The sequence below is a fragment of the Massilia sp. CFBP9012 genome, from assembly GCF_034045115.1.
Taxonomy (GTDB): domain Bacteria; phylum Pseudomonadota; class Gammaproteobacteria; order Burkholderiales; family Burkholderiaceae_D; genus Telluria.
The window spans coordinates 341066-397593 of sequence record NZ_JAXCWM010000005.1 but is presented as its reverse complement, the minus strand read 5'-3'; the positions used below and the strand labels follow the sequence as shown (position 1 = coordinate 397593).

51 protein-coding genes (2 of these 51 running past the window's edge) are annotated in these 56528 nt (G+C 65.2%); 19 read left to right on the top strand and 32 right to left on the bottom strand.

Annotation, left to right across the window (positions count from 1 at the left end; translation table 11 throughout):
* Positions 1-220, top strand: partial view of a DoxX family protein gene (locus SOM61_RS10860; protein ID WP_320474099.1) — the 3' portion only. It extends 209 nt beyond the left edge of the window; 220 of the gene's 429 nt are visible here — the last part of the coding sequence; its start codon lies beyond the left edge, outside the window; it ends in the stop codon at positions 218-220.
* Between the two features lie 4 nt (positions 221-224).
* Here SOM61_RS10860 and SOM61_RS10855 read toward each other — a convergent pair whose 3' ends face one another.
* The 3 genes from SOM61_RS10855 to SOM61_RS10845 all read right to left on the bottom strand — a co-directional run bounded on the left by SOM61_RS10855 (position 225) and on the right by SOM61_RS10845 (position 3172).
* The gene (locus tag SOM61_RS10855; RefSeq protein ID WP_320474098.1) at positions 225-608 is read right to left on the bottom strand and encodes a hypothetical protein; all 384 of its coding nucleotides are present in this window, start codon (positions 606-608) and stop codon (positions 225-227) included.
* 104 nt (positions 609-712) lie between these two features.
* The gene (locus SOM61_RS10850; RefSeq protein ID WP_320474097.1) at positions 713-2422 is read right to left on the bottom strand and encodes a PQQ-dependent sugar dehydrogenase; all 1710 of its coding nucleotides are present in this window, start codon (positions 2420-2422) and stop codon (positions 713-715) included.
* 45 nt (positions 2423-2467) lie between these two features.
* Positions 2468-3172: a helix-turn-helix transcriptional regulator gene (locus SOM61_RS10845; RefSeq protein WP_320474096.1), complete on the bottom strand. Its 705-nt coding sequence runs from the start codon at positions 3170-3172 to the stop codon at positions 2468-2470.
* 74 nt (positions 3173-3246) lie between these two features.
* Between SOM61_RS10845 and SOM61_RS10840 the strand changes: the two genes are divergently transcribed.
* Positions 3247-3669 (top strand): VOC family protein, encoded by a 423-nt coding sequence (locus SOM61_RS10840; protein ID WP_320474095.1) that lies wholly within the window; start codon positions 3247-3249, stop codon positions 3667-3669.
* A gap of 169 nt (positions 3670-3838) precedes the next feature.
* On the opposite strand, the gene SOM61_RS10835 is transcribed toward SOM61_RS10840, so the two are convergent.
* From SOM61_RS10835 to SOM61_RS10795, 9 genes are all read right to left on the bottom strand, one after another.
* Complete coding sequence (locus tag SOM61_RS10835) at positions 3839-4942, bottom strand: ribonucleotide-diphosphate reductase subunit beta (protein ID WP_147933311.1); 1104 nt, start codon at positions 4940-4942, stop codon at positions 3839-3841.
* 207 nt (positions 4943-5149) lie between these two features.
* Positions 5150-8083 (bottom strand): ribonucleoside-diphosphate reductase subunit alpha, encoded by a 2934-nt coding sequence (locus SOM61_RS10830; protein WP_320474094.1) that lies wholly within the window; start codon positions 8081-8083, stop codon positions 5150-5152.
* Positions 8084-8674: 591 nt separating this feature from the next.
* Positions 8675-10120, bottom strand: a complete 1446-nt coding sequence (locus SOM61_RS10825) for a sigma-54-dependent transcriptional regulator (RefSeq protein ID WP_320474093.1) — start codon at positions 10118-10120, stop codon at positions 8675-8677.
* 3 nt (positions 10121-10123) lie between these two features.
* The gene (locus tag SOM61_RS10820) at positions 10124-11761 is read right to left on the bottom strand and encodes a two-component system sensor histidine kinase NtrB (RefSeq protein WP_320474126.1); all 1638 of its coding nucleotides are present in this window, start codon (positions 11759-11761) and stop codon (positions 10124-10126) included.
* Positions 11762-11780: 19 nt separating this feature from the next.
* Entirely contained in the window at positions 11781-12029 is a 249-nt protein-coding gene (locus SOM61_RS10815; RefSeq protein ID WP_320474092.1) for a PP0621 family protein, read from the bottom strand.
* A complete protein-coding gene (locus tag SOM61_RS10810; protein ID WP_320474091.1) occupies positions 12029-12832 on the bottom strand; it encodes a cytochrome C assembly family protein in 804 nt (267 codons plus the stop codon). The genes SOM61_RS10815 and SOM61_RS10810 overlap by 1 nt, the downstream gene beginning before the upstream one ends.
* A 103-nt stretch (positions 12833-12935) precedes the next feature.
* Positions 12936-13733, bottom strand: a complete 798-nt coding sequence (locus SOM61_RS10805; protein ID WP_320474090.1) for an ABC transporter ATP-binding protein — start codon at positions 13731-13733, stop codon at positions 12936-12938.
* A gap of 1 nt (position 13734) precedes the next feature.
* A complete protein-coding gene (locus tag SOM61_RS10800; RefSeq protein ID WP_320474089.1) occupies positions 13735-14592 on the bottom strand; it encodes an ABC transporter permease in 858 nt (285 codons plus the stop codon).
* Positions 14593-14602: 10 nt separating this feature from the next.
* On the bottom strand, positions 14603-15577 hold the full coding sequence (locus tag SOM61_RS10795) for an ABC transporter substrate-binding protein (RefSeq protein WP_320474088.1): 975 nt from the start codon (positions 15575-15577) through the stop codon (positions 14603-14605).
* Between the two features lie 244 nt (positions 15578-15821).
* On the opposite strand from SOM61_RS10795, the gene ffh reads away from it, so the two are divergent.
* Together ffh and SOM61_RS10785 are read left to right on the top strand one after the other, a co-directional pair.
* The gene (gene ffh / locus SOM61_RS10790) at positions 15822-17189 is read left to right on the top strand and encodes a signal recognition particle protein (RefSeq protein ID WP_320474087.1); all 1368 of its coding nucleotides are present in this window, start codon (positions 15822-15824) and stop codon (positions 17187-17189) included.
* Between the two features lie 232 nt (positions 17190-17421).
* The gene (locus SOM61_RS10785) at positions 17422-17802 is read left to right on the top strand and encodes an SWIB/MDM2 domain-containing protein (RefSeq protein WP_109346291.1); all 381 of its coding nucleotides are present in this window, start codon (positions 17422-17424) and stop codon (positions 17800-17802) included.
* 142 nt (positions 17803-17944) lie between these two features.
* Here SOM61_RS10785 and SOM61_RS10780 read toward each other — a convergent pair whose 3' ends face one another.
* The 4 genes from SOM61_RS10780 to SOM61_RS10765 all read right to left on the bottom strand — a co-directional run bounded on the left by SOM61_RS10780 (position 17945) and on the right by SOM61_RS10765 (position 23229).
* Positions 17945-19318: an alkaline phosphatase gene (locus tag SOM61_RS10780; RefSeq protein WP_320474086.1), complete on the bottom strand. Its 1374-nt coding sequence runs from the start codon at positions 19316-19318 to the stop codon at positions 17945-17947.
* 19 nt (positions 19319-19337) lie between these two features.
* Positions 19338-20789 (bottom strand): alkaline phosphatase, encoded by a 1452-nt coding sequence (locus SOM61_RS10775; protein ID WP_320474085.1) that lies wholly within the window; start codon positions 20787-20789, stop codon positions 19338-19340.
* A 92-nt stretch (positions 20790-20881) separates the two neighbouring features.
* Positions 20882-21508: a lytic transglycosylase domain-containing protein gene (locus tag SOM61_RS10770; RefSeq protein WP_320474084.1), complete on the bottom strand. Its 627-nt coding sequence runs from the start codon at positions 21506-21508 to the stop codon at positions 20882-20884.
* Positions 21508-23229: a proline--tRNA ligase gene (locus SOM61_RS10765; protein ID WP_320474083.1), complete on the bottom strand. Its 1722-nt coding sequence runs from the start codon at positions 23227-23229 to the stop codon at positions 21508-21510. Before SOM61_RS10765 ends, SOM61_RS10770 begins: the two co-directional genes overlap by 1 nt.
* A 206-nt stretch (positions 23230-23435) precedes the next feature.
* Between SOM61_RS10765 and SOM61_RS10760 the strand changes: the two genes are divergently transcribed.
* The 3 genes from SOM61_RS10760 (at position 23436) to SOM61_RS10750 (ending at position 26175) form a co-directional block, all read left to right on the top strand.
* Complete coding sequence (locus SOM61_RS10760; RefSeq protein WP_320474082.1) at positions 23436-24068, top strand: RNA pyrophosphohydrolase; 633 nt, start codon at positions 23436-23438, stop codon at positions 24066-24068.
* Between the two features lie 115 nt (positions 24069-24183).
* On the top strand, positions 24184-25689 hold the full coding sequence (locus SOM61_RS10755) for an aspartyl protease family protein (RefSeq protein ID WP_320474081.1): 1506 nt from the start codon (positions 24184-24186) through the stop codon (positions 25687-25689).
* 57 nt (positions 25690-25746) lie between these two features.
* Entirely contained in the window at positions 25747-26175 is a 429-nt protein-coding gene (locus tag SOM61_RS10750) for a DUF1841 family protein (RefSeq protein ID WP_320474080.1), read from the top strand.
* 13 nt (positions 26176-26188) lie between these two features.
* Here the strand turns inward: SOM61_RS10750 and SOM61_RS10745 are convergent, their stop codons facing one another.
* The 3 genes from SOM61_RS10745 to SOM61_RS10735 all read right to left on the bottom strand — a co-directional run bounded on the left by SOM61_RS10745 (position 26189) and on the right by SOM61_RS10735 (position 28513).
* Positions 26189-27709 (bottom strand): SulP family inorganic anion transporter, encoded by a 1521-nt coding sequence (locus tag SOM61_RS10745; protein ID WP_320474079.1) that lies wholly within the window; start codon positions 27707-27709, stop codon positions 26189-26191.
* A gap of 100 nt (positions 27710-27809) precedes the next feature.
* Positions 27810-28148: a c-type cytochrome gene (locus tag SOM61_RS10740; protein WP_320474078.1), complete on the bottom strand. Its 339-nt coding sequence runs from the start codon at positions 28146-28148 to the stop codon at positions 27810-27812.
* An 8-nt stretch (positions 28149-28156) separates the two neighbouring features.
* The gene (locus tag SOM61_RS10735; RefSeq protein ID WP_320474077.1) at positions 28157-28513 is read right to left on the bottom strand and encodes a c-type cytochrome; all 357 of its coding nucleotides are present in this window, start codon (positions 28511-28513) and stop codon (positions 28157-28159) included.
* 189 nt (positions 28514-28702) lie between these two features.
* Here SOM61_RS10735 and SOM61_RS10730 point away from each other — a divergent pair, with 189 nt between their 5' ends.
* The 6 genes from SOM61_RS10730 to SOM61_RS10705 all read left to right on the top strand — a co-directional run bounded on the left by SOM61_RS10730 (position 28703) and on the right by SOM61_RS10705 (position 36011).
* Complete coding sequence (locus SOM61_RS10730; RefSeq protein ID WP_320474076.1) at positions 28703-29548, top strand: AAA family ATPase; 846 nt, start codon at positions 28703-28705, stop codon at positions 29546-29548.
* Positions 29545-30135, top strand: coding sequence for a GNAT family N-acetyltransferase (locus SOM61_RS10725; RefSeq protein WP_320474075.1), 591 nt, complete (start codon positions 29545-29547; stop codon positions 30133-30135). Before SOM61_RS10730 ends, SOM61_RS10725 begins: the two co-directional genes overlap by 4 nt.
* A gap of 3 nt (positions 30136-30138) precedes the next feature.
* The gene (locus SOM61_RS10720; protein WP_320474074.1) at positions 30139-31308 is read left to right on the top strand and encodes a vWA domain-containing protein; all 1170 of its coding nucleotides are present in this window, start codon (positions 30139-30141) and stop codon (positions 31306-31308) included.
* Positions 31309-31720: 412 nt separating this feature from the next.
* Positions 31721-32911 carry a cation:proton antiporter gene (locus SOM61_RS10715; protein WP_320474073.1) on the top strand — a complete coding sequence of 397 codons (1191 nt, stop codon included), beginning with the start codon at positions 31721-31723 and terminating at the stop codon, positions 32909-32911.
* On the top strand, positions 32901-34028 hold the full coding sequence (locus SOM61_RS10710; RefSeq protein ID WP_320474072.1) for a YbdK family carboxylate-amine ligase: 1128 nt from the start codon (positions 32901-32903) through the stop codon (positions 34026-34028). The genes SOM61_RS10715 and SOM61_RS10710 overlap by 11 nt, the downstream gene beginning before the upstream one ends.
* A gap of 81 nt (positions 34029-34109) precedes the next feature.
* Positions 34110-36011 carry a M61 family metallopeptidase gene (locus tag SOM61_RS10705; protein ID WP_320474071.1) on the top strand — a complete coding sequence of 634 codons (1902 nt, stop codon included), beginning with the start codon at positions 34110-34112 and terminating at the stop codon, positions 36009-36011.
* Here SOM61_RS10705 and SOM61_RS10700 read toward each other — a convergent pair.
* From SOM61_RS10700 to SOM61_RS10690, 3 genes are all read right to left on the bottom strand, one after another.
* Positions 36008-36346, bottom strand: a complete 339-nt coding sequence (locus SOM61_RS10700; RefSeq protein WP_320474070.1) for a hypothetical protein — start codon at positions 36344-36346, stop codon at positions 36008-36010. The two genes, SOM61_RS10705 and SOM61_RS10700, sit on opposite strands and share 4 nt — an antisense overlap.
* Positions 36347-36529: 183 nt before the next feature.
* Complete coding sequence (locus SOM61_RS10695) at positions 36530-37531, bottom strand: gamma-glutamyl-gamma-aminobutyrate hydrolase family protein (protein ID WP_320474069.1); 1002 nt, start codon at positions 37529-37531, stop codon at positions 36530-36532.
* A gap of 66 nt (positions 37532-37597) precedes the next feature.
* Complete coding sequence (locus SOM61_RS10690; RefSeq protein WP_320474068.1) at positions 37598-38452, bottom strand: response regulator; 855 nt, start codon at positions 38450-38452, stop codon at positions 37598-37600.
* 172 nt (positions 38453-38624) lie between these two features.
* On the opposite strand from SOM61_RS10690, the gene SOM61_RS10685 reads away from it, so the two are divergent.
* Both SOM61_RS10685 and parC read left to right on the top strand, forming a co-directional pair.
* Entirely contained in the window at positions 38625-40622 is a 1998-nt protein-coding gene (locus SOM61_RS10685) for a DNA topoisomerase IV subunit B (protein WP_320474067.1), read from the top strand.
* 153 nt (positions 40623-40775) lie between these two features.
* Positions 40776-43103: a DNA topoisomerase IV subunit A gene (gene parC / locus SOM61_RS10680; RefSeq protein WP_320474066.1), complete on the top strand. Its 2328-nt coding sequence runs from the start codon at positions 40776-40778 to the stop codon at positions 43101-43103.
* A gap of 74 nt (positions 43104-43177) precedes the next feature.
* On the opposite strand, the gene SOM61_RS10675 is transcribed toward parC, so the two are convergent.
* Both SOM61_RS10675 and SOM61_RS10670 read right to left on the bottom strand, forming a co-directional pair.
* Entirely contained in the window at positions 43178-43672 is a 495-nt protein-coding gene (locus SOM61_RS10675; RefSeq protein ID WP_320474065.1) for a hypothetical protein, read from the bottom strand.
* Between the two features lie 146 nt (positions 43673-43818).
* On the bottom strand, positions 43819-45231 hold the full coding sequence (locus tag SOM61_RS10670) for an IgA Peptidase M64 (protein WP_320474064.1): 1413 nt from the start codon (positions 45229-45231) through the stop codon (positions 43819-43821).
* Between the two features lie 148 nt (positions 45232-45379).
* Here SOM61_RS10670 and SOM61_RS10665 point away from each other — a divergent pair, with 148 nt between their 5' ends.
* Positions 45380-46411 (top strand): alpha/beta fold hydrolase, encoded by a 1032-nt coding sequence (locus SOM61_RS10665; RefSeq protein WP_320474063.1) that lies wholly within the window; start codon positions 45380-45382, stop codon positions 46409-46411.
* Positions 46412-46424: 13 nt separating this feature from the next.
* Here SOM61_RS10665 and SOM61_RS10660 read toward each other — a convergent pair whose 3' ends face one another.
* Both SOM61_RS10660 and SOM61_RS10655 read right to left on the bottom strand, forming a co-directional pair.
* Complete coding sequence (locus SOM61_RS10660; protein WP_320474062.1) at positions 46425-47645, bottom strand: cyanophycinase; 1221 nt, start codon at positions 47643-47645, stop codon at positions 46425-46427.
* A 67-nt stretch (positions 47646-47712) separates the two neighbouring features.
* Positions 47713-48150, bottom strand: coding sequence for a GNAT family N-acetyltransferase (locus tag SOM61_RS10655; RefSeq protein WP_320474061.1), 438 nt, complete (start codon positions 48148-48150; stop codon positions 47713-47715).
* A 174-nt stretch (positions 48151-48324) separates the two neighbouring features.
* Between SOM61_RS10655 and argH the strand changes: the two genes are divergently transcribed.
* The 3 genes from argH (at position 48325) to SOM61_RS10640 (ending at position 50827) form a co-directional block, all read left to right on the top strand.
* A complete protein-coding gene (argH, locus tag SOM61_RS10650; RefSeq protein ID WP_320474060.1) occupies positions 48325-49722 on the top strand; it encodes an argininosuccinate lyase in 1398 nt (465 codons plus the stop codon).
* Between the two features lie 146 nt (positions 49723-49868).
* Complete coding sequence (locus SOM61_RS10645) at positions 49869-50534, top strand: HAD-IA family hydrolase (RefSeq protein WP_320474059.1); 666 nt, start codon at positions 49869-49871, stop codon at positions 50532-50534.
* Between the two features lie 65 nt (positions 50535-50599).
* The gene (locus SOM61_RS10640; RefSeq protein ID WP_320474058.1) at positions 50600-50827 is read left to right on the top strand and encodes a hypothetical protein; all 228 of its coding nucleotides are present in this window, start codon (positions 50600-50602) and stop codon (positions 50825-50827) included.
* A gap of 8 nt (positions 50828-50835) precedes the next feature.
* Here SOM61_RS10640 and SOM61_RS10635 read toward each other — a convergent pair whose 3' ends face one another.
* The 6 genes from SOM61_RS10635 to paaI form a co-directional block, all read right to left on the bottom strand.
* Positions 50836-51147: a helix-turn-helix domain-containing protein gene (locus SOM61_RS10635; RefSeq protein ID WP_320474057.1), complete on the bottom strand. Its 312-nt coding sequence runs from the start codon at positions 51145-51147 to the stop codon at positions 50836-50838.
* Between the two features lie 125 nt (positions 51148-51272).
* Complete coding sequence (gene paaZ, locus SOM61_RS10630; RefSeq protein WP_320474056.1) at positions 51273-53324, bottom strand: phenylacetic acid degradation bifunctional protein PaaZ; 2052 nt, start codon at positions 53322-53324, stop codon at positions 51273-51275.
* 23 nt (positions 53325-53347) lie between these two features.
* Positions 53348-53947 carry a phenylacetic acid degradation protein PaaY gene (gene paaY / locus SOM61_RS10625; protein WP_320474055.1) on the bottom strand — a complete coding sequence of 200 codons (600 nt, stop codon included), beginning with the start codon at positions 53945-53947 and terminating at the stop codon, positions 53348-53350.
* A gap of 3 nt (positions 53948-53950) precedes the next feature.
* On the bottom strand, positions 53951-55156 hold the full coding sequence (pcaF, locus tag SOM61_RS10620) for a 3-oxoadipyl-CoA thiolase (protein ID WP_320474054.1): 1206 nt from the start codon (positions 55154-55156) through the stop codon (positions 53951-53953).
* A 12-nt stretch (positions 55157-55168) separates the two neighbouring features.
* Positions 55169-56482: a phenylacetate--CoA ligase PaaK gene (gene paaK / locus SOM61_RS10615; RefSeq protein WP_320474053.1), complete on the bottom strand. Its 1314-nt coding sequence runs from the start codon at positions 56480-56482 to the stop codon at positions 55169-55171.
* A 24-nt stretch (positions 56483-56506) separates the two neighbouring features.
* On the bottom strand, positions 56507-56528 hold the 3' portion of the coding sequence (gene paaI / locus SOM61_RS10610; protein WP_320474052.1) for a hydroxyphenylacetyl-CoA thioesterase PaaI. Its footprint extends 416 nt past the window's final position; 22 of the gene's 438 nt are visible here — the last part of the coding sequence; its start codon lies off the right edge, out of view; the stop codon is at positions 56507-56509.

Sequence of the window (56528 nt, the reverse complement as noted above, 5' to 3'; positions counted from 1 at the left end):
CCTGGGCTACAAGACCCGCCTCGTCGCGGCCGGCCTGGCGGTGTTCTCGCTGGTGACGGCCTTCGTCTTCCATAACGCGATCGGCGACCAGAACCAACTGATCCACCTGTTGAAGAACGTCGCGATGGCCGGTGGCCTGCTGCAGGTGGTGGCCTTCGGCGCCGGCGCCTATAGCCTGGACGCCGCCGCCGGTCGCAAGGCTGCGCCGCTGGCAGCCTGAAGGTTCACAGGCCGAACGGCCCGTACCAGTAAGTGATGTCGATGACCGCGCCACGCTTTGAAACATAAGCCTGGCGCGTTTCGCAGTTGACGAACAGCGCGCGGAAGGTGCCGTCCAGTTGCCGGGTCGGGATGTCGGCCGGATGGCTGCCGGCGGGACGTAGCGCCCCCTTTGAATGACCCGGCTTCGGATCGATGTTCGTGATGAGCATGCCGGCCAGCTCGAACCCGCCCTGGGCGTCGCGCGCCAGGGCGCGTTCGATCAGGCCGGCGCAGGCTGCGTCGCGGGGCATACGCTCCGGATGGATGGCCGGGGCCATCGGCAGCGGGACGGGTTCCGCTTGCCTGGCGGCGCAGGCGCCATGGGTGATGGCAAGGAGAACTGCCAAAAAAATGCCGGGGTATCGCATGCGCTGCTCCGGATCATGGTGTCCAGTGATCGACGCGGCGGCCGCCGCGTCGATCCCATACTAGCGCAAGCGCCGGTTCCGATCTAGCGTTTTGGAACGATGCGCCACACGGTGCCGCCGGCATCGTCCACCACCAGCAAGGCGCCGTCGGCCGCGACTTCGACCGCGGCAGGGCGGCCCCAGACGTCGCGGTCGCTGATCACCATGCCGCTCATGAAGTCCTGGTACTGCCCGGTGGGCACGCCATCCTTCATGAACACGCGCGCGACCTTGTAGCCGGTGCGCACGCCGCGGTTCCAGGAACCGTGCAGCGCGACGAAGACCTCACCCTCGTACTCCTTCGGGAAGGCGTTCCTGGCGCCCTTCGGCGCATGGTAGACCACCATGCCCAGCGGCGCCGAGTGGGCCTGCAGCAGCACGTCGGGGGTGATCGTCTTGCCCTTCAGGTCTGGACGAATCGCTTTCAGACGCGGATCCTCGTTGTCGCCGATGTAGTACCACGGCCAGCCGTAGAAGCCCCCCTGCTTCACGCGGGTCAGGTAGTCCGGCGGCAGGTTGTCGCCCAGCGCGTCGCGCTCGTTCACATTGCAGATCACGTCGCCGGTGGCCGGATACACCAGCAGGCCGACGCAGTTGCGCAGGCCGGTCGCATAGGTGCGGCGGTTCTTGCCGTCCGGGTCGAAGGCCATCACGGTGGCGCGGTCGGTCTCGACGCCCCAGGCGGCGCCGAAGCCATGCTGTTTCTCCCATTCGGCGATCGGCAGCGGCGGCTTGGGGCCGATGTCGGCGGCGACGTTGGTGGCCGAACCGATCGACAGCAGCATCGTCTTGTCGTCCTTCGAGAACACCAGGGTGCGGGTGGTGTGGCCGCCGCTGGTCTCGGACAGCTCGGGGATCACGACCTCGGCTTGCGCGCGCGCCTTCAGGTCGCCGTTGCGGTAAGGGATGCGCACCACCGAATTGACATTGGCCACGTACAGATACTGCGGGTTGGCGCCGGAAGGCCAGAACGCCATGCCGTAAGGACGCGACAGGCCGGTGGCGAACACTTCGGCGGTATCGGCCTTGTCGCCGTTCTTCGAGCGCAGCACTTTCACTTCACCGGCGCCGGTCGCGGCCAGGAACACGTCGCCGTTCGGCGCACGCAGCGCCACGCGCGGCTTGTCGGCATCCTGGGCGAATACGCTCACCTCGAAGCCGGGCATCACGCTAGGGGTCGTGCCGTTCGGACGCGCCAGCACGCGTGGGCTGTTGCCGGCGCTGACGGTGGCGAACGGTTTGGCCAGGTCGGTCGGCTTGATGTGGAAGACCTTGCCGGGCTGGGTGTCGTCCCAGGCACCGGCGCGGTCCGCCGGCTTGGCCGCTGCGGCCGGCACGGCCGGCGCGGCAGCAGCAGGGCCTTGCAGGCTGGCCAGGTAGTCGATCAGCGCGGTGCGCATCTTCTGGTCCGGCAGGCCGACCGGCATCGTGGTGCCAGGCACGCGCTTGGCCGGGTCGAGCAGGAACACGTCCAGCTCTTCGCGGGTCCAGACCAGGCCTGCGGCGCCGGCCTTGGCCAGCGCGCCCGAATAACCGAAGCCTGGGACGCCGGCGGCCTTGCGATCGACGACGCCGAACATGCCGGGACCGGCCAGCGGCGACAGTTTGGCATCGACCGTATGGCAGCTGGCGCAGTTGTTCTGGAAGATGGTGCGGCCGGCGGTGATCTGCGGCGCGGAGGCGGCGTGAGCGACGGATACCGTCGCCAGGCTGGCGAGCATGAGGGCATGCAGCGTCAGGGTGTTGGCTTGCAAGGTTGTCTCCTGGTCAGGCGTCAAAAGCCGCCATGATAGGACAGTTCAGGCCCGCACGCGCAACGATCCGGCGTCGGCCAGCCTGGCGCCGTAGTCGCGCAGCAGCACCGCGCGGCGCGGCCTGAAGCTGATGCCGGTGGCCGCGACCGAGGCGATGCGGTCGGCGCGGAACATCCGGAAGTCGTCGCGCAGGCAGCAGCGCGCCAGCACCACCAGCATGCGGTCGAGGTAGACGATGGCGAGCGGCCAGATCGTGCGGCTGGTCGCAGCGCCATCGCGGTCGACGTAGTCGATCGTGAGTGCTTCTTCGCGCCAGCAGCAGGCGCGGATCAGCGCCATGTCGGGAAGGCGCGCGAAACGCTCGCTGAAATGGTGGACCCGCGACACCGCATGCAGCAGGTGCTGCTGGCCCAGCGACGGCAGGGTCGCGGCCACCTTGGCCAGCACCGCTTCCGCCGCCGCCACGAGCTGCGGGTCGCCCATGCCGCGCACTTCGGCCAACCCGAGGGTGAGCGCCTCGATCTCGATGCGGGTGAAGGTCTGTGGACGCAGGGTGCCGTCTTCGACCAGCGTATAGCCGAAACCGCGCTCGCCGCCGATCTCGGCGCCGCCCGCGCGCAGGGTCTCGATGTCACGGTAGACCGAGCGCACCGATACCCCGGTCTCTTGCGCCAGCTGGGCCGCCGTGACCGGCGCGGGCAGGCGGCGCAGGGCATCGAGCAGACGAAATAAACGGTTTGTACGCGACATCTTCTACTGACAAAAACTGGCAGGACGGATGGCTATAGTAGCACCCGTCTTCCACACACCACCAAGGAGTTTCGATGTCCGTCCAGGTAGTCACCCACCTCAACTTCCAGGGCCAGGCGCGCGCCGCGCTGGCCTTTTACCAGTCCGTGTTCGGCGGCGACATCGCGCAGGTCACCTATGCGCAGTTCGGCCGCGTCGCCGACCCGGTGGATGCGGACCGGATCGCCTGGGGCCAGGTGGTTGCCCCCAACGGCTTTCGCATCATGGCCTTCGATGTAGCGAGCGGCACGCCGTGGCACCAGGGCGAAAATGCGTTCTTCGTGTCGCTGCGCGGCGGTTCGGAACCAGAAATCAGGGCGCTGTGGCAGGGATTGGCGCAGCAAGCCAGCATCGTGCATCCGCTGGCGCCGGCCCAGTGGTCGCCCTTGTACGGCATGCTCAAAGACCGTTTCGGCGTGACGTGGGTGGTCGACGTCGCCGCCGGACAGGCGGCTTAGCGCAGCGCCGGCCGCAGCGCGCCGGCATCGAGTCACTCACTCAGTGGGGTCATATCCTCACTCAGTGGATCTTGAACGTGGTTAGGCCCACGGACGGTGCTGGAGGCGCGCCATAAAAGCAAAACCCCGCAGTTGCGGGGTTTCGTCATTCATGGGCTGCCGACAGCAATCAATCCCAGCTCAGCGTACCGCCGGTCTGATACTCGGTGACACGCGTTTCGAAGAAGTTGCGCTCCTTCTTCAAATCGATCATCTCGCTCATCCACGGGAACGGATTCTCTTCGTTCGGGAACAGCGGCTCCAGGCCGATCTGCACGGCGCGGCGGTTGGCGATGAAGCGCAGGTAGCCCTTGAACATCGGGGCGTTCAGGCCCAGCACGCCGCGTGGCATGGTGTCTTCGGCGTAGCGGTATTCCAGGTCGACCGCTTCCAGGAACAGGGCCTTGATCTCTTCGCGGAATTCCGGGGTCCACAGCTGCGGGTTTTCCATCTTGATCGTGTTGATCAGGTCGATGCCGAAGTTCACGTGCATCGACTCGTCGCGCAGGATGTACTGGTACTGCTCGGCGGCGCCGGTCATTTTATTTTGACGGCCGAGCGCCAGGATCTGGGTGAAGCCGACGTAGAAGAACAGGCCTTCCATCAGGCAGGCGAAGACGATGATCGACTTCAGCAGTTGCTGGTCGGTCTCGGTCGTGCCGGTCTTGAATTCCGGGTTGGTCAGGACGTCGATGAACGGGATCAGGAACTGGTCCTTGTCGTGGATCGACTCGATCTCGTTGTAGGCGTTGAAGATCTCGCCTTCGTCCAGGCCCAGCGATTCGACGATGTACTGGTAGGCGTGGGTGTGGATCGCTTCTTCGAAGGCCTGGCGCAGCAGGTACTGGCGGCACTCAGGGGCGGTGATATGGCGGTAGGTGCCCAGCACGATATTGTTCGCGGCCAGCGAGTCGGCGGTCACGAAGAAGCCCAGGTTGCGCTTGACCAGGCGGCGCTCGTCTTCCGACAGGCCGTTCGGGTTCTTCCACAGCTCGATGTCGCGCTGCATGTTCACTTCTTGCGGCATCCAGTGGTTCGCGCAGCCGGCCAGGTATTTGTCCCATGCCCATTTGTACTTGAACGGCACCAGCTGGTTCACGTCGGTCGAGCCGTTGATGATGCGCTTGTCGTCGGCGTTGACGCGTTTCGCCACTTCGGCGGCGGGAGCGCCTTCTGGATTGGCGGCTTGTGGGGCGCGCTGGGCGCTGGTTGGTTCGTCGTCCCAAGAGAGCATGGTGATTTCCTTCTGTGGTGGCCTGTCGCGTTGGGCGCGGTGAGGTCACGTGTGTGTTGATGATGTTTGTCGGCCGACGAGGGGGAACCTGTTGGGGTTCGCGTGGTGCTGGCGAACTTGGGTTCCCGCCTGCGCGGGAACGACGGTCTTGAGATTCGTGGTGCGAGCCAGCCCAGCGACTAGGCCGGCTCGCACCTCATTACAGCATTACTGGCAGGCTTCGCATTCCTCGAAACCGTCGTCGCCTGGACGCAGGTAGCAGGCGGCGCCTTCATCCATTTCGGCAGTCGCTGCGGCTGCGGCTGCTGCGGCGACTGGCGCTGCGGCTGCCGGTGCTGCATGACCGCCGGTCAGGCCGCCCGAGACCGACACGGCGTTCAGGGCGCCGGTGCGGGTGGTCGACTTTTCCAGGTGGGTCGCGGCGATGGTGCGCAGGTAGTAGGTGGTCTTCAGGCCACGCAGCCACGCCAGTTTGTACGTTTCATCCAGCTTCTTGCCCGAGGCGCCGGCCATGTAGATGTTCAGCGACTGCGCCTGGTCGATCCACTTCTGGCGGCGCGAGGCGGCTTCCACCAGCCACTTCGGTTCCACTTCGAAGGCGGTTGCGTAGATGTCGCGCAGGTCTTGCGGCACGCGGTCGATCTTCGACAGCGAACCGTCGAAGTACTTCAGGTCGGCGATCATGACTTCGTCCCACAGGTCGCGCGCCTTCAGGTCGCGCACCAGGTACGAATTGATCTCGGTGAATTCGCCCGACAGGTTCGACTTCACGTACAGGTTCTGGAAGGTCGGTTCGATGCATGCCGACACGCCGATGATGTTCGAGATGGTCGCGGTCGGGGCGATCGCCACGCAGTTCGAGTTACGCATGCCGAACTGCTTGATGCGCTCGCGCACCGGAGTCCAGTCCATCGATTCGCTGGTGTCCTGCTCCAGGTAGCCGCCGCGTTCTTCGGCCAGCAGCTTGATCGAGTCCTGCGGCAGGATGCCGCGGTCCCACAGCGAGCCGGTGTAGGTCTCGTAGCGGCCGCGTTCCTCGGCCAGCTCGGTCGAGGCCAGGTAGGCGTAGTAGCAGACCGCTTCCATCGAGGTGTCGGCGAACTGGATCGCTTGCTGCGACGCGAACGGGATGCGCATCATGTGCAGGCAGTCCTGGTGACCCATGACGCCCATGCCCACCGGACGGTGGCGCAGGTTCGAGTTGCGCGCCTTTTCCACCGCGTAGTAGTTGATGTCGATGACGTTGTCCAGCATGCGCATCGCGGTGCGGATGGTCTTTTGCAGCTTGACGTGGTCCAGGCCATCGCCCTTCATGTGCTGCGGCAGGTTCACCGAGCCCAGGTTGCAGACGGCGATTTCGTCGGCGCTGGTGTTCAGGGTGATCTCGGTGCACAGGTTCGACGAGTGCACCACGCCTACGTGCTGCTGCGGCGAACGGATATTGCATGGGTCCTTGAAGGTGATCCATGGGTGGCCGGTCTCGAACAGCATCGACAGCATCTTGCGCCACAGGTCCATGGCTTCGATCTTCTTGAAGACCGCCATTTCGCCGTTGGCCGCTTTGGTTTCATAGGCCAGGTAAGCTTTTTCGAAGGCCTTGCCGGTCAGGTCGTGCAGGTCTGGGGTCTCGGAAGGCGAGAACAGGGTCCAGGCGCCCTTTTCCATCACGCGCTTCATGAACATATCCGGAATCCAGTTCGCGGTGTTCATGTCGTGGGTGCGGCGGCGGTCGTCGCCGGTGTTCTTGCGCAGGTCCAGGAATTCTTCGATATCCAGGTGCCAGGTTTCCAGGTAGGCGCAGACCGCGCCCTTGCGCTTGCCGCCCTGGTTCACCGCCACGGCGGTGTCGTTGACCACTTTCAGGAACGGGACCACGCCCTGCGAACGGCCGTTGGTGCCCTTGATGCGTGAGCCCAGCGCGCGCACTGGCGTCCAGTCGTTGCCCAGGCCGCCGGCGAACTTCGACAGCAGTGCGTTCTCTTTGATGGCGTCGTAGATGCCTTCCAGGTCGTCGCCGACGGTGGTCAGGTAGCACGACGACAGCTGCGAGCGGCGGGTGCCCGAGTTGAACAGGGTCGGGGTCGAGCTCATGAAGTCGAACGACGACAGCAGGTTGTAGAACTCGATGGCGCGCGCTTCGCGGTCGTCTTCGCGCAGGGCCAGGCCCATCGCGACACGCATGTAGAAGGCCTGCGGCATTTCGATGCGCACGTCGCGCACGTGCAGGAAGTAGCGGTCGTACAGGGTCTGCAGGCCGATGTAGCCGAACTGCAGGTCACGGTCGGCGACGATGGCTTTCGCCAGGCGCTCGAGGTCGTACTTGCCCAGCTCTTCGTCCAGCAGCTCGTTGTGGATGCCCTTGGCGATGTATTGCGGGAAGTAGGTCAGGTATTCGGCAGCGGCGCCGGCTTGCGGCACTTCGTGTTCGAAGACTTCCTTGCGGATCGTGTGCAGCAGGATGCGGGCGGTCACCTGGCTGTAGGCAGGGTCTTTTTCCATCAGCGCGCGGGCGGCCAGGATGGCGGACTTGTACAGCTCTTCGACCGGCACGCCGTCGTACAGGTTCTTGAGGGTCTCGGCGACGATCGCGTCGGCGTCGACGTGCTTTTCCAGGCCCGAGCAGGCGGCGTTGACGAGGGCGTGGACGTCGTTGATGTCCAGCAGGCGGCGCTCGCCGCCATCGACCACGTGGATCTGCGGCGCGGCGACCGGGGCGCCGCCAGCGGCTTCCTTGGCGGCGCGGCGCTCGTCCATGCGCTTGGCGCGGTACAGCACGTATTCACGCGCGACGTCGTGTTCGCCCGAACGCATCAGCGACAGCTCGACCTGGTCCTGCACGTCTTCGATGTGGAAGGTGCCGCCGTTCGGCTGGCGGCGCACCAGCGCGGCCACGACGTTACCAGTCATCTGTTCCACCAGTTCGCGGATGCGCGCCGAGACCGCGCCCTGGCCGCCGGCCACGGCCAGGAAGGCCTTGGTCATCGCGACCGAGATCTTGTTCGGCTCGAAGGCGACGACGGCGCCGTTGCGGCGGATGACGCGGTAATCGCCGCGCGCGACGATCTCTGCCGGGGTTTGGCTGGTCGACGCCGATCCTGGGGTGACGTGTTGGTTGATCGAGATGTTCTGTGCTGTTTGCATTGAGCCTCCAGGATGAGCGGTCGGGACCACTACTTGTTTACACGGGGACCGTCTTGCGTCTTGCGCGCCCCGGTCCGTCAACAAAATTGTAGAAAAACGATACCCCGCCAACCGGTGGCCCAGGCTGGCAAACCAGAAAAGCAGGGTACAAATAAAATTAAATAAAGCGTGTCGGCAAGTGACTGATTGACTGTCCGATGAACAAACTTGTGGGCAACTTGTGGACAACCCGCGGACAACTCGCTGCTAGCGACTCCGCTAGTATCTTTCAGTCTGCTACCACTACATCTAGTGCCGAGCTTTGATATCAGACTAATTGTAGTACCTGATTTGCCGTACAGGCAAGCGAATAAATGGCCAAAATTTTTGGTTTTAACGTTCGCGAGCCTTGACATTTAGCGGTCGCCCAACAGAAGGGGACCTCGCCGTGAGCGAGTACTAACATCAGGGAAATTTACGGAAAAGTGACCAGGCGGCCATCCGTTTTCTCACTCGTCAATATAGGGCAGCCCTGCCCTATAGCCGTGCATTGTGCACCAGTTTAATTACCGGAAAGTAACAACAAGTGGGACATCGGCCATCGGCAGGCGATCAGTCCTCGGGAGCGCAGATGTCCAGTTTCTGCATCTGGTAGCGCAGCTGACGTACGCTGATCCCGAGCAGGCTCGCCGCCTGAGTGCGGTTAAACTGGGTCTGCTGCAGCGCCCGCCCGATGATGTCGCGCTCGACCTGTTCGAGATATTCGGGCAGGTTGCTCGGCAATTCGGCGGGGCCGAGGGCGACCAGGGCGGCCATCGGCCCGGGCGGCGGCGCCTGCACCACTTCCACCGGTGGCGGGACCGGCGTCGGCGGCGCGGTGAGCGTCATCGTCTCGCTCCGCCCTGCTTCCACCGGCCGTGCCGCCTTGAGCGACAAGTCCCCGACCTGGATCGCGCCATCGTTGGCAAACGCCAGCGCCCGTTCCAGCACGTTCTCCAGCTCGCGCACATTGCCGGGGAAGGAATACGCCTTCAAGGCCTCCAGCACGTCCGGCCCCAGCGACGCCTGCCCCGGCCCGGCCAAGCGGTTCAGGATGCCATCGGCCAGCAGGGCCAGGTCGTCCATCCGCTCGCGCAGCGGCGGCAGCGCCAGCTCGATCACGTTCAGGCGATAAAACAGGTCTTGCCTGAACTTGCCCGTCTCGACGCAGCGCGCCAGGTCCTGGTGGGTGGCGCTGATGATGCGCACGTCGACCGGTTCCTCGCTCGTGGCGCCGATCTTGCGCACGCGCCGCTCCTGGATCGCGCGCAGCAGCTTGACCTGCATCGCCAGCGGCAGGTCCGCCACCTCGTCCAGCATCAGGGTGCCGCCGTTGGCGGCCTGGAAGAAGCCGTCGCGCTCCTCGGCCGCGCCGGTGAAGGCGCCCTTGCGATAGCCGAAGAACTCGGCCTCCATCAGGGTTTCGGGGATCGCGCCGCAGTTCACCGCCACGAAGGGTTTACTTGCACGCGAACTCTGGGCGTGAATCTCGCGCGCCGCCAGCTCCTTGCCGCTGCCGGATTCTCCGGTGATCGAGATCGGCGCCATCGAGCGCGCCAGGCGCGCGATCTGCGCCCGCAGCGACTGCATCGCCGGCGAATGGCCGATCATGCGCGACGCAACCGCGCCACCGTCAGCCGCCGCGGCGCCTTCCGATAACTTGAGGGCCGAGCGCACCATCACGCGCAGCGCGTCGAGCGCCACCGGCTTGGCGATGTAGTCGAAAGCGCCGGCCTTGAGCGCCACCACCGCGTTCTCGGCGCTGCCGTAGGCGGTGATCACGGCGACCGGGGTCCCCTTGCCCGAGGCGGCGATCTCGCGCACCAGTTCCAGCCCCAGGCCGTCCGGCAGGCGCATATCGGTCAGCACCAGCGCGTAGTCGCGCTCGTCGAACAAGGCCCGCGCCTGGCGCAGGGTGGCGGCGCTGTCGACGTCCAGGCCCATCTTGAGCAGGGTGATCTCGAGCAGCTCGCGCAGGTCGGCTTCGTCGTCGAGCACCAGGATGCGGGGTGCGCTCATGGCTTACTCGAGCGCGAAGGTGATGACAAAGCGGCCGCTGGCCTTGCGCGGCCCCAGCGCGGACGGGTCAAACCGGTATTCATAATCGAGTTTCGCATCGTTGTTCAGGCACAGTTCACGCGCCAGGTAGAGTCCCAGGCCGGTCCCCTTGCTCGACGTAGTATAGAAGGGCTCGAACAGGTGGTCGCGCACTTCAGGCGTGATGCCGGGGCCGTCGTCCTGCACGTGCAGCTCGCGCCGGCCGGCGGCGTCGCGCGCCGGGAAGATGCGGATGCTGGCCGGCTGGCGGCTGGCGTAGCGCACCGCGTTGTTCAGCAGGTTGAGCAAGACCTCGTGCAGGTGCAGCGGATCGAAGCGCACCGCGCTGCCGCCCGGATCGCCTATATAGACTATATCACCGGCCAGGCCGTGGATTTCGCAGAATTCGGCCTTCAGCTCTTCAAGGAAGGGGCCGAGCGCCACCGGCTCGCCGTTCGGCTGGGCCTTGCGCGACAGCTGCAGGATGTCTTCGACCATGCGGTTCACGCGCGTCACGTTGTCGCGCACGATCTTGAGCAGGCGCAGCTCGGCCGGGCCGTGCAGGTCTTCGGCCAGCAGCTCGGTGGCGTGGCCGATCGCCGACAGCGGGTTGCGCACCTCGTGCGCGATGCTGGCGGTCAGGCGGCCCATCGAGGCCAGCTTGAGTTGCTGCGCCTGGTTCTCGATGGCGCTCACGTCCTGCATGAAGATCACGCTGCGGCCGGCCGCCTCGCCGCCGTCGGCCACGCGCGCGAAGCGCAATTTGAGGTGCACCGGCTGGTCGCGCCGCCCGCGAACTTCAGCTTCACCATCGCCGGCGCCGTCGCCTTCGCGATAGGGTTTCAGGGTGACGAATCCCTTGTCGTTGTCGGGCGCGGCCAGCCAGGCGTCGAAGGCCAGCGCCACCGGCTCGAAGGCCGGCACGGCATGCAGCAGGAACCCGGCGTCGGCCTGCAAGCCCAGCATGCGACGCGCCGCCGGATTGCCGGTGAAGACGGCGCCGTCCTCCCCCACCACCAGGATGCCGTCGCCGACGTCGGCGATCACGATCTCGTTGATCGCCTGCTGGATGCGCAGGTCGGCGCCGCGCTGGGACGCCAGTTCTTCCTGCTTGAGCAGGCGCGCCGCCAGCCGGTTGACCATCAGCACGCCGGCGAAGAAGGCGGCGCCGAACAGGCCGGCCTGCATCAGGGGCGGGTCGCGCCCCTCGATCAGCAGCTGCCAGAGGTTCAGGCCGAGCAGGAACAGGGTCGCGACCGCCGCCGAGAACAGCGCCAGCACCAGCGGCGCCAGGATCGCGGCGCCGGCCAGCGGAAACAGATACAGGATGCCCAGGCCGCTGCGCATGCCGCCGGCGGCCAGGTACAGCAGCGAAATCACCAGCAGGTCGACCGCGATCTGCAGCCCGAGCTGGATCAAAAAGCGTCGCTGCCAGCGCGCCGCCAGCGCGAACATCGCCGCCGTCAGCACATAGAAGACGCAGGTTTCGGTGTTGACCGGGTCGGGGCGCAGCGTGCCGCTTTCCAGGTCGACGCCCAGGTACAGCAGCAGCACCAGGGCGATGACGATGCGGGTGACGGTGAAGGTCTGGAGCGAGCGCCACAGGGTGACCCGCGCGCCCATCGACAGCGGCGAATTCACCCTACGGCGGCGGCAGGCGCACGTGGCCCGGCGAGCAGTAATCCAGGCCGTCGGCCTTCACCGACTCGGACGCCGGGAAATACATGCCGCAGTGGGCGCACTGGGCCATGGCCTCGATCTGGGCGCTGGGGGCGGCGGGGCCGCGCGCCGGGTCGGGCGGAACCCCATGCCGCTTGGCCATCGCGCGCAGCTTGCTGCGCACGGCGAAAACGATGAGGACGATGAGGCCAATCCAGAACAAGATACGCATCAGTAGACTCCCCGGTGCAGGACGACTTCGAGCACGAAGCGGCTACCGACGTAGGCCAGCGCCAGGGTGGCGAAGCCTGCCAGCGTGAAGCGCAGCGCGGTCTTGCCGCGCCAGCCCTGCCACCTGCGCCCGGCCAGCAGCGCCGCGAACAGCGCCCACGAGAGCAGCGCGAACACGCTCTTGTGGTCGAGCAGCAGCGGCCGGCCGAACACCTGTTCGGAGAACACGAAGCCCGACAATACCGTCAGGCTGAGCAGGACGAAGCCGATCCAGATCACACGGAACAACAGTTTTTCCATGGTGAGCAAGGCCGGGAGCTGGTCGAGCGCGGAGCCAAACCAGCCGCCGCCGGCGGTGCGGGTATGCAGCCGCGTCTCTTGCAGCGCCATCAGCACGGCGTGGAAAGCGGCGATGGTCAGGGTGCTGTAGGCCAGCACCGCGACCGCGATATGCCAGCCGAAGGCGGCGGTCTTGCCGGCCAGCGGCGTCAGGGTGCCCGGGAACAGCAGCGGCAACAGGGTGGCCGCCGCCGCGAACGGCATCACCAGGCGGCGCAGGCTGTCGAGGGCGAAATTGCGGTTCTCGAACCAGTAGGCGAGCACCGATACCCATAAGGCGCTGGAAATCATGATGGCGAAGCCGACCCGCAGCCGTCCCGGCACCATCACGTCCATGCCGAGCGCGACGCCATGCAGGGCCCAGGCCCCGGCGGTCACGCCCGAGATGACGGCGCCCAGCCGCGACGGCAGCAGGGCGCATACCGCGTACAGGAAGGCAGCGGCAAGGAAGAGGGAATTCTGCATAATAAGAGTCTACACCATCGGCGAACGCCGGTGGGAAGCCCCCGGGTGGAAGACCCCTCCGCCCCGCCGATGGCGCCGTCACATATATATATGTGGAGTACGTTCAATCCACCGCCGCCATCCGCAACTCGTCGTTGTGATGCCGCGCCTGCTCTTCCATCACCATCAGCCCCAGCTCGCGCTTGAGCAGGTTGAATTCCGGCGCCGCCGGGTCGCGCGGGCGCGCGATGTCGACCAGGAGATCGCGCTTGATCGTCCCCGGCCGGTACGTCATCACGACGATGCGGTCGGCCAGGTAGATCGCTTCCTCGATGCTGTGGGTGACGAACAGGATCGTCTTTTTGAGTTCGGCCCACAGGCGCAGGAGTTCGTCCTGCAGGTTGCGCCGGGTGAGCGCGTCGAGCGCGCCGAAGGGTTCGTCCATCAGCAGGATCGGCGAATCGAGCGCCAGCACGCGCGCAATCGCCACCCGCTGGCGCATGCCACCGGACAGGTCCTTCGGATAGCGGGTGCGAAAGTCGGCCAGGGACAGCAGCTTGAGCAGCTCGTCTACCCGGCGGTCGATCTCCGGCCCGCGCATGCGCTTGATCTCGAGGCCGAAGCGGATGTTCTGCTCGACCGTCATCCAGGGAAACAGCGCATATTCCTGGAATACCATGCCGCGCTGCGGCCCCGGCCCGGTGACCGGGCGGCCGTCGACCAGGATCTCCCCGGAAGACGGCGGCGCGAAACCGGCCACCGCATTGAGCAGGGTCGACTTGCCGCAGCCCGAAGGGCCCAGCAGGCAGGTGAACTGCCCGCGCTCGAGCGCCAGGTCGATGTCCCGCAGGGCGACCACTTCATGGTCTTCGGCGCCGAACACTTTATTGACGCCCTCGATACGGATATGGATATCGTTCATCTCAGTGCTCCAGGCCGCGGTGCCAGCGCAGCAGATGGTTGTTCAGGCGATTGACGCCGATGTCGATCAGGAGGCCCAGCACGCCGATGCTGATCATCCCGGCGATGACCTTGTCGGACCAGAAGTACTCGCGCGCCTCCGAGATGCGGAAACCCAGGCCGCTGTTCACGGCGATCATCTCGGCCACGATCACAACGATGAAGGCGGTGCCGATCCCGATCCGCACGCCGGACAGGATGTAGGGCACCGCCGCCGGCAGGATCACGCGCAGGAACATCGTCAGCTTGCCGGCGCCGAGGTTGTGCGCCGCGCGCAGATAGATGCCGTCGACCTGGCGCACGCCGGCGATCGTGTTCATCAGGACCGGAAAGAAAGCCCCGATCGCGATCAGGAACACCGCCGGCGGATTGCCGAGCCCGAACCACAGCATCGCCAACGGGATGTAGGCGATCGGCGGGATCGGCCGCAGCACCTGCACCAGGGGGTTCATCCAGGCGTGCACGCGCTGGCTCGCCCCCATCGCCAGCCCGAGCGGAAGCGCCAGCCCGGCGCCGATGGCGAAGCCCACCACCACCCGGTACAGGCTGGCGATGACGTCCACCGGCAGCTCGCCGGACAACGCCCATGTGAGCCAGCCGCCATCGGTGTACTGCGCAAACGGCTCCAACGGCAGCAGGTAGTCGACCCACTTGCGCCACACGTCCAGCGGCGCCGGCAGCACCTGGCGGTCGACCAGGCCGCTGGCCGCCACCCATTGCCAGAGTGCGATCGCCAGCACCGGCACCACCAGGCCGGTGGCGGCGTCGTTCCATCGGAGCCGCTTTTTGCGAGTAGTCTTGCGTCGTTCGATGCGTTCCATGTCGCCTCCCTTACTGGATGTTCAGGCTTTTCTTGGCCGCGGCCAGCAGGTCGGTACGAACCCAGTCGCTGGCCAGGGGCGGACGCGCCATGCGCCCCACCCCGGTCTGCGCCATGACGTCGGTGGTGACCTGGATGTGCTGGGGCGTGATGTCGTAGGAGTACGGCGAATTGGCCATCGCCGCGCGGAAGTCGGCGGTCGTGATCTGGCCCTTGAACATCGACTGGCGCACATAGTGTTCGGCGATGTCGGGCCGGTCAATGAAGGTGCGCGTGGCCTGGACGAAGCAGCGCATGAACTTCTCGGCCAGCGGCCGGCGCTCGCGGTAGAACTTCTCGGTCATGACCATGGTGCGCACCGGTTCCCCGATCGGCGTCCCGTAGGGTTTCATGACCTCCACCCCGAAGCCCATATTGATCGCCTGCGACGATTGCGGCTCGGATTGCATCATCGCGTCGATGTGCCGGCCCAGCAGCGCCTGGTTCAGCTCGGGATAGGACAGGTACACCAGTTGCACGTCCTTGCGGCCGGTGGTGTCGGCGCTCAGCTTGTTGCGCGCCAACTCGGCCATCAGGAGCACTTCCTGGATGCCGCCGCGGGTGACGCCCACTTTTTTTCCCTTGAGCTGGGACACCGACGAGATCTTCAGCTTGGGCCGCGCCACCAGTCGCGCCCCGCCGCGCGCGAAGCCGGCCACCACCACCACCGGAGCCCCGCCGGCGCGGCCCTGGATCGCGGCCTCGGACGCGGTGGCGCCCACGTCCAGTTCGCCGGCGATGATGGCCTGCATGATGTCCAGCCCCTTGGCGAACATCTTTTCCTCGACCCGGATGCCGCAGCCCGGCGCGATTTCCTTGATATAGGACACCGCGCCGAAATGCGCCAGCTTCAGGTTCCCCAGCCGCACGACGTCCTGGGCCGCGGTGGTACCACCCACGGCCCCGAGCAGCAATGCGATCAATGTCTTGCAGAACAATTGCCTCATAACGTTTCTCCTGACCTCGATTGTTAGGATTAATGCTTGCTGGAAAAGCGAGTAGGCAATACACCATGGCAGCCGTGGGTCGTGTTTGCGTTATGCCAAAAGGCGACGGCGTTGGCGAAAAATGGCCGGGACAGGCCGGGTTCGGCGCGATGGGCTATGCAGGGCAGCGGCGGCGCAAGGTAAAATGACGCGTTGGCGAACCTGCGCCAAGTCCGAATTGCGCTTCTTTCTATATTAGGTAGACATGCTAGATAACCTCACCCAACGCCTTGCCAAGGTCGTCAAGACCATGCGCGGCGAGGCCCGCCTGACCGAGGCGAACACCGCGGAAATGCTGCGCGAAGTGCGCATGGCCCTGCTCGAGGCGGACGTGGCGCTGCCGGCGGTGCGCGAATTCATCGCCAAGGTCAAGGAAAAAGCCCTGGGCGAAGAAGTCGTCGGCTCGCTGTCGCCCGGCCAGGCCCTGGTCGGCGTGGTGCAGAAAGAGCTGGCCGCCCTGATGGGCGCCGACCTCGGCCCCGAAGCCACCCAACTCTCTTTCGCCCAGCAGCCGCCCGCGATCATCCTGATGGCCGGCCTGCAGGGTGTGGGTAAGACCACCACCACCGGTAAGCTGGCCAAATACCTCAAGGAACAAAAGAAAAAGAAAGTCCTGACCGTCTCGGCCGACGTCTACCGTCCCGCCGCGATCGCCCAGCTCGAGGCCGTGTCCAAGCAGGTCGGCGTCGACTTCTTCCCGTCCACCGCCAGCGACAAGCCGGTCGACATCGCCCGCAACGCGCTGGACTGGGCCAAGAAGCACTACCACGACGTCCTGATCATCGACACCGCCGGCCGCCTGGGCATCGACGAGGCGATGATGCAAGAGATCGCCGCCGTGCACAGCGCCGTCAATCCGGTCGAGACCCTGTTCGTGGTCGACGCCATGCTGGGCCAGGATGCGATCAACACCGCCAAGGCCTTCAACGACGCCCTGCCCCTGACCGGCATCGTGCTGACCAAGCTCGATGGCGATTCGCGCGGCGGTGCGGCGCTGTCGGTGCGTCACGTGACCGGCAAGCCGATCAAGTTCGCCGGCGTGTCCGAAAAACTCGATGGCCTGGAGGCCTTCGATCCGGCCCGCATGGCCAACCGCGTGCTGGGCATGGGCGACATCCTGGCGCTGGTCGAAGAAGCGCGCAAGGGCGTCGACGCCGAGGCGGCGGCCGAACTGGCCAACAAGATCAAGGTCGGCGGCCGTTTCGACATGAACGACTTCAAGGCGCAACTGACGCAAATGAAGAAAATGGGCGGCATGGCCGGCCTGATGGATAAACTCCCGGCCCAGTTCCAGCAGGCGGCGGCCGGCGCCAATATGGGCCAGGCCGAAAAATCCGTGCAGCGCATGGTGGGCATCATCGACTCGATGACCCCGCTCGAGCGCGCCAAACCCGAGCTGATCAAGGCCAACCGCAAGCGCCGCATCGCGGCCGGCGCCGGCGTGCAGGTACAGGAAGTGAACCGCATGCTGAACCAGTACGACCAGATGCAGACCATGATGAAAAAGCTCAAAGGCGGCGGCCTGATGAAGATGATGCGCGGGATGAAGGGGATGATGCCTGGTATGCGCTAATCTGCATGTCAATCGGCGAGAACCGCGCAAAGTATCGCTTTGCGCGGTTTTTTTTCGCCGCTTGTCAGCGTTTTTTCGTTCTCATGCGTTGTTGTGTGCGATAACGCCCATTTGGCGGGTTTTATGAGCGAAAAAGTTTTGAAAAAGACTTGCACGTTCTGTAAAACGCTACCAATATAGGCGTGCGATAAATTACGCACTTTTCCACGTGTTCGTTTTAGGAGGCTCGAAGATGGCAACAGCCAAAAAAACCACTGCAGCGCCAGCAAAAAAAGACGCTGCCAAGCCTGCTGCAGCGGCCAAGCCGGCAGCAAAAAAGGCAGCACCAGCAGCGAAGTCGGCCGATAAGCCGGCAGCCGCGCGCAAGCCAAATGCTGCTTTCATGAAAGCCATGACCCCGTCCGCCACGCTGGCTGCCGTCGTTGGCGACAAGCCGCTGCCGCGCACCGAAGTGACCAAGAAGGTCTGGGATTACATCAAGTCGAAAGACCTGCAAGACGCAGCGAATCGCCGCATGATCAATGCCGACGACAAGCTGAAAGCGGTTTTCGGCGGCAAGGCACAAGTCTCGATGTTCGAAATGACCAAACTCATTTCGGATCACCTGAAATAAGCCAACGCGCTATTTCAATAAGCTTCACGCTTAAAAAAAGCCCCGGTTTCAAACCCGGGGCTTTTTTGTTATTCAGCTGTAAATAATAGTGGCAGCAGGTTAATAACCTATCGGATCGATGCGGCGCACCGATCCGGATCCATTACAAACCGGCCGCCGCTTTCATCAGGTGGAACACCTGGGTATTCTCGATCGTTCCCTTGAACGGCGCCGATCCGGCCCCGGTCGCATACAGTTTGACATCGCCGCCGCCATGGGTTTCCGACGACTTGTGCACGCCGGTTTCCTGATGGTAATCGTCGCTCTGCGCCACCACGCTGTCGACATCGGCGCGCACATCCGGGCGGTTCGGGCCGTTGCCGAACACCAGGGTGGTGAAGGTCTTGCCGTCCGCATCCTTCTTCGGCTCGCCCGACGCATAATCGCGCACGATGTCGGTGATCGGATTGCCGCGCTTCGGATAGCCGTTGATCTGCATCGTGTGGTCATGGTCGGCGGTCAGCACGATCAGCGTGTTCTGCAGGCCCGGATCGATGGCGCGCATGCGCTCGATCGCCAGTTGCAGGGCGTCGTCGAAGGCCACCGTCTCTTCCAGCGCATGCTTGGCGCGGGTGTCGTGCAGGGCGTGGTCGATCTTGCCGCCTTCGACCATCAAAAAGAAACCGTTCGGATTCTTCGACAGCAGGTCGATCGCCTTGCCGGTCATCTCGGCCAGGGTCGGCTGTTCCGGACGGCGCTGGTACGAGTAATCGAGGTGGCTGGTGGCGCTGAAGATGCCCACGAACTTGCGGCCCGGCTGGGCCGACATCATGCCGGCGCGGGTGCCGGCCACGTAGTAGCCGGCGCCGGCGAATTCGGCCATCAGGTCGCGCCCGTCGGGGCGGCCCCGTGGATTGGTGGCGGCGTCGCGCGGCGTGAAGTGGTTGCGCCCTCCTCCCATCAGCACGTCCACGCCGTCGCCCAGCGCCGGGTTGTAGCCGGCGCCGCCGGGCACGATCTGCTGCGCGATCGTGTACGCCGCGTCGCGGCTGCAGGTATGCGCGAAGGTCGATGCCGGGGTGGCGTGGGTCAGCTCGGTGGTGGTGATGGCGCCGGTGGCCTTGCCCTGGGCCTTGGCCAGTTCCAGGATCGTCACGGCCGGCGTGCCGTTATTGGCGCCGCACATGTCGACGCCCTCCTTGGTCGGATCGATCGGGCGCGCGCCGGCCTGCGAGATGACGTCGTTGTTCATCTTCACGCCGGTCATATAGGCGCCCATCGACGGTGCGCTGTCGGTGGTCTGGTAGTCGAGCGAATAGGTCTTGATGCGCGCGGTGCGCTCCATCAGGCGCTCGAAGTGCAGCAGGCTGTCCTCGCCGCCGCGATAGATGCGGGCAGCGGTGATCGTGGTCGGGCCCATGCCGTCGCCCAGGAAGAAGATGATGTTCTTCGCCTTTTGCTGGGCGGCGGCCGGAGTCGAAAAGGCGGCGGCGCAGCAGGCGGCCAGCAGCAGCGGAGTAATACGTTTGAAAGTCATGAGGGCTCCTGGTCGCGGCTTACAGGCCGGCGGCGGTCTTGATCAGGTTGAACACGCGGGTGTTGTCGATGGTCCCGCGGAACAGTTCGGCGTTGGCGCCGGTCGCGCCCAGGTAGACGTCGCTGCCGCCATGGGTCTCGGCGCCGGTGCGGGTGCGCACCACCGCTTCCTGGTGATAGTCGTCGCGCGTCACGACTTCGTCGGTCAGGTGCACCGTGCGGTCTCCCGCGTGGCGCTGCTCGCCGGTCCCGAAGCCGATGATGGTGTAAGGCTGGCCCTTGCCATCCAGGCTAGGGGTGCCGTCGGCGTTGCGCACCAGGCCGATCACGCCCGGGTTGGTGGGCGTGGTCTTGCCGGTGCGGGCCGCGTAGCCGTTCAGGATCAGGGTGTGGTCATGGTCGGCGGTGGCGACGATCAGGGTGTTCTTGAGGCCCGGATCGAGCGCCTCCATGCGCTCGATCGCCGCCTGCAGCGCCGCGTTGTAGCTCACCGTTTCTTGCAGGGCGCGCTTGCCCAGGGTCGCGTGCAGGGCGTGGTCGATCAGGCCGCCCTCGACCATCAGGAAGAAGCCGTTCTTGTTCGGCGCCAGCAGGTCGATCGCCTTGGTGGCCATTGCCGGCAGGGCCGGCTGGCGCGCCGGGTCGCGGGTGGCATCGAAGTCCATGTGGTTCGGCGCGAACAGGCCGACTGCCGGCTGGCCCGGTTGCAGGGCCGCGAATTGCGCGGTGTCGTTCACCACGCGGAAGCCTTTCGAGCCCAGTTCGGCCAGCAGGTCGCGGTTATCAAAGCGCTTGCCGCCGCGGTTGAACGGCGTGAAGTTCTGGGCGCCGCCGCCGAACAGCACGTCCAGGCCACGGTCGCCGAGCGCCTTGTTGTAGCCCGCGCCGCCCGGCACCAGGCTGGCGGCGATATCGGTTTCCAGCTTGCGGTGGCAGGCGTGGGCATAGGTCGAGGCCGGGGTGGCGTCGGTGACGCTGGTATTGGTGACCACGCCGACGGCCATGCCGCGGCGCTTGGCCAGTTCGAGCAGGGTGACGGCGGAGGTACCATTCTCGCAGCGGCTCACCAGGTTGTTGCCGTTGGCGTCCTTGCCCGGTGCGACCGAGCGGGTGCCGAAGGACATCGAAACCACGCCGTTATTGTGCTTCACGCCGGTCATGTAGGCGGCCATCGAGGCGGCGCTGTCGGTGACTTGCGCATCGTTCGAGAAGGTCTTCACGAAGGCCGACTCGGGCATCTTGTCGATCGCCAGCTCGCCGTCTTCGCCGGCGGCGAAGATGCGCGCCGCGGTCAGGGTATTGATGCCCATGCCGTCGCCGAGGAAGAAGATGACATTCTTCGCGCGCTGGTCGACGGCATTGGCCACGACGGCGCCTTGCGCGCCGGTGGATTGGGTTGAATCGGGCGGCGTTGTCGCGCAGCCGGCGAGTGCCGCCAGCAGCGCGGCGGAGGCAAGAGTGGTCGGTCGCATGCAGTCCTCTGCTTGGGAAAGCGGAAAGTCTACACTGCTAACGTGACACGTTGGTGAACTGAAATGTTGGGGTTTTGTACAGCATGCCCGGTCTAGATGCCGTGCTTGAATTCCCAGTTCTTCCACGCCGCCAGCACCGCGTTCGGGTACTTGGGCTTGCCCCGGCTGCCGTTGTAGCGGCCCAGCGCCAGGTACAGGTCGCCGCGCTCCATGTCGATATACATGCGCAGGATCGCGCAGCCGTAGCGCAGATTGGTCTGCATATGGAACAGGCGGCGGCGGTCGCCGTCGCCGATCACGCGGGTCCAGAACGGCATCACCTGCATATAGCCGCGCGCGCCGGCGATCGAGATCGCGTACTTGCGATAGGCCGATTCGACCTGGATCAGGCCCAGCACCAGCCCCGGATCGAGACCGGCGCGGGTCGATTCGTACCAGACCGTCTCGAGGAATTCGGTGCGGGTCTGGGCGTCGGGCAGGCGCTTGACGAGCCGGCCCGACATGGCGTCCAACCAGGCCTGGTAGCGCGCCCGAGCCGCCTCGGTGCGGAAAGCCGGCCGCGGCGGGCGCGCGTCGGCGATGGCGTTGGCCAGGGCCAGGCGCACCGAATCCGACAGCGCTTCTTCCTTCTGGTTGCCGGCGAAGGCTTCGCCCCCACCCAGGCCGAAGGCGCATGCGAGCACGGCGCCTCCTAGCCAGGAGGCCAGGCGCATCCGCATCACTTGCCCAGCTTGCCCTTGATGAAGGCGACCATGTCCGCCACGGCCACGGCGCTTGCCGCCTCGTCGCGGCGGCCCTGGTATTCCAGGTTGCCTTCCTTGAGGCCACGCTCGCCGATCACGACGCGGTGCGGCACGCCGATCAGTTCCCAGTCGGCGAACATCGCGCCCGGACGCAGGCCGCGGTCGTCGACGATGACGTCGATGCCGGCTGCCTGCAGCTCGGCGTACAGCTGTTCGGTGGCTTCCTTCACCATCTCGCTGCGGTCCAGGCCCATCGGGCACAGCACCAGCTCGAACGGGGCGATCGAATCAGGCCACACGATGCCCTTGTCGTCGAAGTTCTGCTCGATCGCCGCGCCCAGGATGCGGGTCACGCCGATGCCGTAGCAGCCCATCTGCAGCGGCGCGGGACGGCCACCTTCGTCGAGGAAGGTCGCGCCCATCGCTTCCGAATAGGCGGTGCCGAGCTGGAACACGTGGCCCACTTCGATGCCGCGCTCGATCGCCAGCACGCCCTTGCCGTCCGGCGAAGCGTCGCCCTCGACCACGTTGCGCAGGTCGGCAACGAGCGGTTCTGGCACGTCGCGACCCCAGTTGGCGCCGGTGTAGTGGAAGTCGGCCTCGTTGGCGCCGCACACGAAGTCGGCCATGTTGGCGACCGTGCGGTCGGCCACGACGTTGACCGGCAGCTTGGTGTTGATCGGACCCAGGTAGCCCGGCACGGTGCCGAACACCTCGAGGATTTCGGCCTCGGTCGAGAAGCGGAAGTCCTTCAGGCCGGCGACCTTGGACACCTTGATCTCGTTGAGTTCATGGTCGCCGCGCAGCAGCAGCACCCAGAAGCTCTTCTTGCCTTCTTCGCTCTCGACGGTCAGGGCGATGGTCTTGACGGTCTGCGCCAACGGCAAATTCAAGAGCTCGGCCACGCTTTCGCACTTGGTCTTGCCCGGGGTCGAGGTCTTGGTCAAGGCCTGGGTCGCCGCGCCGCGGGCGCCGGTGGCGACGGCTTCGGCCGCTTCCATATTGGCCGCGTAGTCCGAGTCGGGGCAGTAGACCAGCGCGTCTTCACCGGTGCTGGCGATGACGTGGAATTCATGCGAACCGGTGCCGCCGATGGCGCCGTTGTCGGCCGCCACCGCGCGGAACTTCAGGCCGAAGCGGTTGAAGATCCGGGTATAGGCGTCGAACATGGTCTGGTAGGACTTCTGCATGCCTTCCAGGTCGCGGTCGAAGGAGTAGGCGTCCTTCATCGTGAATTCGCGTCCGCGCATCAGGCCGAAGCGCGGACGGCGCTCGTCGCGGAACTTGGTCTGGATGTGGTAGAAGTTGACCGGCAACTGGCGGTAGGACTTGATTTCGCTGCGCACGACGTCGGTGACCACTTCTTCGGAGGTGGGCTGGATCGCGAAATCGCGGCCGTGACGGTCCTTGACACGCATCAACTCGTCGCCCATCTTGTCCCAGCGGCCCGTTTCTTGCCACAGTTCGGCCGGCTGCACCAGCGGCATCAGGAGTTCGATCGCGCCCGCACGGTTCATTTCTTCACGGACAATCGCTTCGACCTTGCGGATGACGCGCAACCCGACCGGCATATAGGTATAGATGCCGGAACCCAGGCGCTTGATCATCCCGGCGCGCATCATCAGCTTGTGGCTGACGATCTCGGCATCGGAAGGCGCTTCTTTAAGAGTTGAAATAAAAAATCGTGAGGCGCGCATATCAGTGAATTCTTTTTAAAAAGAGAGGGTTATAATCGACCTAATTTTAAAGGATTAGCCGGCTGATGCGTCCAATCTTTCTACAAACAGGGTCCGGAACCAGCAGCATGTGCCGTACAGACGGTGCCGACACCCCACGGGCGTACAGAATTTGTAGGTAAAAACATAAGGGACGATCCGCCGGCAGAAAGTATCGAGGTGCACTTATGCTCGACCGTGAAGGGTTTCGGCCCAACGTCGGCATCATCCTGCTGAACGCTAACAACGAGGTCTGGTGGGGCAAGCGGGTGCGCGAGCACTCATGGCAATTTCCGCAAGGGGGTATCAAGTACGGGGAGACGCCAGAACAGGCAATGTACCGCGAGCTCGAAGAAGAAATCGGCCTGCGCCAGGAGCACGTCAAGATCATGGGGCGAACCCGCGACTGGCTGCGCTACGAGGTGCCCGACCACTTCATCAAGCGCGAGATCCGCGGCCATTACCGCGGCCAGAAGCAGATCTGGTTCCTGTTGCGCATGGTTGCGCGCGACAATGAGGTCAATCTGCGCCTGACCGACCACCCGGAATTCGATGCCTGGCGCTGGCACGATTACTGGGTGCCGCTGGATGTCGTGATCGAGTTCAAACGCGACGTCTACCAGCGCGCCCTGCAGGAACTGTCGCGCTTCGTCACCTGGCCGGCCAGGGGCCAGCACGGCGAGCGGCGCCACAGCGCGCGCTACCTGCGCCAGCCGCATGGCAGGTCGCAAGGGGCCAAGCCGGCTCAGGACATGGTCGCAGCGGCCGGCGGGGCCAGTCCGACGGGGCCGGAATCGCTGGTGCTGGCGCCCAACAAGTAATTGTATTGACGGAAACGGTGGCCCGCGCCGCCGCTTCCGTCGCATTCTCTTCCCGCGCATCATTTCATGCGCAGAGCATTGTCTTGAAAGCAACCCCAGCCGGTAGAATGGGCGCATGACTTTCATCGCCCCACTGCTGCGCGTTTTTCTCGTCCCCCTTCTCTTTCTCCTGCCTCTGCACGCCGCGGCGCAAACCGCATGCCAGTTCCTGCAGGTGGCTCAGGTGCCGCTGCACTATGCCGGCTCGGGCCTGGGACTGACGATGACCGGAGAGATCAATGGCAAGCGCGCCGCCATGCTGCCCGATACCGGCGCCGGGGTCACTTACCTCACGCGCACCGGGGTCGAGCGCCATGGCCTGACCCAGCGGCCCACCGGCCGCTACGTCCAGGGCGTGGCCGGCAAGTCGCGGCTGTACGAGGCCAGGGTGACGGAGTTGGTCGTCGGGCCAGTGCGCGCCCGCGACCTGTACCTGTCGGTGGTCGGCGAAACCTCGTTCACGCCGCCGTTCGACGCCATCGTCGGCTCCGCCTTCCTGCTGCAGGGCGACCTCGAATTCTCGCTGGCCACCAAGGAGCTGCGCTTCTTTCGCCCTCAACGCTGCGCCGGCACCTGGCTAGCCTACTGGGACAAGAACGCGAGCGTGATCCCGTTCCGCCATCACGACGAGCTAACGGCGAACCCGCAGTTCTCGGTCCACATCAACGGCACGCGCCTGACCGCCATGATCGACAGCGGCGCATCGGTCACCACCATCACCAGGCGCGCGGCGCAGCGTGCCGGCATCGACCTCGATGGTCCCCGCGCGCAGCGCGTGGCCAATGCCCACGGCGTCGGCAAGCAGTCGGTGGCTGCCTGGATCGCCAGGGCGGATACCTTCAAGATCGGCGACGCCACCGTTTTCGATCCCGAGTTCGACGTGATCGACAGCCAGCTGAGCGTCGACGTGCTGCTGGGCGTCGACTTCCTGCGCGCGCACCGCGTGCTGTTCGCCATGAGCCAGGGCAAGCTGTACGTGTCCTACCTCGGCGGCCAGCCCTTCGACTCGCGGCGCGAGGTCAGGCCCTGGATGCGCCAGGAGGCCGACGCCGGCAATGCCGACGCCTGGTACACGATGGCGCGCATGGCGAATTCCGAGCGCAGCATACACAAGGACCCGGCAGCCGCGATCGGCTACCTGGAGCGGGCGGCGGCGCTGGGCCACCGCGAGGCGAGCCTGTCGCTGGGCGTACGGATGCTGGTGCAGGGCAGGCCGGAGCAGGCGGCCACGCTGCTGCGTGCGAGCCTGGGCGAGGGGCATACCGGCCGCAATGGCGCCCTGTGGCTCTACCTGGCCCAGCTGCGGGCCGGCGACCCGCAGGCCCGCGCCGAACTGGAAGCGCGTTTCAAGGAACGCAGCGACTGGCCGCGCCCGGTGGTCGATTACTTCCTGGGCAAGATCGGCGGCGAGCAGCTGCTGGCTGCGTCCGATACGCCGGCACGGACCTGCTTTGCGGCCAACCTGGTGCAGCTGCATGAGGAAACACTGGGCAAGCCGGCCAGCGTGGCCCTGCCCAAGGATTGCAAGCCGATGCGCGAACAGTATCAGAGCTCTGGCGCGGGCACGGACGTGGCGCTGTGACGGCAGGCCGGCATCGCGCTACAATGCCGGCTCCCTTCCCTTCCTGCCGCATTCGACATGTTCACTCCGTCCTCGCACGACGTGCGCCGCTTCTTCTGCGAAGCCTATCGCAAGCACCGCAATGGCGAGATCCTGACCCCGATGGACGCGATCGCGGCCGACTGGATCGTCCAGCATCCCGAATACCACGAGCAGTTCGAGGACGTGGAGGCGGCGATCGCGGCCGACTATTCGGTCGAAGGCGGCAAGGCGAATCCCTTCCTGCACCTGTCGATGCACCTGTCGATCGCCGAGCAGATCTCGATCGACCAGCCGCGCGGCATCCGCGCCGCCCATGACGCCCTGGTGACCCGACGCGGCGAGCATGACGCCCACCACGAGATCATGGAATGCCTGGGCGAGATGATCTGGGCCTCGCAACGCAACGGCGTGCCGCCGGATACCGAGGCATATATCGAATGCGTGCGCCGGCGCGCATTCGCCTGACCCGGCGCGAAATTCAACCCAGCTTGTCGTCCGCTACCCGGTAGCGCGGGTCTTCCACCAGGTTCACCTCGACCATGCCGCGCGCCTTGTCCAGCAGCTCGCGGCAGTCCGGGCTCAGGTGGCGCAGGTGCAGGCGCTTGCCCACCAGGCGATAGCGCTCGGCCAGCGCGTCGATCGCCTGGATCGCCGAGTGGTCGACCACCCGCGCATGCAGGAAGTCGATGATGACGTCCTGCGGATCGTCTTTTGGCGCAAACAGCGCCTGGAACGGCGTCACCGAGGCGAAGAACAGCGTGCCTTCCAGCGCATACACCTTCCAGCCCTGCCCGTCGTGCGAGACGGCTGCCCGTACCTGCTTGGCATGCTGCCAGGCGAACACCAGCGCCGACACGATCACGCCGGCGATCACCGCCAGCGCCAGGTCGTAGACCAGGGTGATGCCCGCCACCAGCACGATCACGCACAGGTCGGCGCGCGGCACTTTTCCCACCAGGCGGAACGTGCCCCACTCGAAGGTCTTTTCGCACACGACGAACATCACGCCGACCAGCGCCGCCAGCGGGATCGCCTCGATCCAGCTGGACCCGAACAGGATGAAGGCGAGCAGGAACAGCGCGGCCGCGATGCCCGACAGGCGCCCGGTGGCGCCGCTGTTCACGTTGATCATGCTCTGGCCGATCAGCGCGCAGCCGCCCATGCCGCCGAACAGGCCGGCCGCGACATTGGCGGCGCCCAGCGCCAGCGACTCGCGATTCGGCTGGCCGCGGGTGTCGGTGATCTCGTCGATCAGAGTGAGCGTCAGCAGCGACTCGATCAGGCCGACGCCGGCCAGCACCAGTGAATACGGAAAGACGATGCGCAGCGTCTCGAGGTTCCACGGCACGTCGGGCAGCGCGAAGCCTGGCAGGCCGCCGGCGATCGAACCGAGGTCGCCCACGGTCCTGGTGTCGATGCCGAGCAGCGCGCAGCCGCTGCTTGCCACAAGGATGCCGACCAGGGTGGACGGCACCGCTTTCGTCAGGCGCGGGGTCAGGTAGATCACCGCCATCGTGACGACGATGATGCCGGCCATGACCGCCAGTTCGGGGCCGGCCATCCACTCTACCGCGCCATCCGGGCCCGGCTCCTTGAAGTGGTTGAACTGGGCCAGGAAGATCACCAGCGCCAGGCCGTTGACGAAGCCGAGCATCACCGGATGCGGCACCATGCGAATGAATTTACCCAGGCGCGCGGCGGCGAAAAGCAGTTGCAGCACGCCCATCAGCACCACGGCGGCCAGCAGGTATTGCGCGCCATGCTGGACCACCAGCGCCACCATCACCACCGCCAGCGAACCGGCGGCGGCCGAGATCATGCCGGGCCGGCCGCCGAAGCACGACGTGATGAAGGCGACGATCACCGCCGCATACAGGCCGGTGAGCGGGGACAGGTGGGCAACCAGGGCGAAGGCGATCGCCTCGGGCACCAGGGCCAGCGCGACGGTGAGGCCGGCCAGCAGGTTGATCTTCAGGTAAGCGGGGGTAAGGGACGGCACGGCGGCTCCAGCGGGCGGTAAACAGACACCCCGCCGGCCGGCAGCGCCGGCGGCGGGGATCGCATGTTACCAGTTGCCGCGCAGCCGCGTAACGACAGCCTTACTTCTTGACCACCAGCTGCGACGGCAGGCTGGCCAGATAGGCGCCGAGGTCGGACATGTCCTGGTTCGACAGCGGCTGCACGATGGCGGCCATGATCGGGTTGACGCGGCCATTGGCGCCGGCGCCGCGCTTGTAGGCGCGCAGCGCATGTGTGAGATAGTCGGCGTGCTGGCCGGCCAGCTTCGGATAGGTCGGATCGATCGCCTTGTTGAAGTCGGCGCCGTGGCAGGAGGCGCAGTTGTATTTCTGGGCCAGGGCTTCGCCGCGCTTGACGTCGTTGGCGGCCGCGCCAAGAGACACAGCACAGAGGGCCAGCAGGAGCATCGTGTTCTTCATGGCGGTCCTCATCGCTTGGCGGTCGTCTGGTTCGACGTTTGCTGGGAATAATAGGCAGCCACGTCGGCGATGTCCTGGTCGCTCATCGAGCGCGCGATGCCGGTCATCGAAGGGTGCTTGCGGTCGCCCTTGCGATAGGCCTTGAGTGCGGATTCGATGTACTTGGCCGACTGGCCGCCGATCATCGGCACGCGGTAGACCTCGGGGAATGCCGTCTTGTAGCCGCCGGGGATGGCGTGGCAGCCGATGCACATCTCGATCTTGGCGGTGGCCGCCTGGGGATTACCGACCACTTCCGCGGCGGATGCGCTGCCGGCGGCGCCGGCAAACAGCGCCAGCGCCAGTGGTACCAGAGTTTTTTTCATGGGCGTCTCGTTAGTTATATGTCGAAAATCGCAACCGCACAAAAACTTAGCAAAGGCTTACCAACCGGCCGATTCTATCTGAAGACTTGACACCAGTCTACAAACCGGCGTCCCGCGCCCGGGCGGCGGGTGGGCCGTATTTTTGTCATATACTCGCCCAACCTTCTTCGTTTTCTTCCGTCACCCGCCATGCATGCATCTCCCCGCTTCGAAGGCAGCGACAACTACGTCGCCACTCCCGACCTGAAACTGGCCGTCAACGCCGCGCTCACGCTGGGCCGTCCGCTCCTGATCAAGGGCGAGCCGGGCACCGGCAAGACCATGCTGGCCGAAGAGGTCGCGGCCGCGCTGAACATGCCGCTGCTGCAGTGGCACGTGAAGTCGACCACCAAGGCCCAGCAGGGCCTGTACGAATACGACGCCGTCTCGCGCCTGCGCGACTCGCAGCTGGGCGACGAGCGCGTGCGCGACATCCAGAACTACATCGTGAAAGGCGTGCTGTGGCAGGCGTTTACGTCGCCCGAGCCGGTCGTGCTGCTGATCGACGAAGTCGACAAGGCCGACATCGAGTTCCCCAACGACCTGCTGCGTGAGCTCGACCGCATGGAGTTCTACGTCTACGAGACGCGCGAGATGGTGGTGGCCAAACACCGCCCGCTGGTGATCATCACCTCCAACAATGAAAAGGAGCTGCCCGATGCCTTCCTGCGCCGCTGCTTCTTCCATTACATCCAGTTCCCGGACCGCGAGACGATGGCTGACATCGTGGGCGTGCACTTCCCGACGCTCAGGCAGGATCTGCTGGCGGCTGCGCTGCAAAGCTTCTATGCGCTGCGCGACGTCCCCGGCATCAAGAAGAAGCCGTCGACCTCGGAATTCCTCGACTGGCTCAAGCTGCTGCTGGCAGAAAGCGTGCCGGCCGAAGCGCTGCGCGCGGAGAACGCAGCCCCGCCGCTGCATGGCGCCCTGCTCAAGAACGAGCAGGACATCGCCCTGTTCGACCGCCTGATGGCCATGGCGAGGAACCGGCGATGATCGCGGTCGCGCCCATCACCCTGGAGTGGAACGGCGTGCGCCTGGAGCCCTTGGGCCCGCACCACGCCGACGGCTTGCGCGCGGCGGCCAGCGATGGCGAGCTGTGGAACCTGGTCGTGACCAGCGTGCCGGCGCCGCAGGACGCCGGCGCCTATATCGATACCGCCCTGGGCATGACCAACCGCCGGGCCTGGGCCGTGGTCGATGCCGCCAGCGGCGCCGTCATCGGCAGCACCAGCTACCACGACATCGTGCCCGAGGTCGACCGGGTGGAGATCGGCTACACCTGGTATGCCAAACGCGCGCAGCGCAGCCACGTGAACACCAGCTGCAAGCTGATGCTGATGCGGCACGCCTTCGACACGCTCGGCTGCGCCGTGGTCGGTCTGCGCACCGATGGCGAGAATTTTGCCTCGCAGGCGGCCATCGAACGGCTCGGCGCGCACAAGGACGGCGTGCTGCGCCATCACGCCGCGCGCCGCAACGGGCAGGCGCGCGACACCGTCATGTACAGCATCCTGCAGGGCGAATGGCCGCGCGTGAAAGCGCACCTGGAGGCGCGTCTGGCGCATCACGCCGGGAGCTAGGCCATGCTGATCGACTTCTTCCGCGCCCTGCGCGAGGCCAAGGTCCCGGTCTCGATCCGCGAATTCCTGACCCTGCTCGAAGCCCTGCAGCGCCAGGTGATCCTGCCCTCGCTCGACGAGTTCTATTACCTCGCGCGCCTGACGCTGGTGAAGGACGAGGCGCATTTCGACAAGTTCGATCGCGTGTTCGGCCTGTGGTTCAAGGGGGTCGATGCGGTATTCGACGAGAAGGCGGAGATCCCATTGGAATGGCTGATCAAGCGCTTCGAGCGCGAGCTGACGCCGGAACAGAAGGCGCAGCTGGAAAAATTCGGCTACGACAAGCTGCAGCAGCGCCTGCAGGAGTTATTGAAAGAGCAGAAGGAACGCCACGCCGGCGGCAACAAGTGGATCGGCACCGGCGGCACCTCGCCCTTCGGCCATGGCGGCACCAACCCCGAAGGCATCCGTATCGGCGGCACGGGCCGCAACCGCAGCGCGGTCAAGGTATGGGAACAGCGCACCTTCCGCGACTACGACGACGAGCGCGAACTGGGCACGCGTAATTTAAAAGTCGCGCTGCGCCGCCTGCGCCGCTTCGCGCGCCAAGGCGCGGCGGATGAACTGGCGCTGGACGACACCATCCGCGCCACCGCCAGCAATGCCGGCTGGCTCGACATCCGCATGCGGCCCGAGCGCAAGAACCGGATCAAGGTGGTGATGCTGCTCGACGTGGGCGGCTCGATGGACGACCACATCGAGCGCACCGAAGAACTGTTCTCGGCCGCCAGCAGCGAATTCAAGAACATGGAGTTCTATTACTTTCACAACTGCGTCTACGACTACCTGTGGAAGAACAACCGCCGCCGCCACAGCGAGCGTTTCGACACCTGGGACGTGCTGCGCAAGTATCCGGCCGATACGCGGCTGATCTTCGTGGGCGACGCCACCATGAGCCCGTACGAGGTGATGGCGCCGGGCGGCTCGGTCGAGTACAACAACGAAGAGCCGGGCGCGGCCTGGCTGGCGCGCTTCGTCTCGACCTTTCCCAAGTTCGCCTGGCTCAACCCGGAGCCGGAACATCTGTGGCAATACCGGCAATCGATTGCCCTGATTCGCCAAATCATGAATAACCGCATGTTTCCGATCACGCTCGAAGGGTTGGAGCGGGCGATGCGATTGCTCAGCAAGTAGGCACGGCACCCGTTCCTGGCAGCGCATGCACGTCGTACCCGCGCAGGCGGGTACCCAAGCTTGCTTGCACCGTGACTACGTTCGATAGAGCCGGCTGCGCGAAGGACTTGGGTACCCGCCAAGGCGCCCGGCGAGGGCGGGTACGACGGTCTTCAAGCAAACGATCAAACCGTCTTCGACGGCAACAATTTATTTTCAGCAATGTAATTGCGCACTGTGTTAGTGCGGACACGGACGGCCGTGCTGGAATCGCTATGATCGAGCCACTCGCCCGCCGCTCGCCGTGCCTCAACACAAGGCGCGTGGACGGGCGAGCCAGGACAATCGTGCGTGCGCCGTCCGCTTGTAGAATCCAGGCGTCGAGCGGCAAGCGCACCACTTACAAGACGCATAAAAACAGAGGGGAAAACGAATGCCAGACCTGCTGTCCTTGTTGACAAGTCTCGCGTGGCCGCTGGCGATCGCGCTCGCCTGGCTGGCCGGCGAATTCGGCCAGCGCTGGACCGGCCTGCCGCGCATCAGCTTCTATGGCCTGGTCGGCTTCGCCCTCGGCAGCACCCAGATCGGCGCCCTGCCCGCCCCCGACATGGGGCCGGTCTCGCTGCTGGCCAACGTCGCCTTCGGCCTGATCCTGTTCGAACTGGGCAACCGCATCAACCTGCGCTGGCTGGTCAACAATCCCTGGATCGGCGTGGCCGGCCTGGTCGAGGCGGCGCTGACCTTCATCCTCGTCTATTTCGTCGCCAGCGCCTTCGGCGTCGGCCGCCTGACGGCCCTCCTGATGGCGGCGCTGTCGATGGCGACCTCGCCCGCCACCGTGGTTCGGGTGGTCAACGAACAGAAAAGCTCGGGCCAGATGACCGAGCGGGTGCTGCACCTGTCGGCCCTGAACTGCGTGCTGTCGGTGTTCGCCTTTAACGCCATCATCGGCATCTGGCTGTTCCGCACCTATGACGCCGTCGGCGAAGCGCTGTGGCAAAGCCTGGTGATGCTGGCCGGTTCGATCCTGATCGGGGCCATCTTCGGCGTGATCGTGCCGGCCCTGCTGCGCGCGATCGGCAATCAGCAGCAGGACGCCACGGTCGCCTTCGCGCTTGCGATCATCCTGCTGGTGGCCGTGTGCGACAGCGCCGGCCTGACGCCGGTGGTGGCCGCGCTGGCCTTTGGCCTGACGGTGCGCTACCGGCGCATCGCCTTTACCCAGACCCAGCGCAACTTCGGCGCGCTGGGCGAAGTGCTGACCGTGCTGCTGTTCGTCTACGCCGCCTCGACCCTCGACTGGCGCCTGGTCACGGCCGGCGCCCTGCTCGCCATCAGCGTGGTGCTGGTGCGCATGTTCGCCAAGGTGGCCGGCGTGACGGCGTTTGCCCATCTGTCGGGCATCACCTGGCGCAAGGGGGCGCTCACCGGCCTCGGGCTGGCGCCGCTGGCCGTGTTCGTGATCCTGCTGCTCGAGCATGCACGCTATGCGGGCCTGAAAGTGGTCGAAGAACTGTATGCGATGGCGGCCGTGACGATGCTGCTCGAAGTCTTCGGCCCGATCATCATCCAGCGCGCGCTGATCTGGGCGCGCGAAGCACCGGAGTCGACCCATGCCGCTTGAAGCTTTCACCCCCTCGCAGCCGCTCACCTTCGGGGTCGAGCTGGAACTGCAACTGGTCAGCCTGTCGGATTTCAACCTGACCGCGGCCAGCCCCGACCTGATGCACCTGTTGAAACGCAAGCCGTTCCCGGGCAACGTCACGCCGGAGATCACCGAGAGCATGATCGAAATTAACTCGAGCGTGCACACGGCCTACGCGCCGCTGCTGGCGGAACTGACCGAGATCCGCGACACCCTGGTGGCGGCCAGCGACGTGCTCAATATCGGCATCGCCGGCGGCGGCACGCACCCGTTCCAGCACTGGTCCGACCAGCGCATCTCGGCCAAGCCGCGCTACGAATACCTGTCGCAGCTGTACGGCTACCTGGCCAAGCAGTTCACGGTGTTCGGCCAGCACGTGCACATCGGCTGCGCCAATGGCGACGATGCGCTCTACCTGCTGCATGCGCTGAACCGCTACCTGCCGCACTTCGTCGCCCTGTCGGCATCGTCGCCCTATGTGCAGGGCCACGACAGCCTGTTCGAATCGGCGCGCCTGAACTCCGTTTTCGCCTTCCCGATGAGCGGCCGCGCGCCATTTACGCTCGCCTGGCGGGAGTTCACCGACGTCTACTTCGCCAAGATGGAACGCACCAACATCATCAAGAGCATGAAGGATTTTTACTGGGACCTGAGGCCCAAGCCGGAGTACGGCACCATCGAGCTGCGCGTGTGCGACACGCCGCTCACGGTAGAACGGGCGGCGGCGCTGGCCGGCTACCTGCAGGCGCTGTGCCGGCACCTGCTGGAGCGCAAGGAAGAAGCCCCGGTGGAAGACGACTATCTGGTCTACAACTACAACCGCTTCCAGGCCTGCCGCTTCGGCCTGGACGGCAGCATCACGCATCCGAAGACCTACGAGAATGTGCCGATGCGCGAAGACATCCTGGCGACGCTCGACACCATGCTGCCGCATGCCGAGGCGCTGGGCAGCGTGGATGCCCTGAAACACCTGGCGGCAGCGGTGCACGACGGCAGCGACGCGACCATCCTGCGCCGCCACGTGGAGCGTGAAGGCAGCGTCGAGGGCATGGTCAATGCGGCGATCCAGCACTTCCGCGGCGGTCGCACGAGCTGAAACAATTTCTGTACATTCAGTATCCAAATTGCATGATAATGAAAAATTGCTTACCTGCAGTTTTTTATTATTCATGCTCACATGGTTAAACTGACCGCTACCCTGCTTCTGCTTCCCGCCCTGCTGTGTTCCAGTCCCCTGTCGACTGCGGCCCCGTGGAGTGCGCCCGCCTCGACCATCCCCGTGCCGCGCGACCGCGCCTTCCCCGGCACCTTGCAGCTCGAGGTCGATGCCAGCGACACCACGCAGCGTATCGTCCGCGTCACGCAGCGCGTGCCGGTGCGGTCGGCGGGCCGGCTGACCCTGCTGTATCCGAAGTGGGATGGCGGCAGCCACGGCCCGACGATCCAGGTCCAGCGCATGGCCGGCCTGGTGATCCAGGGCGGCGGGCAGCGCCTGGCATGGCGCCGCGATCCTCTCGACGCGCATGCCTTCCACGTGCAGGTGCCGGCGGGCGTGCGCGAACTGGAGGTGGCATTCGAGTTCCTGGCGCCGCTCGGCCACATGAGCCATATCGCTTCGGACATGATCAACCTGCAGTGGCAGAACGTGATCCTGTATCCGGCCGGCTGGTTCGCCAGCCGCATCCCGGTAGCGGCCTCGTTGACCTTGCCCAAGGGACTGGTGCCGGGGACCTCGCTAGTGGAGCAAAGCCGCGCCGGCTCGACCATCACCTTCGCACCCGTGCCGCTCGACCTGCTGCTCGATTCGCCGGTGCTGGCCGCACCCCATGTGGAGCAACGCACCGTGGCCGCCGGGTCGGTCCCGGTGCGCGTGACCTATTTCGCCGGCGAGGCCGCGCAGCTTGCCGGCGCGGCGGCGATGGACGCGCCGCTGCGCGCCATCGTCGAACAGACCGCCAGGGTATTCGGCAAGGCGCCCTTCCCCCACTTCGACTACCTCGTGCCGCTGACGGACCGCTTGCCAGGACCGGGCGGCCTGGAACACATCCGCTCCGCCGAAGTCACGCTGCCGCCGGACTTCCTGGCCAACCGCGAAGCCTCGGCCGCGGAAATCGATCTGTTTGCCCACGAATACATTCATGCCTGGAACGGCAAGTTCGCCCAGCCCGCGGACCATCGCACGCCCACGCCCAATGTGCCCATGCAAAGCACGCTGTTGTGGGTGTACGAGGGACAGTCCGAATTCTGGGGGCGGGTGATCGGCGCACGCTCGGGCCTGCGCGGTTTCCAGGACACGCTCGACGCGCTGGCCCTGGACGCGGCCGCGATGGCGAACCGTCCGGGCCGCGCCTGGAAGGCACTCGGCGACAGCGCGCTCGATTCGATCACGATGCCGGGCGGTGTCGGCGTCAGCTGGACCGACTGGCAGCGCCGCAAGGATTATTACGCCGAAGGGGTGTTGCTTTGGCTGGACATCGACGGCATCCTGCGCGAACGCAGCCAGGGTAAGTATGGGATGGACGACTTCGCCGCCAGGTTCTTCGCCGTGCAGGGAAAGACCAGCAAGGACTACACCTTCGACGACGTCTGCGCCACCTTATCGAAGCTGGCGCCCTTCGACTGGCGCGGCTACCTGGAACAGCGCGTGCACGGCAATAGCGACGCTGGCCTGCTCGACGGCCTGGAACGTGCCGGCTACCGGCTGGCCTACAAACCGACGCCGAGCCGCTACGTCGAGCGCGCCCTGCAGGGCGAAGGAATCCCCGACTTCGGCTACAGCCTCGGGATCGGCGTGAACGGCAAAGGCGTGGTGCGCTCGGTCGGCTGGAACAGCCCCGCCTTCAAGGCCGGGCTGGCGCCGGGCGCCACGCTGGTGGAGGTGGGAGGCGAACCGTTCAGCATCGAGCGCCTGGCCGCGGCGGTGTCGCGCCGCGATCCGGCCGGCATCGTGCTCACCGTCGAACTGGATCGGCAGAAGCGCGCGGTCACCATCGTGTATGACGGCGGCTTGCGCTACCCGGCCCTGGAACGTATTCCGGGCCAAGCCGATCGCCTGAAAGGGCTGCTGCAGCCGCGTTAACCGGCCAGCGGCGCGGTCTTGCCGGCCCAGCCGCCTTTCATGAAGCGCGCCAGCAAGGGCTGGCGCGTTGGCGCCGGCGGCGGCAGCTTGGCGTCGACCACGACCGCCCACTGGTCGGCCAGCTGTTCGCAGGTGGCGCGCAGCACGGGATCGATGTTGGGCAGGCGCGACAGCGCACAGAGGTGGCGCTCGATCACCGACGCCAGCTTGACGCAAGGCTGCTCACCGTCGCCGCGCGTCGTGTAATTCGACATCAGGTGCAACAACGAAGCGACCAGCAACGTGTCCTGGCTGCGCGATTCCGACGGCGTCGTGTGTGGGGTGGAAATGGTCATGCAAGCGTCTCCAAAAAGCGGTTGCGGTCCGCAACGATGTAACGTGAATTGCAACAAGATGCGAATGATTCTCATTTCATTATTCACGCGTCACGCGGCGAAAGCAAGCGTTTTCGGCAAGCGAATCGTGGGCCGGCTGAGGTCGGGCGAAAGCTGATTCTCTGATGCAATTATTGCGAGGAATTACAGCCGGGTTTCACGCGCCGCCCGCAGGAATTCGTCGAGTACCGGCGTGCAATCGAGCAGGTCGACGCCGCCGGCGCGGTGGAATTCGGGGTGCCACTGCAAGCCCATGACGAAGTTGGCGCGCTGGTAGCGGATCGCTTCGATGATGCCATCGGGCTCGGACACGGCTTCGATGCGGATGTCGCGTCCGAGATCCTTGACCGCCTGGTGGTGGATCGAGTTCACCATCGCCCGCTCGACCTTGGGGAACATGCGGCCCAGCGACGAGCCCTTGGGGAAGACGATGGCGTGGCGGTGCGCGTCATACACATCGTGCACGTGCGGCAGGGCCTCGGGCATATCGGTGGCGACGTCCTGGTGCAGGGTGCCGCCGAAGGCCACGTTGATCAACTGGCAACCGCGGCACACGCCCAGCACCGGTTTGCCGGCGTCGACGAATTCGTGCAGCAGTTCCAGCTCATACACGTCGCGCGCGCGGTCGCCGCTCCATTCGGGCTTGGTCGGGGTTTCGGAATAGGTTTGCGGCGCCACGTCGGCCCCGCCCTGCAGCACCAGGCCGTCGAGGTGGCGTGCATAGTGGCGCAGGGTGATGTTGCTGGGGTGTAGCAGGCCGTTGGTATTCACGGTGGGGATCATGAACACCAGCACGTCGCGCGACATCACCCACTGGGCGATCGATTCCTCGAGATACTGCAGGTTCTTGCTGAGCAGCCCCTTGGCGCCGGTGGCGGGGTGAAAGATGCGGGCCGAGACGCCGATGTGCAGCGTGCGCTGCATGAAGTCGCGGTTGAAGCGTTCGCGCAGCGAGCGGAAACGCGAGGTGATGACCCGGCCGGCCAGGGCGACGGCATTGTCGCCATCGCGCAGGTAGCGGGCGGGACCGCGGGCGGTCTGGCCGCCGCTTGCGCGGCGGTCGGGCACGCGCACGCGTGTTTCGCGGCGCTCGTCGATGTCCGCGGTCGGATCATCATTGCGCTTGATTTGCTCGTCTTCAGCCATGGTTATTAATATAACTTCACCATTGCTTCGCACGATATAAAGTTGTTACAAAACGTCGCGTACTCCCTACACCGGGAGATCCAGCAGCTTCTGGAAGGTCAGCATCCAGTGGCGGCCGGCGACCGGCGTCGTGAGCAGGCCGCGCGCCCCGGCGCGGCGCGCACGCACGCTGTCGTAGTAAAAGGATTGCTCGACCAGGAACACCACCGGCGTACGCTGGGCCCCGTCCTGCGACTTGATCGAGCTGCACACCTCATATGGTTCGATGCCGACCGCCGCCGTGTTGATCAGCACCAGCGACACGGGCGTTTCGTCGCACAGGCGCACCGCCGCGCACAGGCTGTCGGTCCATTCCACCGGCACCCGGCGCGGGCCGAGCACGCGCGCCACCTGGTTACGCAGCTGGCATTCCTTGTCGACGATCAGGACGGCCCCATCTACCGGACCACGACGCTGGCGCGTGTAGAATGCCGGCGTTTCGCAATCCGGCGCCAGGCGCGGACGGCGGCGGCGCTCGGCCAGCACGCGCCGGACGGTGCGGGTGCTCTGCTGCACCAGCACCTGGACCCGGGTATCGAGCAGTTCGGCCAGGGCTTCATACAGTTGCAGGGGGTCGACCGGCCGCGCCAGGGTGCGCCAGGGTTCGGCGCCGGGGTTGCCGGTTGTGCCGGGGTTGCCCGGGTTGCCGATCACGAGCGCCGGCTGCAGCGATCCCGGCGGCAGACAGCCGAGCCGGGTCAGCGCGGTCGGGCTGTCGCCGTTGGCGATATACAGGTCCGGCTCTTGCAAACTATCGTCATGCAGGCAAGAATACGACGGCCCCACGCCCGGCGCCCGCGCCAGCAGGGCGTCGAGCCGCGCGCTTTCATCCGGGGTAAACCCGATCAGGCGAATGGTAAACGGATAGCTGGACAAGTGCATCGGTAACGCCCCTCTCTGGCATTGCCGTGATTATCTGTCTTAATCTAGCACAAACGTGTGAAGCGAAAAGCACGTCACAGCGCAAACTACTGTATATTTAAACAGTAAAAAAGCCTAACCTTTTCCTCCCGACAAGTTAGAATGCCGGAGCATTCGACAATCAATCTTCAAGATGGCCTCCAAGAAACCCGCTCCAGACTACAGCGAATCATCCATCCGCGTCCTCAAGGGACTCGAACCTGTGAAACAGCGTCCGGGCATGTACACCCGGACGGAGAATCCGCTCCACATCATCCAGGAGGTGATCGACAACGCCTCCGACGAAGCGCTGGGCGGTCACTGCAAGAACATCGGCGTGACCCTGAACCCTGACGGTTCGATCACGGTCGAGGACGACGGCCGCGGCATCCCGGTGGGCATCCACCCGGAAGAAGGCGTGTCCACGGTCGAGATCGTGTTCACCCGCCTGCACGCCGGCGGCAAGTTCGACAAGGGCTCGGGCGGCGCCTACGCCTTCTCGGGCGGCCTGCACGGGGTCGGCGTCTCGGTCACCAATGCGCTGTCCAAGCGCCTCGAGATCGAGGTGTGGCGCCGCGACGACCAGGGCAACGGCCAGCACAAGCTGGTATTTGCCAATGGCGACGTAATCGAGCCGCTCACTTCCAGCCCTGCCGAACGTGGCGGCAAGAAGAACGGCACCCGCGTCACCGCCTGGCCGGACGGAAAATATTTCGATTCCCCGAACATCCCGCTGGGCGACCTGCAGCGTCTGCTGCGTTCGAAGGCGGTGCTGCTGCCGGGGGTGACGGTCACGCTCACCAACGGCAAGACCGGCGACGTCCAGACCTGGCGCTACGACGAAGGCCTGCGCGGCTACCTGAACGAAGCGCTGGCGCAAAGTTCCAGCGGCGAGACCCTGATCCCGCTGTTCGAAGGCGCGCAGTTCGCCGCCGCGGGCGACGACAGCTTCGCCGAGGGTGAAGGCGCCGACTGGGTCGTGGCCTGGACCGAGGAAGGCGGCGTGGTGCGCGAGTCCTACGTCAACCTGATCCCGACCGTGAGCGGCGGCACCCACGAAGCCGGCCTGCGCGACGGCCTGTTCGGCGCGGTGAAGAACTTCGTCGAGCTGCACGGCCTGCTGCCGAAAGGCGTCAAGCTGCTGCCCGAAGACGTGTTCGCACGCGTCTCGTTTGTGCTGTCGGCCAAGGTGCTGGACCCGCAATTCCAGGGCCAGACCAAGGAACGCCTGAACTCGCGCGACGCGCTCAAGCTGGTGTCGACGTTTACCAAACCGCCGCTCGAACTGTGGCTGAACCAGCACGTCGAATACGGCAAGAAGCTGGCCGAACTGGTCATCAAGCAGGCCCAGTCGCGCCTGCGTTCGCTGCAAAAAGTCGAGAAGAAGAAATCGTCCGGCGTGGCGGTATTGCCGGGCAAGCTGACCGATTGCGAATCGACCGACATCACCCGCAACGAGCTGTTCCTGGTCGAGGGCGACTCGGCCGGCGGCTCGGCCAAGATGGGCCGCGACAAGGAATTCCAGGCCATCCTGCCGCTGCGCGGCAAGGTGCTCAACTCCTGGGAAACCGACCGCGACCGCCTGTTCGCCAACAACGAGATCCACGATATCTCGGTGGCGATCGGCGTCGATCCGCATGGCGTCGGCGACTCGCCCGACCTGTCGGGTCTGCGCTACGGCAAGATCTGCATCCTGTCGGATGCGGACGTCGACGGTTCGCACATCCAGGTGCTGCTGCTGACCTTGTTCTTCAAGCACTTCCCTGCCCTGTTCGGCAACGGCAATATCTGCATCGCGCGTCCGCCGCTTTACCGCGTCGACGTGCCGGCGCGCGGCAAGAAGCCGATCCAGAAGCTGTATGCGCTGGACGACGGCGAACTGCTGGCGATCGAGGACAAGCTCAAGAAAGAAGGCCTGAAGGAAGGCGTGTGGAGCATCTCGCGCTTCAAGGGCCTGGGCGAGATGAACGCCGAGCAGCTTTGGGAAACCACCATGAACCCGGACACCCGCCGCCTGCTGCCGGTGGCCTTCGGCCAGTACGACCACGCCGAATCGGCATCGCGCTTCAATATGCTGATGGGCAAAGGCGAAGCCGCGGCGCGCCGCGCGTGGATCGAGGAACACGGCAATGAGACGGAGGCGGATATCTGATGAGGTTAGTGGTTTGTTAGCTGAACTTGGGTTCCCGCCTGCGCGGGAACGACGGTCTTTCGGCCAGTGGCCCGAATACCTCGTCCCCGCACAGGCGGGGACCCAAGTTTCTCCGCACACCCAAGCGCCCCCGCAGAACATCGAACACACATCATGACGAATCAACCAAGTCTCTTTGAACAGCAACACGAGCCCTCGGACGTCGAGACGCTCACCCTGTCCACCTTCGCCGAGCGCGCCTACCTCGACTACGCCGTCTCGGTGGTCAAGGGCCGCGCGCTGCCGGACGTGTCGGACGGCCAGAAGCCGGTCCAGCGCCGCATCCTGTACGCGATGAACGAACTGGGCCTGGGCCCGACCGCCAAGCCGCGCAAGTCGGCCGCGGTGGTCGGCGACGTGCTCGGTAAACTGCACCCGCACGGCGACCAGTCGGTGTACGACGCGCTGGTGCGCATGGCGCAGGACTTTTCGCTGCGCTATCCGCTGATCGACGGCCAGGGCAACTTCGGCTCGCGCGACGGCGACGGCGCCGCGGCAATGCGATATACCGAAGCCCGCCTGACCCCGATCTCGCGCCTGCTGATGGACGAGATCGACATGGGCACGGTCGACTCGCAACCGAACTACGACGGTTCGACCACCGAACCACGCACGCTGCCGGCACGCCTGCCGATGGTGCTGCTCAACGGCGCCTCGGGCATCGCGGTCGGCCTGGCCACCGAGATCCCGTCGCACAATCTGCGCGAGGTCGCGGCGGCGGCGGTGGCGATGATCCGCAACCCCAGGATCACCCACGCCGAGCTGATGACCTTCATCCCCGGCCCGGACTTCCCGGGCGGCGGCCAGATCATCACCCCGGCCTCGCAGATCGCCGACATGTACGCGGCCGGCCGCGGCTCGATGAAGGTGCGCGCGCGCTGGAAGATCGAAGAACTGGCGCGCGGCCAGTGGCAGGCGGTGGTGCACGAACTGCCGCCGGGCTGCTCGTCGCAGCGCGTGCTGGAAGAAATCGAGGAACTGACCAATCCGAAGGTCAAGGCCGGCAAGAAGGCGCTGCTGCCGGAACAGCTGGCGCTGAAGAACACGATCCTGGGCGCGCTCGACGCGGTGCGCGACGAATCGGGCCGCGAAGCCGCGGTGCGCCTGGTGTTCGAGCCGAAGTCGAAGAACGTCGACCAGAACGAATTCATGCTGATGCTGCTCGCGCATACCTCGCTCGAGAGCTCGGCGCCGATCAATATGGTGATGATCGGCGGCGACGGCCGTCCGCGCCAGAAAGGCCTGGGCACGATCATCCAGGAGTGGATCGATTATCGATTCACTACCGTCAGGCGCCGCACCGAATTCAAGCTGGGCAAGGTCAACGACCGCATCCACATCCTGGAAGGCCGCGAGACCGTCCTGCTGAACATCGACAAGGTAATCGCCATCATCCGCAATTCGGATGAGCCGAAGGCGGCGCTGATCGAGGAATTCCGCCTGAGCGAGCGCCAGGCCGAGGACATCCTCGAGATCCGCCTGCGCCAGCTGGCGCGCCTGGAAGCGATCAAGATCCAGCAGGAGCTGGCCGAACTGCGCAGCGATAAAGAGAAGCTCGAGGACATCCTGGAGAACCCATCGTCGATGAAGCGTTTGATCATCCGCGAGATCGAAGCGGACGCCAAGCAGTACGGCGACGACCGCCGCACCATCATCGAGGAAGCGCAGCGCGCGGTGGCCGAGCAGAAGGTCATCGACGAGCCGGTGACCGTGATCGTATCGGAAAAAGGCTGGGTGCGCGCGCGCACCGGCATCGGACACGATCCGGCGCAGTTCACCTTCAAGGCCGGCGACTCGCTGTACAAAGCCTTCGAATGCCGCACGGTGGATCATCTGCTGGGCATTGGCGACAACGGCAAGGTGTATTCGGTGCCGGTGAACGCGCTGCCTGGCGCGCGCGGCGACGGCGTGCCGATTACCACCCTGGTCGATTTGTCGGGCGGTGTGCGGATTTTGCACTACTTCGCGGGCAATCCGGAGACGCGCCTGTTGATCTCGACCTCGGATGCGTTCGGGTTCATTACCAAGGCCGGCGACATGGTCAGCCGCCTGAAGGGTGGCAAGTCGTTCATTACCTTGAACGAAGGCGCGGCGCCGCTGCCGCCGCGGGTCGTCACTGACACCGCCGGTGCGATTGCCTGCCTGTCGGAGAAGGGCCGCGTGCTGGTGTTCGGCATCGACGAGATGAAGGTGCTGACCAATGGCGGTCGCGGTGTGATCCTGATGGAGCTGGAGCCGAAGGAGAAGATGCTGGCGGCGCAGCCGATCAATCAAAAGGGTGTGAACGTGGTTGGCACCTGGGCCGAGGGCAAGGCGCGGACGGTGGAACTGTTTGCGTCGGGGCTCGAGCCGCACTTTGGCAAACGGGCGCGCAAGGGCAAGGCGTTGTCGGCGAGGTTGAAGGCGCAGGATTTGGCGATGCGGGCGGCCGACGCTTCGTAATCCCGACCGCTTTCTACGTTCAGAAACAAAAAATGCCGGCGCGAGCCGGCATTTTTTGTTTTCAAGCTTGGTGCTTAGTTACGGGCAGCAGCCTTGTGCACGTCGGCTTGTGCTTCAGCACGCACCTGCTCGGTCTTGGCGGCAGCGGTGGCCTTGTCGGCTGCCGCATCGACTTGTGCCTTCAGCACTTTTTCGTCGGCCTTGATCATTTTCTTCTCGGCTTTCAGATTGGCATCGGCCACTTTCTCTTCAGCCTTGGCCATCGCCTTGGCGCGGTCTTCCGGATCGGCCTTGGCCACTTTCGCAGCTGCATCAGTGTGCTGCTCGACCAGGTTGGCGTGGGCTTTCGACTTGGTCTCGACAGCCTTGGCCATGGTCTTGTTCACTTTGTCGTCCGCTTTGACGGCGGTCTTGATTTCTTTCTGCTCTGCCTTGATCACGTCTTTCTCGGCATTGGCTTCCGCCTTGACGATGCGGTTGTCTGCCGCGGTGGTGGTCGGCGCGGTGGTTTGAGCGTGAGCAGCAGTAGCCATCAGGCCGGCGATGAGGGTAGCGATCAGTTTGTTCATGATGTGTTTCCTTTCTGGTTGGTCTCTGCACAGATCAGCTTGCCTGTGCAGTCGTTGTTGTTCTTCAGTGATTCCAGAATAAGCCGATCGCAGCGCCGAGTCTGTTAGGCAGCCCACAGTCAAATTGTCAGAGTTGTAAGCAAAGATTACCGCTGAACAGCGCCTGCATAGAGGTCGATGATGTCCTTGACACCGTCCTGGCACACGGGGCAGAACTCGTCGCTGCGGTCGAACATCAGGCATTGCATCGCCGGCCGGTAGTAGCCGCTGGCCTCGTAGTTGGCGCCTTCGAAGGCGCCGATCGTGTGCCGGTGCGGCTGCTGCGCAAACAATGCGTTCGTACGCTTCAGGTCTTCGTGGAACAAGGCGCTCATCTCGGATTCCGGACGATTCTCGGCGCGCAGCGCGGCGCGCTTCTTCTGGTAGGCGCGCGACTCTTCCTCATACTGCGCCTTGGGCCACGGCGTCGGCAGCGGCGTGCCGTCCTTCACATGGCGCTTCCATTTGAGCTTGGCCGGGTCGCGCAACGCGGTGACGTTCGGCTCCCACGGCTCCATGCGGCCGCTGGCCGACTGGTAAGCCACGGGCGAGGTGTAGTACTCATCGGCCAGGCCGGCGAAGTGGTGGCCGAATTCGTGCACGAACAGGTAGTCGGCCCAATCGTTGCCCGCCGCCGCGGTGCTGAACTGGCCGAAGATGCCGCCGCCGCCATAGGTCTCGTTGTTCACCAGGATCTCGATGAATTCATACGGCGCGTGCTGGGCGATGTCGCGCAGCGCGCGGTTGTCGAGCGTGAGCACATAACGTTCGCTGCCGAAGATGTCGTAGCGCGTGCCCAGCGCCGACGCATTGTGCACGCCGGTCGACGGCCGGCTGATGCCGGATTGCTCGGTCGGCACCGCCATCGCCCACACATTGAAATCCTTCGCGCGCTCGCGGAACGGCGACACCGAGAACAGATGCTTCGTCAGGCGACGCGCATCCTGCTCGAACTTCTTCATGTCTTTCTGCGTATAGCCGTCGCCCAGGATCAGGAGGTCGACCTTGTCGGGCGACGGGCCGCTGGAATGGATCGCGATCGGTTTTGCCAGGGCCGGCGGCTGGCGCCGGATGACATCCTGGGCGTTCGGATCGACCTCGATGCTCCAGGCCACCGAGAACCCGTTGCGCTCGTCACGCTTGAGGATGCGCACCCGTACCGGCTGCTCGAACTGCGGAAAGCGCACCGATTCCTGGAACGAGCGGCTGATGCGGTTCGCTTCCTCGGTGGTGCGCCATTCGCCGAACACGGTCGAGAAGCCGCGCGAGTACAGCAGGTCGCCGGTCTTGGCATCGACCACCTCCACGCGGTTCTGGCCACGGTTGGTGTCGTCGAGATTGCGCGCCATGTTGCCCGGCCAGGGCAGCGGTTCGATCACCACGCGCTCGATCGCGTATTGGTCGGAGAGTGCATTGCCGCTGTGGGTGTAGTCGAGACGCACGGTAGCCGGCTGGGCGGCGTTGGCGATGCAGGCAAGTACGCCAAGCAGCAGCGCGACGAAGGAGTGGAACGGGCGCATCGCGATTCCTTGAAAGTAAATCGGGATATTGTAAGCCTGGCATCCATGACCGTCACAGTCCCTCTTTTCAAGCGCCATGCATGGCGCATTGACCCAGGAATGGTCCGCCGTCAGAATCGATCGATCTTCTCTACCAAACGGTATATCCATGCCCCGCCTGCGCGCCTGTCCCCTTGTCCTGCTCTTCGCGGCCTCGGTCGCCCACGCCGCACCCGCCTGCAAGCCCGGCCAACCCGTCGAAGAAAGCGGTTTCGTGAAGATCGGCGGCATCGAGCAATGGGTTACGGTCAGCGGCGACGACTGCGCCAATCCGGTCCTGCTGTACGTGCACGGCGGCCCGGGCAATCCGACTTCGGTGTTTGGCGCAGGCCCTTATGCGTCGTGGCGCAAGCATGTCACCGTGGCGCAGTGGGACCAGCGCGGCAGCGGCATGACCTGGGGCCGCAACCGTCCCGGCGAGGAAGTGCCGCTGAGCGTCGAGCAGATCCGCGACGATGGCATCGAGGTAACGCACTACCTGGCACAGCGCTTCGGCAAGCGCAAGGTGATCCTGCTGGGCAGCTCGTGGGGGTCGATGGTCGGCATCCATATGGCGAAACAGCGTCCACAGCTGTTCTGCGCCTATGTCGGCGTGGCGCAGATGGTCGGCTACCGCGAAAACATGACCACCTGGGGCACGGTGCTCGAGCGCGCAAGGGCGGCCGGCGACGCGGCGACTGTCGCCCAACTGGAGGCGCTTGGTCCGCCGCCGTGGACCAATCCACGCAACTTCGGCATCGTACGGCGCGCAGTACGCAAATACGAGGCACAGACGAGCGATCCGACGCCCGCGGCCTGGTTCCAGGTGCTGCCGCACTACGCAACGGCGCAGGCCAAGGCCGACTACACCGACGGCGAGGATTACTCGTTCCTGAAATTCGTGGGATGGAAAGGCGATGGCATGGCATCGACGACCGATCTGTACCGCCTCGGCACGTACTACGAGCTGCCCGTCTACCTGGTGCAGGGCAAGGAAGACTTGCTCACCGAGCCGCAAGTCACCCGGCGCTTTTTCGAGGCCATCACGGCGCGGGACAAGGCGCTGTTCGAGGTGGCGCGCGCCGGTCACGATCCCAATGCGCCGCTGATCGACGCCCAGAAGCGGGTGCTGGCCGAACGCCTGGAATGGCGTTGCGATTGACTATCGCGGCTGGCTACCGGTACTGATACAGCGGCCTTTGCACCACGATCGGCCGGATATCGAGCCGCACGTTATACACCGAATAGGCTTCGCTGAACGCCGACTGGTAACCCACGCTCTCGCCGACGCGACTGAGCTTGAACTCGAAGCCCAGGTCGGGCCGCTCGGCATTGGGGCTGTCCAGCGACAGGCCGATCGCGTCGACCTGGTCGCTGTCGATCAGCTTGGCCATCAGGTCGACCACCGTGCCGTTGCCGAGGATGTCGGCCGAGAACAGCGGGCCGCGCCAGTACGGTTTCTTGGCATCGACCTTGCCGTGCGCCTTCTCGGGCGCCGGCGTGAAGATCTTGGTGGCCAGGTTGAAGCGGTCGCCATTGTCGAGGTAACTCAGGCGCCCATTGGCGAGATTGAAACTGCCGTCGCGGGTGGCGGCCTCGCTCAGGTCGACCAGTAGCGCGCCGCGGTAGCCGATCACTTCGACGTCGCGCTTCGGCCCCACCACCATCGCCGTGTTCTCGTCGATCCCGAGGCCGATCTTGTAGCCCTTGGCCAGCATGGCCGGCAGCATGCGCGCGAAGCGTCCGCGCACCAGCAGGTGCTGGTCGATGAAGACGTCGTCGCCGATGAAGCCCAGGCCGCGCGTGATCTGGCGGCCGTCGTCGACGCCATGCTGGAGGGTGGACAGGATCGAGCGCGGATGGCCGAACATGGTGCTGCTCATGATGGCGGCGCCGGCGCTCGAACCGGCGATCACGCCGCCGCGCCGGTACATGTCCCACAGGGCGTCGAGCACCTGCGTGTTGCTGCCGTCGGGCCGGCGCAGGACGCCCGTGATGCGGCCCTGGTCGCCGCCCGAGAAATAGGCGCCGCCGGCCGTGCGCACGGCCTCGGCCAGCTTGGGGTCGTCGGCCGCGGCGCGCCCGTCGGCGCCATCCAGGCGCTCGGCAACCGGGACAAAGAAGGCGTCGGCGCCATGGCGGTTCAGGCGCTCGACCAGATAATTGCCGGCCCGTTCGGGACTGGCCGAGGCGGAGGCGAACACGGCGACCCGGGCGCCTTTGCCGCCAGCGAGCTGGACGATGCGTTCCCACACGGCATCGTTATCGGCGCGCAGGGCGCCGCCGATGATGACGAGCGAGCCTTTCGGCGGTACTGGTTCTTTGTCAGCGGCATTGCTGGCACTGCTCGCCAGCAATGCCAACGTGATTACGGCATGGACGACGAATCGGAACATAGGGATTCCTCTGATGAGCCATCAGAGTAAGCCTGATTCCAGATTCACGTCGCCATGTTGAGTACGCTCAGGATAGATAGATGTTGGGAAAGTAACGTTCCATCAATGTCTCTGGACGCAACGGTGGAGTAAAACCGAAGCGCTCGTACAGGCTGTGCGAGTCCTTGGTGGCCAGCGTGAAGCGGCGCAGTTTCTGCAGGCTGGGGTGGCCTAGCACCACGCCGATCAATTGCTTGCCGTAGCCGTTCCCGCGGTACTCGGGCACGACGAACACATCCACCAGGTTGGCGAAGGTGGCGTAGTCGGTGATTACACGCGCAAAGGCGATCTGGCGGCCGTCGAGGTAGCCGCCGAAGCACAGCGAATTCTCGATGGCGCGCTCGACGATCGGACGGGAAATACCCACGGCCCAGGTCGACTGCTCACTGAGGAAGCGGTAGATCATCGGGATATCGAGCCGGGACTGGTCGGTGCTGACCTGGAAGCTGGAATCGTTCGTAATCATTGGGCTTGCATAGCTGGCAAAAAAACCATTCTAGCCCCGTTTGGCCTCCGTATTGGTTTCGATTGAGCTCAGCAGGGAGCTTTTTTTCGCTAGCTTTCCCCCAGTAATCTGCCCACCGGAAGACGGAGCGGCGGCGCGGTTTATAATCGTCGAATCCCCAACCGGAATTCCACCATGACCGAACAATTCTCCAAAAAAGCCGAAGCCTGGTCGGCCCGCTTCTCCGAACCCGTGTCCGATCTCGTCAAGCGCTACACCGCGTCCGTGTTCTTCGACAAACGCCTGGCGCAATACGACATCCAGGGCTCGCTGGCGCACGCCGAGATGCTGGCGGCCCAAGGCATCATCAGCGAGCACGACCGTGCCGAGATCGAGCGCGGCATGACGCAAATCCGGTCCGAGATCGACGCCGGCAGCTTCGAATGGCTGCTCGACCTGGAAGACGTACACCTGAACATCGAGAAGCGCCTGACCGAACTGGTCGGCGATGCCGGCAAGCGCCTGCACACCGGCCGCTCGCGCAACGACCAGGTCGCCACCGACATCCGCCTGTACGTGCGCGCCGCCATCGACGACATCCTGGTCCTGCTGAACGGCCTGCGCGGCGCCCTGACGGATCTCGCCGAACGCCACGCCGACACCATCATGCCGGGCTTCACCCACCTGCAGGTGGCGCAGCCGATCACCTTTGGCCACCACATGCTGGCCTATGTCGAGATGTTCGGCCGCGACGCCGAGCGCATGCAGGATGCGCGCCGCCGCGTCAACCGCCTGCCGCTGGGCGCCGCCGCCCTGGCCGGCACCACCTTCCCGATCGATCGCCTGCGCGTGGCCAAGACCCTGGGCTTCGACGACGTCTGCCACAACTCGCTCGACGCCGTGTCCGACCGCGACTTCGCGATCGAATTCACCGCCGCCGCCTCGATCCTGATGATGCACGTCTCGCGCTTCTCGGAAGAGCTGGTGATGTGGATCAGCCCGCGCATCGGCTTCATCGACATCGCCGACCGTTTCTGCACCGGTTCGTCGATCATGCCGCAAAAGAAGAACCCGGACGTGCCGGAACTGGCGCGCGGCAAGACCGGCCGTGTGTATGGCCATCTGACCGGCCTCTTGACCCTGATGAAAGGCCAGCCGCTGGCCTACAACAAGGACAACCAGGAAGACAAGGAACCGCTGTTCGACACCATCGACACCGTGACCGACACGCTGCGCATCTTCACCGATATGGCGTCGGGCATCACGGTCAAGGCCGAGAACATGCGCGCCGCGGCGCTGCAGGGCTACGCTACCGCGACCGACCTGGCCGACTACCTGGTCAAGAAAGGCCTGCCATTCCGCGACGCCCACGAAGCCGTGGCGCATGCGGTGCGTGCCTGCGACCAGGCGGGCTGCGACTTGTCCGAGATGTCGCTCGAGACGCTGCAGGGCTTCTCGCCGCTGATCGGGCAGGACGTGTTCGAGGTGCTGACCCTCGAAGGTTCGGTGGCGGCGCGCGACCACGTGGGCGGCACCGCGCCGAACCAGGTGCGCGCGGCGATCGTGCGCGTGCGCCAGCAGCTGGCCAACTAACGTCGTCCCCGCGCAGGCGGGGACCCAAGTTTTCGCGTTACGACGGCGCTAGCAGCACTTGGGTTCCCGCCTGCGCGGGAACGACGTGTATGGGCCCTCGTCCAGGGCCCATCTCCCTCTGTTCACCCTTCTACAGCAACGATTCAATGACCGCCCTCCCCACCCGCGACTACGCCGCCTTCCTGTTCGACATGGATGGCACCATCCTCACTTCGATCATCGCCGCCGAGCGTGTCTGGGCCGCCTGGGCGCGCAGCCATGGCCTGGACGTCGACGTCTTCCTGCCGACCATCCACGGCAAGCGCAGCATCGACACGGTGCGTGGCGTCGGCCTGCCTGATATCGACGTGGAAGCCGAAGCGCACCGCATCACGCTGGCCGAGATCGAAGACGTGGAAGGCATCGAGGCGATCGCCGGCGTGGCGGCTTTCCTGGCCACCCTGCCAGCCGACCGCTGGGCCATCGTGACCTCGGCCCCGCGCGCGCTGGCCGAGGCGCGCATCGCCGCAGCCGGGCTCCCGACGCCGCCCGTGATGGTGGCCGCCGAAGACGTCCAGCGCGGCAAACCGGCGCCGGATCCGTTCCTGCTGGGCGCGGAAAAGCTGGGCATGCGCCCGCAAGACTGCCTGGTGTTCGAGGATACGCTGGCCGGCCTGCAATCGGCCGAGGCGGCCGGGATGGACAGCATCGTCGTCACCGCCACCCACCACGAGCCGCTCGAGACGAAAGTGACCGGCGTGCCGGACTACGACGACCTGCGCGCGATCCGCACGCCGGAAGGATTGCTGCGGCTGCAGCGTACGCGGTCCTGATTTTTGTTCTTGCAGAAAAAAGACATGGACCCATCTCGGGTCCATGTTCACTTCTGAGGCGAGTCATGCAGCGTTATGCCAATCGCAGCGGGCAATCGGGTGTCGTCGCTTATCAGATCGGGGCGGATTCGATCACTGTCGAGTTCACAGGTGGTGTTCGGTATGTCTATACCATTGGCAGCGCAGGCGCCTCGAATATCGCCAGCATGTGCAAGTTGGCCGCCGAGGGCCGCGGCCTGTCAACTTTCATCAGCCAACACGCCCACGACCGCTACGACCGCCGGCTGGATTGATTCTGATGTCAGCGGGCTGGTTCAAACGAATGAAGCTGGATCTCGGCATCGGGAAACGACGCGACCAACTTCAACTCGCCGCCCAGTGCCTTGACATAATCACGCAGCGTGCTGACATACATATCGTCCCTGCGCTCCAGTTTTGAGACTGCTGCTTGCTCTACACTCATCGCCCTAGCAACTTCAACCTGCGTCACGTTCCTGGACTTACGTAATTCTTGAAGCTGCATCTCAACCAGCATGGCTTCCGCACGTGCAGCAGCCCGCGCCTGCGCTTCAGGCGACATTCCAGCACGCAGTTCGTTGAATTTCTTAGCCATCGCCTTGCCCTTCCTTCTTCAGAGTTCTTTCTATAGTTCGGACATTATTCCCTCCAAAAACTATTCCATCAAGAGCATATTTAGACTGATCACATTGAGTTAAGTTCCATGTTGCATGGCGAGAACTAATCTCGCTTCAACACCAGCGTCAGGATGTCATAGCTCGCCACCAGCTCGTCGCGCTGGTTAGTCACCTGCACATCCCACGCCACCACGCCCTGTCCCCTGCCCTGCTCATCCGCGCGGTTGCGGTCGACCTTGCGCTTGCAGGTCAGGCGCGCGCGGATGGTGTCGCCGATCGCCACCGGCGCCACGAAGCGCAGGTTGTCGAGGCCGTAGTTGGCCAGCACCGGCCCCGGCGCCGGCGACACGAACAGGCCGGCCGCCGCCGACAGCACGAAGTAGCCGTGCGCGATGCGCTGGCCGAACTGCGTGTCTTTCGCTGCGATCTCGTCGAAGTGCATGTAGAAGTAGTCGCCCGAGACGCCGCCGAAATTGACGATGTCGGCTTCGCTCACCGTGCGGCGGTGGGTCAGCAGCGAATGGCCCATCTCCAGGTCTTCGAAGTAGCGGCGGAACGGGTGGAGTTCGCTTTCCTTGACGGCGCCGCCGCGCACGTATTCGCCCGTGACGGCGCCGAGCATGGTTGGCGAACCCTGCACCGCGGCGCGCTGCAGGAAGTGCTTGACAGCGCGGATGCCGCCCAGCTCTTCGCCGCCTCCGGCGCGGCCCGGGCCGCCGTGTTTCAGTTGCGGCAGCGGCGAGCCGTGGCCGGTGCTGTCCACCGCCGCCTCGCGGTCCAGGATCAGCACGCGGCCATGCGAGGCCGCCGCCACCGGCACGGCGTAGGCGGCGATCGACGGGTCTTTGGTAGCGAGCGTCGTCACCAGGCTGCCCTTGCCGCGCGCGGCCAGCTCCAGTGCCTCGTCGATGTCGCGGTAGGTCATCAGGGTGCTGACCGGGCCGAAGGCTTCCACGTCGTGCACGGCGTCGTTGTCCATCGCATTACGGCACAGCAGCAAGGTGGGCGAGAAGAAGGCGCCGCTGGCCACGTTCTCGCCAACCGGATTGAAGCCGTCGCGCGCGCTGAACAGGATCTCGTTGCCGCGCGCGAGCAGCTCGACCCGTTCGCTGACGTCGCGGTGCTGGTCCATCGAGGCCAGCGCGCCCATGCGCACGCCCTCCACCTTCGGGTTGCCGACCGTGGTCCTGGCCAGGCGTTCGCGCAGGCGTTCGCCGACTGCGTCGACCAGCGTTGCCGGCACGATCACGCGGCGGATCGCGGTGCACTTCTGGCCGGCCTTGCCGGTCATTTCGCGCGCCACTTCCTTCACGAACAGGTCGAACTCCGGATCGTCGGGCGTGACGTCCGGCGCCAGGATCGCACAGTTGAGCGAGTCGGCTTCGGCAGTGAACGGCACCGATGCGCGAATCAGGTTCGGGTTCGAACGCAGCTTGGCGGCGGTGTCGGCCGAGCCGGTGAAGGTGACGGCATCGAACCCACCGAGGCGATCGAGCAGGTCGCCGGTGCTGCCGATCACGAGCTGCAGTGCGCCATCCGGCAGCAGCTTCGACTCCATCATCATTTTGACCACGGCATGGGTCAGGTAGCTGGTGGCGGTGGCCGGCTTGGCGATGCAGGGCATGGCCGCCAGGAAGCTCGGCGCGAATTTTTCGAGCAGGCCCCAGATCGGGAAGTTGAAGGCGTTGATGTGCACCGCCACGCCGCCACGCGGCACCAGGATGTGGGTGCCGGAAAAGCCGCCGCGCTTGCCCAGCGCCATGGCCGGGCCTTCGTGCAGCACGTTCGACGACGGCAGCTCGCGCGAACCCATGCTGGCGTAGGCGAACAGGGTGCCGATGCCGCCTTCGACGTCGACCCAGCTGTCCTGGCGCGTGGCGCCGGTCAGGTGCGAGATCTCGTACAGCTCTTCCTTGCGCTCCATGAGGTAGAGCGCCAGCGCCTTCAGGCATTGCGCGCGCTTCTGGAAGTCCTGGCCCATCAAGCTCTTGATGCCGGTCTTGCGGGCGAAGCTCAAGGCTTCGTCGAAATCGATTTTCTCGGCGTGCGTGTGATAAATCAGCGCGTTGTCGAGGGCGCTGTGCAGCGCGGTGTGCGATTCCTGGCCGTGCCAGCGGCCGGCGATCAGGCTTTGTAGTGTCGGGATGTCACCCATATTCTGTCTCCTCGTTTGTCTCTTCAGGCTTTCGGCTTGTGCATGCCGTCGGCGTCGAATGCGATGCGTTGTCTGTCCGGCTCCACTTCGGTATCCGCCTCGACCTCACGCATGGAGTGCAGCGAGCGCACGGCCAGTTCCTGGTACTGGCGGGTGCCGAAGCTTTTCCATTGCACGTCCTCGTCGGTGAGTTCGCGCATCACCTTCGCGGGCGCGCCCATTACCATCGAGCGTGGCGGGATCACCATGCCCGCCTTCACGAAACTCATCGCGGCCACGATCGATTCCTCGCCGACCACCGCCTTGTCCATCACGACGGCATTCATGCCGACCATGGCGTTGCGCTTGACGCGGCAGCCATGCAGCACGGCGCCGTGGCCGATATGACCGTCGACTTCGACCACGGTATCTTCGCCCGGGAAGCCGTGCATCACGCACGTGTCCTGCAGGTTGGCGCCCTCTTCCAGGATCAGGCGGCCGAAATCGCCGCGCAGGCTGGCGCAGGGGCCGATGTAGCAGCGCGGGCCGACGATCACATCGCCAATCAGCACCGCCGACGGGTGCACGTAGGCGGTCGGATGCACGACCGGTCGCACGCCGTCGATTTCATAAACCTTTACCATCGATTAGACCCGCTCCACGATCAGGGCGATGCCCTGGCCGACGCCGATGCACATCGTGCACAGGGCGTAGCGTCCGCCCGTGCGGTGCAGCTGGTTCACGGCCGTCATGACCAGGCGTGCGCCGGAGGCGCCCAGCGGGTGGCCGATGGCGATCGCGCCGCCGTTCGGGTTGACGCGGGCGTCGTCGTCCGCCAGGCCGAGGTCGCGCGTGACGGCCAGGCCCTGGGCGGCAAAGGCTTCGTTCAGCTCGATCACGTCCATCTGCTCGAGCGTGAGGCCGGTCTGGGCCAGCAACTTCTTGACCGCCGGCGCCGGGCCGTAGCCCATAATGCGCGGCGCCAGGCCGACGGTGGACATGCCGACCACGCGTGCGCGCGGGGTCAAGCCGTAGCGGGCGGCGGCTTCGCCAGAGGCCAGCAACAGCGCGCAGGCGCCGTCGTTCAGGCTCGAGGCGTTGCCGGCGCTGACCGAACCGTCCGGCGTGACCACGCCCTTCAATTTGGCCAGCGCTTCGATGCTGGTGTCGGGGCGCGGCTGCTCGTCGGTGTCGACCACGCGCGACTCGCCTTTCTTTAGGGGCACCGTCACCGGCACGATCTCGTCCTTGAAGAATCCCTCTTCGTTCGCGCGCGCCCAGCGCTGCTGGCTGCGCAGCGCGAAGGCATCCTGGTCGGCGCGGGCGATGCCGAACTCGCGCGCCACGTTCTCGGCGGTTTCGGGCATCGAGTCGATGCCGTACTTTGCCTTCATCGTCGGATTGACGAAGCGCCAGCCCAGGGTCGTATCTTCGATCTTGGCCGCGCGCGAAAAAGCGCTGTCGGCCTTGCCCATCACGAACGGCGCACGGGTCATGCTTTCGACACCGCCGGCGATCACGAGTTGCGCCTCGCCGGCCTTGATGGCGCGCGCGGCGGTGCCCACGGCATCCATGCCCGAACCGCACAGGCGATTGATGGTGTTGGCGGGCACGTCTTGCGGCAGGCCGGCCAGCAGCGCGGCCATGCGGCCGACGTTGCGGTTGTCTTCGCCGGCCTGGTTGGCGCAGCCGTAGAGCAGGTCGTCGACCGCGGTCCAGTCGACGCCCTGGTTGCGGGCCATCAGCGCCGCGATCGGCAACGCGGCAAGATCGTCGGCACGGATGCTGGACAGGGCGCCGCCGTAGCGGCCGAAGGGGGTGCGGACGGCGTCAACGATGAAGGCGTCGATCATGAAAATCTCCAGTTAAGGTTTTGGACGGCGGTCGACCACGCGCCGGGCCTTGCCGGTCAGCGTGCGCTCGATGCCTTGCGGCGCCAGCAGGGTCACGCGGGTGGTCACGCCGACATAGGTCTTGATGCAGTGCTGGAGGTCGCGGCATAGCGCATCCACGCTGTCTGACGGTAGCGAGGCGTCACGCAGTTCACCCAGCACCTCGAGCGTGTCCAGGTGACCGTCGCGCGCCACCACCAGCTGGTACTGCGGCGCCAGCGCCGGCATCTTGAGGATCAGTTCCTCGATCTGGCTCGGGAACACGTTCACGCCGCGGATGATCAGCATATCGTCCGAGCGGCCCGTGATGCGGCCCATGCGGCGCATCGCGCGCGAGGTCGGTGGCAGCAAACGGGTCAGGTCGCGCGTGCGGTAGCGGATGATGGGCAGCGCTTCCTTGGTGAGCGAGGTGAATACCAGCTCGCCTTCTTCGCCGTCCGGCAGCACTTCGCCGGTGTCGGGATCGATGATCTCGGGGTAGAAATGGTCTTCCCAGATCACGGGGCCATCCTTGCTCTCGATGCATTCGCTGGCAACGCCCGGGCCCATCACTTCGGACAGGCCATAGATGTCGACCGCGTCGATGCCGGCGCGCGTCTCGATCTCGCGCCGCATCGCGTCGGTCCACGGCTCGGCGCCGAAGATGCCGACCTTCAGCGACGAGCTTGCAGGGTCGATGCCCTGGCGGGTGAACTCCTCGACGATATTGAGCATGTACGAGGGCGTGACCATGATGATCGACGGCTTGAAGTCGCAGATCAGCTGCACCTGCTTCTCGGTCTGGCCGCCCGACATCGGAATCACGGTGCAGCCCAGGCGCTCGGCGCCATAGTGGGCGCCCAGGCCGCCGGTGAACAGGCCATAGCCGTAGGAGATGTGCACCAGGTCGCCCTTGCGCCCGCCCGCGGCGCGGATCGAACGCGCCACGACATTGGCCCAGGTGTCGATGTCGTTTTGCGTGTAGCCGACCACGGTCGGTTTGCCGGTGGTGCCGGACGAAGCGTGCACGCGCACTACCTCTTCGCGCGGCACGGCGAACAGGCCGAACGGGTAGTTGTCGCGCAGCGTCTTTTTCTCGGTGAACGGGAATTTCGCCAGGTCGGCCAGCGTCTTCAGGTCACTCGGGTGTACCCCTGCTTCGTCGAAGGCGGCGCGGTAGTGCGGCACGTTCTCGTAGGCGTGCCTGAGTGTCCATTGCAGGCGCTGCAGCTGAAGCGCCTGCAGCTCGTCGCGGCTGGCGCGTTCGATCGGTTCCAGCTCGCCATCGGCGGGAATGCGTTGGACCATCTCGATCTCCTTTCTAGTAGCGATTCACGCGTCCATCGGCACCAGG

Bases quoted from the DNA above. Each gene is read 5' to 3' on its own strand.
- SOM61_RS10845 (WP_320474096.1), bottom strand. From the start codon at position 3,172: ATGTCGCGTACAAACCGTTTATTTCGTCTGCTCGATGCCCTGCGCCGC.
- SOM61_RS10840 (WP_320474095.1), top strand. From the start codon at position 3,247: ATGTCCGTCCAGGTAGTCACCCACCTCAACTTCCAGGGCCAGGCGCGC.
- SOM61_RS10835 (WP_147933311.1), bottom strand. From the start codon at position 4,942: ATGCTCTCTTGGGACGACGAACCAACCAGCGCCCAGCGCGCCCCACAA.
- SOM61_RS10830 (WP_320474094.1), bottom strand. From the start codon at position 8,083: ATGCAAACAGCACAGAACATCTCGATCAACCAACACGTCACCCCAGGA.
- SOM61_RS10825 (WP_320474093.1), bottom strand. From the start codon at position 10,120: ATGAGCGCACCCCGCATCCTGGTGCTCGACGACGAAGCCGACCTGCGC.
- SOM61_RS10820 (WP_320474126.1), bottom strand. From the start codon at position 11,761: ATGGGCGCGCGGGTCACCCTGTGGCGCTCGCTCCAGACCTTCACCGTC.
- SOM61_RS10815 (WP_320474092.1), bottom strand. From the start codon at position 12,029: ATGCGTATCTTGTTCTGGATTGGCCTCATCGTCCTCATCGTTTTCGCC.
- SOM61_RS10810 (WP_320474091.1), bottom strand. From the start codon at position 12,832: ATGCAGAATTCCCTCTTCCTTGCCGCTGCCTTCCTGTACGCGGTATGC.
- SOM61_RS10805 (WP_320474090.1), bottom strand. From the start codon at position 13,733: ATGAACGATATCCATATCCGTATCGAGGGCGTCAATAAAGTGTTCGGC.
- SOM61_RS10800 (WP_320474089.1), bottom strand. From the start codon at position 14,592: ATGGAACGCATCGAACGACGCAAGACTACTCGCAAAAAGCGGCTCCGA.
- SOM61_RS10795 (WP_320474088.1), bottom strand. From the start codon at position 15,577: ATGAGGCAATTGTTCTGCAAGACATTGATCGCATTGCTGCTCGGGGCC.
- ffh (WP_320474087.1), top strand. From the start codon at position 15,822: ATGCTAGATAACCTCACCCAACGCCTTGCCAAGGTCGTCAAGACCATG.
- SOM61_RS10785 (WP_109346291.1), top strand. From the start codon at position 17,422: ATGGCAACAGCCAAAAAAACCACTGCAGCGCCAGCAAAAAAAGACGCT.
- SOM61_RS10780 (WP_320474086.1), bottom strand. From the start codon at position 19,318: ATGACTTTCAAACGTATTACTCCGCTGCTGCTGGCCGCCTGCTGCGCC.
- SOM61_RS10775 (WP_320474085.1), bottom strand. From the start codon at position 20,789: ATGCGACCGACCACTCTTGCCTCCGCCGCGCTGCTGGCGGCACTCGCC.
- SOM61_RS10770 (WP_320474084.1), bottom strand. From the start codon at position 21,508: ATGCGGATGCGCCTGGCCTCCTGGCTAGGAGGCGCCGTGCTCGCATGC.
- SOM61_RS10765 (WP_320474083.1), bottom strand. From the start codon at position 23,229: ATGCGCGCCTCACGATTTTTTATTTCAACTCTTAAAGAAGCGCCTTCC.
- SOM61_RS10760 (WP_320474082.1), top strand. From the start codon at position 23,436: ATGCTCGACCGTGAAGGGTTTCGGCCCAACGTCGGCATCATCCTGCTG.
- SOM61_RS10755 (WP_320474081.1), top strand. From the start codon at position 24,184: ATGACTTTCATCGCCCCACTGCTGCGCGTTTTTCTCGTCCCCCTTCTC.
- SOM61_RS10750 (WP_320474080.1), top strand. From the start codon at position 25,747: ATGTTCACTCCGTCCTCGCACGACGTGCGCCGCTTCTTCTGCGAAGCC.
- SOM61_RS10740 (WP_320474078.1), bottom strand. From the start codon at position 28,148: ATGAAGAACACGATGCTCCTGCTGGCCCTCTGTGCTGTGTCTCTTGGC.
- SOM61_RS10735 (WP_320474077.1), bottom strand. From the start codon at position 28,513: ATGAAAAAAACTCTGGTACCACTGGCGCTGGCGCTGTTTGCCGGCGCC.
- SOM61_RS10730 (WP_320474076.1), top strand. From the start codon at position 28,703: ATGCATGCATCTCCCCGCTTCGAAGGCAGCGACAACTACGTCGCCACT.
- SOM61_RS10725 (WP_320474075.1), top strand. From the start codon at position 29,545: ATGATCGCGGTCGCGCCCATCACCCTGGAGTGGAACGGCGTGCGCCTG.
- SOM61_RS10720 (WP_320474074.1), top strand. From the start codon at position 30,139: ATGCTGATCGACTTCTTCCGCGCCCTGCGCGAGGCCAAGGTCCCGGTC.
- SOM61_RS10715 (WP_320474073.1), top strand. From the start codon at position 31,721: ATGCCAGACCTGCTGTCCTTGTTGACAAGTCTCGCGTGGCCGCTGGCG.
- SOM61_RS10710 (WP_320474072.1), top strand. From the start codon at position 32,901: ATGCCGCTTGAAGCTTTCACCCCCTCGCAGCCGCTCACCTTCGGGGTC.
- SOM61_RS10705 (WP_320474071.1), top strand. From the start codon at position 34,110: ATGGTTAAACTGACCGCTACCCTGCTTCTGCTTCCCGCCCTGCTGTGT.
- SOM61_RS10700 (WP_320474070.1), bottom strand. From the start codon at position 36,346: ATGACCATTTCCACCCCACACACGACGCCGTCGGAATCGCGCAGCCAG.
- SOM61_RS10695 (WP_320474069.1), bottom strand. From the start codon at position 37,531: ATGGCTGAAGACGAGCAAATCAAGCGCAATGATGATCCGACCGCGGAC.
- SOM61_RS10690 (WP_320474068.1), bottom strand. From the start codon at position 38,452: ATGCACTTGTCCAGCTATCCGTTTACCATTCGCCTGATCGGGTTTACC.
- SOM61_RS10685 (WP_320474067.1), top strand. From the start codon at position 38,625: ATGGCCTCCAAGAAACCCGCTCCAGACTACAGCGAATCATCCATCCGC.
- parC (WP_320474066.1), top strand. From the start codon at position 40,776: ATGACGAATCAACCAAGTCTCTTTGAACAGCAACACGAGCCCTCGGAC.
- SOM61_RS10675 (WP_320474065.1), bottom strand. From the start codon at position 43,672: ATGAACAAACTGATCGCTACCCTCATCGCCGGCCTGATGGCTACTGCT.
- SOM61_RS10670 (WP_320474064.1), bottom strand. From the start codon at position 45,231: ATGCGCCCGTTCCACTCCTTCGTCGCGCTGCTGCTTGGCGTACTTGCC.
- SOM61_RS10665 (WP_320474063.1), top strand. From the start codon at position 45,380: ATGCCCCGCCTGCGCGCCTGTCCCCTTGTCCTGCTCTTCGCGGCCTCG.
- SOM61_RS10660 (WP_320474062.1), bottom strand. From the start codon at position 47,645: ATGTTCCGATTCGTCGTCCATGCCGTAATCACGTTGGCATTGCTGGCG.
- SOM61_RS10655 (WP_320474061.1), bottom strand. From the start codon at position 48,150: ATGATTACGAACGATTCCAGCTTCCAGGTCAGCACCGACCAGTCCCGG.
- argH (WP_320474060.1), top strand. From the start codon at position 48,325: ATGACCGAACAATTCTCCAAAAAAGCCGAAGCCTGGTCGGCCCGCTTC.
- SOM61_RS10645 (WP_320474059.1), top strand. From the start codon at position 49,869: ATGACCGCCCTCCCCACCCGCGACTACGCCGCCTTCCTGTTCGACATG.
- SOM61_RS10640 (WP_320474058.1), top strand. From the start codon at position 50,600: ATGCAGCGTTATGCCAATCGCAGCGGGCAATCGGGTGTCGTCGCTTAT.
- SOM61_RS10635 (WP_320474057.1), bottom strand. From the start codon at position 51,147: ATGGCTAAGAAATTCAACGAACTGCGTGCTGGAATGTCGCCTGAAGCG.
- paaZ (WP_320474056.1), bottom strand. From the start codon at position 53,324: ATGGGTGACATCCCGACACTACAAAGCCTGATCGCCGGCCGCTGGCAC.
- paaY (WP_320474055.1), bottom strand. From the start codon at position 53,947: ATGGTAAAGGTTTATGAAATCGACGGCGTGCGACCGGTCGTGCATCCG.
- pcaF (WP_320474054.1), bottom strand. From the start codon at position 55,156: ATGATCGACGCCTTCATCGTTGACGCCGTCCGCACCCCCTTCGGCCGC.
- paaK (WP_320474053.1), bottom strand. From the start codon at position 56,482: ATGGTCCAACGCATTCCCGCCGATGGCGAGCTGGAACCGATCGAACGC.